A 57,671-nucleotide genomic window follows, 5' to 3' on the forward strand; every position below is an offset into this window, starting at 1 on the left:
GTGGTACAACTTTAAGCTTCTACCAAACAGTCGTACCTGTGTCATTAGTACACTTGTACGACTGTTTTTTATCTTTTTACTTTTATTTATAGGAGTTTAGACTAACCGCGCTTTAGGGCGCGGTTAGTCTAAACTCCAGTAGTTTGGTTGACAAAAAAAATTTGTCTTGTTTGGGGAGAGTGCGATCGGCAATTTCTGCGGTTGAATTCCCGACCTTTAGGTGCGATCGACTAGCCCATATCCCTAGCTTGAGAATTCTTTCCCAGACGGTTCTGGTTTCCCGCCGAGAACTTCTTTTAGCAGCGCCGTGACTTTTCGACCTTGTTCCCATCTCAATAATATGATGCTTTTGAGACCTTTAATTAAAAGAATTTTGACTAGCACCCTTCTCATTTTTTTGCGTAATTTGCTGGGCAGTGATTGATAAGTTTTGTTAAAAATAATTTTTAGCCATACTTTATATATCTCAAACAAAGTATCAATTCTATTGGAGTCAAGATTTTGGCTGGTTGCTTGATTGGGATGAATGCGAAACGCAGCTAGCCTTTCGTCAATAAACCCTATTTTATAATAGGCCATAATTCGCAACCACATCTCCAAGTCAGCCAGTTGTTTAAAATTGGCATCGAACAAGCCAACTCGCTCAAATACTTCCCGCCTTATCAAGACATTACTCGGTTCGCCAACCTTGTTGTATGGAGGTTTAAAAAAATTATTATCTTGCCAAAAAATCAAACCAGATTGGACTGGCTGAATTTTTGACCAATGTTTGTGTAAGTCCTGCATTCCGGTCAAAAATTTTAGATCGACTGGCTGTTCGTAAATTAGTTGGCGAGTGCTAAAAACCAAACCAATTTCTTCATCTTGTTCGGCAATTTGCACCATTTTTGCAATACAGTCTGCTGTCAGAGTATCATCTTGAAATAAGAATTTAATATATTTGCCTTTGGCTTGCTCGATACAATAGTTCCAGTTAGGTACTAAACCATATCTGGTATGAGTGAAAATATGAGTATTCGGTAGTTCTGCCACACGCAACAACCTTAACCCTTCATCTTTTGAGTCATCATCAGAAATAATAATCTCTATATTAGGATAAGTAGTTTGCTGGAGACAGGTTATCAGTGACGGAATAAATTCAGCGCCATTATATAGAGGTATACAGATGCTAACCAGTGGATAACTATTCATTATTATTCAATTACTAAGAACGTGTCCCATCCCATCGTTATCCGAAGCTCAAGACTATTCTCCCATGAATTACTTATACAATAACGATACCAACGGACACGATCTAACTTATCTGCCTCCCGTTTGTATATTGACTGCGGGCTAGGGGGAACAGAGAGCGGGAGAGCTGATGGAGCGGGGGATGGGCGAGTCAGAGAATTAATATTTTTCCTGTTTCCATCTTCTCTTCTCTCTCCTTTTTGACTTTTAACTTTTGACTTTTGACTTTCACCTAACGGCACTAGCCTCGGAAAATTAGCGGCATACTGGAAATGTCCGCAGTTATCGGAATTTTTGGTTGCAGCTGGCAACCGTAACTCCTCGTCACACCTGAAACACCGCTAAAGCAACCATGAAACGTAAATCCAGTTCCGTCTCCTCCAAATCTGGAGCTTTCAATTATACCTCCCTCGCAATACTCAGCGGCGTCTTCATCTTGGGAGTGGGGGTTGGCATTGCTTTTACCACGAATGCCAATTTAAGTACAGCAAACGTGGCATCCCGCGAAGTGATTGACCGCACCGCGCCTAACCCTGATATTTGCGCTCAGTATGGAGCTAGCGCCATAGTGACAGAAACCCGTACCTTTGTGACGTTAAATCCCTTCACCGTATACGTAACTCAGCCGCGTATGGAACCTGGATGCGTCCTGCGAAGCAATAACTGGGCAATTCTGGAGAGCAGAAAATTGATAAACGGAGAGCAAGTGCGCGAGTGTAAAAATCGCATGAACACCTTTGGTTTCACGAATAATTTGGAAAATTCCCCTAAAATTGACTGCCTCTATCAAACCGACACTGATAAGAACCGCTTCTTCAATCAACCCGGAACTGCTGGGCCAGCACCAGAAACAGACCAGTTCTAAAGCTCGACAGTTGCCAACATCTGAAAAATTACTTTAAATCCGTGCATCTCTCTACTGGTAGATGTATATTGAGAACACTGAATGTCCAAGCAAACCGATGAGCCTGCGACCAACATAAAACTTCACAATCACGGGACTTACGCAGCCAGTTTGCAAAAACACTATATTTAGTAGTGTCAATTCATGAATTGACACTAAATTTAGATGTTCTGCGTAAGTCCTAAGTCAGTCAACAGCATCAGGGTGCCCAAACTTCACGTACTTTCCCAGAAAAATGAAGTTTTAGGGCGAAGGGCTCATTCCTGTAAATGGGATTGAGTCGTTTAAATAAAAATGTTTATCAGCACATCCAGTGACGAGGGTGCCTCAGATCTGGCAGAGTTAATCCGTTTTAGCCGCAAGGTGACAACTTCTAAACCTGCCAGAACATCCCGTTGGCAACGGGTCAACCAGATAGAAAACGAAGCTTCCGCCACACTCAGCACAGAATCATCTGCAACGCTGGATGGCTGCACCCCGTCTTTGACGTCTTTGAGAGAGGGAGACACGAAAGCTCTGGCAGCACTGTTCGATCGCGAAGATAGCGACGAAATCGAAACAGATATCAGCAAATACCTGCTCCTCTTATGGCCAGAACCCTGCTGGGAAGACAATCCCTTTGATTTCTTGCGAGAGTATCTCTAGATGTGCTTACTTGAGGTCAAAGAACCATTTTGGGACTGACGTACCACAAGCGTCGAAACCCGGTTTCATATGACATCTAAAGCTCGTGAAATCCAGTGACTTCTCATTCAAACCGGGCTGCATTAGTGTCCTTACCTTAATGTCCCTTTCAGGCTCCCATTTATTCTGCTAAATTAGGTTTTGGTTGCTCAACAAATCTCTATTGTGTTGGCCACAGTTGAATAAAGGCATTGGTGACCGAACTGGGTGTATGAAGTGCAAGGCGCTGGCAAAAACGATCCCGATCGCTATGTAAAACCCCTGCCACTTGCGATCCCCCCAGTGGTAGAGCCCAGTTTTGTTAGCAAACCTTTATAATAACGCCTAAGATCACCCTATTGAGAAACGAGCTACCAAATTCAGGGTGTCACAGCCGCTCCTACATGAAAACGCTGACCTCGTTGACACAGCAGCTCAAGCAATGGCGGCGAGTTGCGTTCGACCGATATCTGCGATGCCGCCAAGCCTGCGGTATCTACGTCCGTAGCAGTGCATCAGTGCTAAGCTTGTCCCCAGGACAGGGCAGATTGGCAAACGGTGCCGCGAAAACCTTTGTGCGGACGCGATCCCGTCCCCGTGCCGCAGCCAGATGCCCGCAGCCAGATCCAGATCTATCGCTTTCCTCCAGCCTCGACCTTAGCGTGCGCTCCGATCGGCTCTCAAGCAAGGAGCAATCTTCTCCCCAGCAGATAACGCCTCCAGAAAGCATAGGTAATCGCCGATTTGTAGGAAGTCTTTTGCGAAAACAATTATCCGGTTCGCTGTTAGCAACCAGTATCTCTTCAATCCGATCGCTGCCCACTCAGTATTCGTTAGGGGCCAATTGTCGTCGTTATAAATCTCATCGCCCCCCCATAGCATTAATTGTGGCAGTAGTGTCCCTCACCACCAGTTTGGGCTATCGCTTCTACAACCAGCCAAAACTCGATGTTGACACGATCGCTCCCACAACAATTAGGGCACCTTTTGACGCCAGCGTCGAAGATATCAAAACCACGGAAGCAAAACGAAAAGCAGCTCGCCGAGGTTTGGTGCCCCTCTTAAAGATCGATGCGGCTGTCAACGAAGAGATTTACCATAATCTGCAAAAAGCGATCGACCAGATCGACACCGCAAGACAACTTCCAGGGCCATTTCCCTTTGCCAAAACCTCTGTTCTATCCCTTGGCACCCAACTTTACTTGCGCGACTGCCAGGAGTGGGAATGGCGGATGGTGCTCTCCGCCGCGAACGGCCAGAAGCTGCCAAAATCTCAAGAGCGCCTGAGCTTGCCACCCTTACCCTCTGCTTCTCTCTCACCAATTCAGCAACGAGCGGTCACGGAACTGCAAGCCTATGGACGCTCTACCTCCTCCGCAGAATTATCCGCGCTCGTTGAGAAAATTTCACTCGTTCGTCAGCTTTATGCCCAAGCCGTGGCTGTTTTCGCAAACAAGCCGACCTGGGAAAATCAAACTGCACAAGATACCTCTGCATTACAACTGTCAGATGCAGCTTGGCAAAAAATGCAACGCGGTCTGCGCCAAGTAGCAGAGCGCATTCTCACCCAAGGCATTCACCCCGGCTTACCCACCCCGGTGTTGGAGCGAGCGGTAAGTATGCAGGTAAAAATCGAGATACCGCCTGCGGCACAACCTCTGGCAACCAAGATCCTTATGGCAGCTTTGCAGCCGAATTTAAAGGAAGATCCCGAACAAACAAGGCAGCAAGCAGAACAAGCCGCACGACAGGTAAAACCGGAAATCATCCTCGTGCGGAAAGGAGAAGTAATTGTTCAAGCAGGCGAAAAAATTACCCAAGCCAATTTTGTGCGGCTCGATTATTTTGGCTTGAGCCGCCGGGGTATTAACTGGCAGGGTTTGATCGGGTGTGGCGTCGTCGTCAGCGGAGCCGTCAGCGTTTTTTGGCTTGTGGAAAGGCGATTTCACCCCGGACTGCGCCGCCGAGACCAGATTTTAATACTACTTCTCACTCTCAGTGCGCCGTTGTTGGTAAGCTTGGGGATACCTTATACCAGCTTGCCGGCAATTGGCTTATTGGTGGGCAGCTTTTACGGTTCCGTTTTGGGCGCAAGTGCTGTAGGGCTGATCTCTCTGGGCCTGCCCATCAGCATGGAAATTGGCTGGGAGCATCTCCTCGCCAGCGCTGCTGGTGGCATACTGGGTAGCTTAATAGCTGGAAGATTGCGATCGCGTGAAGAACTCGCTCTCTTAGGTGTCGCGGTAGGCTTAACTGAAGGAGCAGTCTACCTTATTCTCAATCTCATGGTCAGCGCTGCGATCGGTTCCGTCTGGTACAGCGTACTCGCAGACGCCGCTCTGTACAGTCTCACCGGTTTGGCCTGGAGCGTTGTCGCATTGGGGCTGAGTCCCTACCTGGAACACCTCTTCGACCTGGTAACTCCCATTCGTCTGGCAGAACTTGCCAATCCAAACAGACCTCTCCTCAAGCGTTTGGCCGAAGAAGCCCCAGGCACTTTTCAGCACACCCTGTTTGTCGCTACCCTCGCAGAAGCCGCCGCCAAAGCTTTGGGTTGTAATGTCGAGCTAGTCCGCACCGGCACTCTGTATCACGATATCGGCAAACTGCACGACCCCCAGGGATTTATCGAAAATCAAATGGGAGGCCCAAACAAGCACGACGAAATCGACGACCCTTGGAAGAGTGCGGAAATCATCAAAAAGCACGTCAGCGAAGGTCTGGTGATGGCGCGTCGCTGTCGCTTGCCCAAAGCAATACAAGCTTTTATCCCAGAACACCAGGGCAGGATTTTGATTGCCTATTTCTACCACAAAGCCGAGCAAGAATCGAAACAACTCGTATCGGAATTTGATTTTCGCTATGATGGCCCAATTCCGCAATCGCGAGAAACAGGTATCGTTATGCTCGCAGACGCCTGCGAAGCGGCTTTACGCAGTCTCAAAGATGCCAGCTATGAAGACGCTTTGGGAACCGTGAATAAAATACTCAAAGCTCGCTGGCAAGATAATCAACTCGTAGATTCAGGACTGAAGCGAGAAGAAATGCCCCAAATTGCTGAAATCTTTGTGCAAGTATGGCAACAGTTTCATCACAAACGCATTGCTTATCCCAAAGCTGCTATCAACCCTCACCAATCCAAGCTTTAATTTTAGATTTTGAACACGTGAATTTCATTTACGCAGCAATTTTAGATTTTCATTAGACGATGCCAAAACCAAACCAGGAATTTCGGTCTAATATAAAATCTAAAATCCTCAAAATTATCATGCGTAATACCAAAATTATCTGCACCCTTGGCCCTGCCAGTTCCGATTACGAAACCATCAAAGCAATGGTAGAAGCTGGCATGGATATAGCGCGGTTAAATTTTTCCCACGGAGACCACGAAACTCACCAAAAAAACATTCATTTAATCCGAGAAGTTGCCGCAGAACTCAACCGACCGATCGCTATCCTTCAGGATTTACAAGGCCCAAAAATCCGCGTCGGAGACATGGAAGAAGGTGTAATTCTGCGTCCGGGCGAGAAAACTTGTATAACTATGACTACCGTTCTCGGTACAGCCGAGCGGTTTAGTTCTACCTACAAAGACCTCTCCTCAGATGTCAGAGAAGGGGAATCTATCCTGATTAACGACGGATTGATCCGCATTAAAGTAGACCGAGTTACAAAAAATGAAATTTACGGCACAGTTATTCAAGGTGGCTCCCTCAAAAGTCACAAGGGAATTAACCTTTCTTATTCATCTATTTCTACCCCCGCACTCACTGAAAAAGATATTGATGACTTAACATTTGGATTATCCCAAGATATAGATTATGTCGCCCTCTCTTTTGTGAGGGAAGATGCCGATATTAAAGAAGTGAGAGGATCGGTGCGACGTAAAGAAAAAATGACTCAAGTCATTGCCAAAATCGAACGTCACGAAGCAGTAGAAGATCTGGAAAGCATTGTCGATGCCGCTGATGCTCTTATGGTAGCGCGGGGAGATTTGGGTGTTGAACTTCCTTTAGAGCAAGTTCCCTTAATTCAAAAATCAATGATTCAAAGTTGCCGCCGACATCTCAAGCCGGTCATTACGGCTACCCAAATGTTGGAGTCGATGATTCAAAATCCGACCCCCACTAGAGCAGAAGTTTCTGATGTTGCTAACGCCATTTTTGATGGCACCGACGCTATCATGCTTTCCGGAGAAACGGCGGTGGGCGCTTACCCAGTGGAAGCGGTAAGGACGATGGCTCGCATCGCTGAAACGGTGGAAGCAAATTTAATTTCTTCTCCTCAATACATCGAGACAGTGAGAGAACACGGGATCGCTAACTCTGTTGCTCATGCTGCTTGTCAGCTGGCAGAACATATTAAAGCAAAAGCCATTATTTGTTTTACTGAGCATGGTTTTACTGCTCGACTTCTGTCTAAATATCGCCAGTCAATTCCGGTAATTGCGATTACGCGAGAAGAACACGTACAGCGGCAAATGGCTCTTTATTGGGGCGTGCAATCTTTGCGGTTAGAGGTGGGTGATAACACTGATGAAATGATTGCCGCAATGGAGAAAGCAGCGGTTGAAAATGGGTTTGTTTCTGTGGGAGATATCGTTGTAATTACTGCTGGTTTGCCTTTGCCTCTCTCTGGAGTTACTAATTTGATTAAGGCACACCGTATTGGGGAAAATACAGGACTGTAGGTCACCCGATTTTGGATTTTGGATTTTGGATTTTGGATTGGCTCGGCTTTGAAAGAGGGGAGATTGAAATTCGTCAAATTTTTTTGATGATTTCCATTAAAAGGAGAGGTTTTACACCTCTTTTTTTCGGTAAATTTCAGATTTCAGATTTGAAATTTAAAATTTTAAATCTGAAATCTCGAATTTGAAATATCGCTTATCCTTTGACGCCGCTACCTGCATCAGTTGGTACAATGTATCGCTGCATGAATAGAAAGAAAAATAATATTGGCGCAATGGAAATAACGGAACCGGCTGCGATCGCACGCCAATCTAATGAGAAGGTACTCGCTAACATCGCTACTCCTACAGGTAAGGTATAATATTCCGGGCGATCGACTGCTATTAATGGCCACAAAAAGTCGCTCCAAGACCCGATAAATACAAAAATTGCTAACGTCACCAGTGCGGGACGAATGGCGGGAAGCATCACAAACCACCAAATTCCCACTTCCGAGCAGCCATCCATCCTCGCTGCTTCTTCTATTTCTTTTGGCACTCCTTGAAATGCTTGCCGCAGCAGGAAAATGCCAAAAGCTGAGGCTAAAGATGGAAAAATTATCCCTAAATAGGTATTTCGCAAACCTAGCTGCACTGTCAATACATACAAGGGTATCATCACGATTTGGAACGGAATCATGATGGTGGAAACAATACCTGTAAAAATCGCTTCTTTTCCCCGAAAGTTTAGCCGTGCGAGTGGGTAAGCGGCGAGGGAACAGAACAGCAAATTTAATCCAACTGTTAGTACTGCTATGAGGGTGCTGTTAAATAAATACTGCCCGAACGGATTGGTCTGCCAAACTTGCACAAAGTTCTCGAATGTGGGCTGACTTGGCCATAACTGGGGCGGAAATTGAAAGATGTTTTCCCCCGGCGATTTGAAGGCGGTACCGATCAACCACAGTAGCGGAAACAACATCAGAAATGCGATCGCACTCAATCCCCCATACATCCAAACCAATTGCCACCTAGACCGCCCTCGGCTTTTGGCTTTTCCTTCTCGTTTTTCCATCTTCTTCATCTGTTTTGAATTGGCCATCGCATTATATTAATAATACTTATTTAATTCCTCTGCCAATAAATTTCTGTTAATCGAATCTTTGGCCATCAAAAAAAAGTGTAAATGTTTGTAAAACCTCTTGCATTGTGTAATGAGACATGAGATTATAGTAATTGTATTTTAGTAAGTAAATCACTTTCCAAGCCTACATCGGTACGTGCTTGGAGCGCAACGGACAATAGTCCGTTGCGCGGGGTTCAGAAAAAATCAACCTGACAGTTAAAAACTTCATCGCAACATCCTCAAACCAACTTCCGTACAAACACCATTTAACTGAATGTCCCATCCTTCAATCGGTAACTGTGGCACATAAGCAAATTCAAACACGATCCCAATTGTAGGCTTTGACGACCACTCCGGGGAACTCAGCAGGCGATCGTAATAACCGCCGCCATATCCCAGTCGATACCCCCGCACATCGCAAGCAACCGAAGGAACCAGAATCAAATCTACCTCATTGGCGTTTAAAGTTGGTAAATCCGGGTGAGGTTCAAAAATTCCAAAAGCACCTTTTTGCAGCGGTTGTCCGGGTTTCCAGCTATGCCAGGAAAGCTCATTGCCCACACAACGAGGAAATCCCCATTTGCGGTTATCGGCAAATAAAATACTGAGGTCTGGTTCTTGTCGAAAACTGAAATAAGCGAGAATTGTTTTTGCTTGGGTAAAGAGAGGGGAAGATTGGAGGTGGTTGGAAATGCGATCGCTCTTTTCTCTCCATAGTTCTGTTAACATAGATTGGCGTTGTTTAATGAGCGATCGTCTTAATTCTACTTTTTCCATTTAGAAACCTAGCACCACATTCATCGCTAAACGAATAGATTCCCAGTATTCTTCTTCTAAAACACCTACTAAACCCAGAATCCTACTGTTATCGAGCACTCGAATTTGTCCGACATCAATATAACGATCGCGATCTAAACCGTTAGTTGGCGTTGCTTTTACATTCACAACATAAGGCGCTTGCTTGCTTCCTGGGCGAAATGGCATCACAATGGTTAGCAAACCATATTGATTCATAATGTCATTTTGGACAATTAAGCAAGAACGGGTTTTTTGTGCTTCTGCACCCACTGTGGGGTCAAGTTTCACCCAACGAATTTCGCCACGTTTATAAGTTAAATTACCTTGTGGCATTAATCAATCCCATCCCCAACGACACAATCCCAAGCTGCAATCTCAGCTAGATATTCGGGATCTTCAGCATCTTGTTTGAGTGCGGCAATCATTTCTGCTTCCATCACAGCCCGACGGTGTGCTGCTAATACCCCATTAACGTAGCCGCTGCGGTTTGCTTTGTTTCCCGAAGCAGCTGCTTGGCGATCGATAAAGTCTAGGATTTCATCATCCAGAGTTATCGTAACTTTCTTTGCCACTGGTATTCTGGTTTTATCTTACTCAAACATCATACCCTTTTATCTTATCATCAAGATAGAGAGCGATCGCTCTTTTTTGTTCATAGAGGTCTTCCCGCCGCCAGTCTCGTCTTCCCGGTAAGGAATTGCGGTTTTTGATGCTGTTGATAAACTCTTTCTCTGCTTCCTATACAGCAATATTTGTTTGGGAAACTGGTATAGAACTGATATGTAGATCGATCGCTTGGCGAATAATTTCCGCTTCGCTAATACCTGATTGTTGTGCGATCGCCTCTTTACTTCCTTCCCTTTTTTGGTGTATCATTTAAATAATGGAAATATAAGTAAAATTAACTATTAAACAATAGTTCTTCCTCATCAAAATTAGTATATCATAAAAAAATAAAGCCTGTCAATAGGCTTATCTATATATTTGCTATGTTAAGAACGGATGCTATATTGATTTAGCACCTTGGTCGCATTGTATCTATTGGTTCTGATTAACTGTTTAAAGTTATTAAATTATGAGTTGGAACGAAATTAGGATACCACATATTCAAGGTATTGAAAAAGTGGTGGCTGAGTTTTATGTCAGGTGTAGTGCATATATGCCAAACTGCCAGTTCAGAGTAAAAATCACCCAAGATAATTATGGTAATTATTCAGGACGTGTGAATGTTGCAATAAAAAATTTCAAAGATGGCTCCCCTGAATGGGTTGGAGGCCAAGGAGAATCAGTTGATGAGGCATTAGAAAATTCTATAAACAACTTTATAAACTCAATAAAATCTTCTGGTAGGGATTTAAGTAATCTTACAGATAAAGATTTTGAGTGGTCTGCTCCTGAAGACTTTTAAATGACTAAGTTTGTAAGAGAAACTGATGACATACCTGGTGGATATGACACATCTGATGTCCCCGATTTACCTGATGAGTAAATAAGTAAAAATAAAACTAGGAGCCACATCGTGAGGTATACGTATATTTTGAGAATTGATTGTGAAAAAGAAAAAATAAAATTAATCAGTGAAATTTTGGGTGTTGATAACAACTCTAACAATTCTTATTGGGAGCAAATATTAGTTGAAGAAGCTTTAGATCCTCCAGTAGATTTTATAGATATATTTTTAAACCTTCTAGAAGGCAAATATCAGCAACTTTTTTTGGTTGGAGTTCAGAAAGATGATATCTCCGTATGGATGTATTACGAATATGATGAACAGTGTAATATGGAATTCTCACCTGAAGATATGAAACGTCTAGGAGACAATCAAATTACTTTATGTATTTCCTGCTGGGAATCGGCTAGCAAAGATGCTTTATAAGAGACTTTTGAGATAAAAATAAAAGAAAGAGAGCAAACCTAATTGGATAGAACGATAGTAGAATCACATCGATTCTGTAGGTTGGGTTCCAATCCTCACAATTGAAGGTGAAAAGAATATTGAGGATATTCTAAATGTTCGATAGCTTATCACTCTTAAAAAAACCCCGTTTCTTAGCCATATCTACAATTCTCAGCAGGGGTCTACTTGAGCGCAGATTCTGCCACACCTACATAATACTACCATCAGAGAAAAATTTCAAGAGCGATCGCCAAAAATCTTCTCTTTGTATGTTGTTGCGACACCGCATGAAAAGAGGGCTGAAGCGCAACAATGTACCGTACCTTTGCGATATCGACAATTGTGTGAAGGGGTTTACCTGAGCGCAGATTCTGCCACACCTACATAATACTACCATCAGAGAAAAATGTCAAGTGCGATCGCCAAAATTTTCTCTGTACGTAGTTGCGCTTAGGCCCCAAAAGAGCGCTAAAGCGCAACTACATACCTAATTAATCAGCGTGCTGACGATACCAATCAATCGTATTCTTCAGCCCTTCCTTAAACTCAACCTGCGCCACAAAACCAAACTTCTCCTTAGCGCGTTCCGTATCCAAACACCGCCGAGGTTGACCGTTTGGCTTATCCGTTTCCCAGACAATTTCGCCCTGAAATTCCATTAAATCGCAGATTAACTCCACCAAATCTTTGATAGTAATCTCATAATTAGTTCCCAAATTCACCGGGTCAGCCTCATCGTAAGATACAGTAGCCATCGCAATTCCTCGTGCTGCATCATCTACATAGAGAAACTCGCGACTCGGACTACCATCACCCCAAACTGGTAAGTGTTTATCTCCCCGGACTTGTGCTTCGTGAACTTTGCGAATTAACGCCGGAATTACGTGGGAACTGCGCGGGTCAAAATTATCCTCTGGGCCGTACAAATTCACGGGTAACAGATAAACACCATTAAATCCGTACTGTTGCCGATAAGATTGCAGTTGCACCAATAAAGCTTTTTTCGCCACACCATAAGGCGCGTTAGTTTCTTCGGGATAACCATTCCAAAGGTCATCTTCTTTAAAGGGAACTGGAGTAAATTTCGGATAAGCGCAGATAGTACCAACGCAAACAAATTTTTCCACCCCAGCTTGATAAGCAGCGTGAATTAATTGCACGCCCATCATCAAATTATCGTAGAACAACTCCCCCGGTTTTTCCCGATTTAAACCAATCCCACCAACGTGCGCCGCCAAGTGAACGATGACATCTTGATTTTGGGAAAGTTTTTGGCAAACATCCATCGATCGCAAATCGAATTCCCGCGATCGCGGTATCGTAATCTTATCGCGATCGGCTCCAGCATCGCACAACTGTTTTACCACCTGGCGGCCCAAGAAACCAGCCCCGCCAGTGACCAAAATTCTTTTATCTTTTAAATCCAATGCCATATCTCCATCCTCATCTGTCGGGGCTGTACTTTCTTAATCCATTACCGTAGCTGCATCTTGACGGATAGTAGCAATGTCAGGCGCAAATTTCGCTCCCTTACCATCTGGTAAAGTCAGTCCCAATCTCTGCAAATCTGCTTCTACCATCAAACCAACTAACTCTGGAAATGTCACTGAAGGTTTCCAGCCTAACTTTTCTTTGGCCTTAGATGGGTCGCCAATTAGTAAATCTACCTCAGCTGGGCGTAGATAACGTTCATCAAATTCCACGCAATCATGCCAATCCAAATTGACATAACCAAAAGCTAAATCCAAAAATTCCCGAATCGAGTAAGTTTCACCCGTAGCAATCACGTAGTCATCTGGCTGTTCTTGTTGTAGCATCAGCCACATCGCTCTTACATAATCCTTAGCATAACCCCAATCCCGCTTAGAATCCAGATTACCCAAATAGATTTTTTTCTGCTTGCCAGCTACAATTCTAGCAACCGCCCGCGTAATCTTCCGCGTTACAAACGTTTCGCCTCTGCGAGGGCTTTCGTGGTTAAATAATATACCGTTACAAGCAAATAGTCCGTAAGATTCCCGATAATTCACTGTTTGCCAGTGACCGTAAAGTTTAGCGCAAGCATAAGGACTGCGGGGATAAAACGGCGTCGTCTCCTTCTGCGGCACCTCCTGCACCTTACCAAACATCTCAGAAGAACCAGCCTGATAGAAACGCACCTCAATCCCCGTGCGATGTTGGTAATCGCGAATCGCCTCCAGCAGGCGCAGCGTGCCCATTGCCACCGTGTCTACCGTATACTCCGGCGAGTCAAAGCTAACCCGCACGTGAGATTGCGCCCCCAGGTTATAAATTTCTACTGGTTTAACTTCCTCAAGAATCCGACGCAACGTCACCCCATCAGTTAAATCGCCGTAATGGAGAAACAACCGCGCTGTCGGATTGTGCGGGTCTACATATATATGATCGATCCGGTCTGTGTTGAAGGTGGAAGTCCGCCGGATAATCCCATGAACCTCATAACCTTGTTCGAGCAAAAACTCACTCAAATAAGATCCATCTTGACCTGTAATGCCAGTGAGTAGCGCTCGTTTTCTTTGTGTCATCTTCCGAATTCCTCAGCAATCTTTGAATTTGAGGTAGTTGCCTGTCTTCCACAGGCAGAAACATTTACATTTGAGGTTTGGTTTATGCCAAATGGCACGCTACGCGATCGCAGTTGGCGTTATGCTTACAGCTAATCGCTTCTTGATGCAGGCGAGCCAGTGGCACTATCTCAATCCTTTCCTACGTTAACTTAAACACGTCCGCTAAGTATCAAGAAGCTATGTAGTTTTTGCAAAGAATTCTCAGCTACTGTATTTTTGTTAAACTTTTTTAACAGTAGCCGGACTTACGTACTTATATACACCGGGAATCTAAAAGTTATGATTTTTGATTTCAAAACTTTGAACATCTTAAAATTTTAGCATCAAAACCATAACTTTTTTATTTGTACTCCTAACTGAATGCCGTTTATGAATACGTAAGTCCTGCTTATGTTTAAGCGCTGCGATTCAAGCTTAATAAGCTCCGTTATTCGTAGGAAAAATCACTACCCCTACGGTTTTGATAATCACCCACAAATCCAGCCAGAAATTGCGAAAATTGACATAGTAAACATCAATTTTGACGCGCTTTTCGTAGGGAATATCATTTCGTCCGGAAACTTGCCACAACCCCGTGATTCCAGGGCGAATTGTCAAAATCCTATCAATATGGCGACCGTACATAAATAGTTCCTCCGCAACTAACGGACGAGGGCCAACAACGCTCATATCTCCCTTTAAGACGTTCCAAAACTGGGGAAATTCATCGAGGCTGGTAACCCGCAAAAATCGACCGATCCAGGTAATCCGAGGGTCATTTTTGAGCTTGAAATTGTCCTGGAATTCTTGCTGCAACTCAGGAGAAGTCGCCATCATCTCCCGCAGGATTTCATCCGCATTGGTGACCATAGTTCGGAATTTAATACAGCCAAAAGGCTTGTAGTTTTTCCCAATGCGCGTTTGCACGTAAAAAATCGGCCCGGGGGAACCGATCGCAATCAGTAAGGCTAACAGCAGGTATATCGGGGAAAACAGGATCAAAACTAATAAGGAAAATGCAATATCGAACAGCCGCTTGGCAAAGTCTCCTTTTAGATGCTCAAGAGGCAGACCCTTAAGTCTGCCTGTAAGTTCGAGCGGCTGCAAACCACGCTTTTTTAACCCCCGAAACAGTTTGCCGGAGATGAACGGGCTTTCGGCAGTCATTTTACTCCTTACACTACTTCACACCACACACAGTCCACATCATAAAGCCTGAAGAGACTTTACGAGTAGAACAGAGGAGAAGTCACAAGCACAAAGGGCGTCGGGTGTCGGGATTGGGCGAAAGGGGGAAAAAGGAAAATATTAATTCTTCGGCTCCCCCCTAGCCCCGCCAACTCAAAAAAGAGACTGATTTCGAGATTTAAATCTCAAATAGGAGCGATCGACAAACGCCAAATACCGCTCTGCAAAGATCGTAGGCGCAAACCCAGCCGCTTGCTCCAGCGCCCGCTCCGGATTAAAATTTCCCTGATGCGCTTCAAAAATCTTGACTGCTTCCGCTAAAGCTAGTTCCGATTGTTCCCAGAAAAATAAGCCCGTACCTGTATCTGGGTATTCCCGAATATCTCGCACCGTTTCCAGCGCACCACCTGCACCAAAGGCAATCACTGGCGTCCCGCAGGCTTGCGCTTCTACCAAAGCAATACCAAAATCCTCGCAGGCAGCATACACAAACGCTTTCGCCTGGGCCATGTATTTCTCGACCACAGCATTGGGCTGCGGTCCCAGCACCTGTACGTTGTCGCCTGCTAATTGGCGAAGTTGTTTCAGTTCCGGCCCAGTACCGATCACTACCAGGGGCCGTCCTAGCTGGTTGAAAGCCTTGATAATTAAAGAGACTTTTTTATAACTCACCAGCCGCGAAACTGTCAGATAAAAATCTTCTTTCTTTTCCTGAAAAGGAAATCGCTCAATATTGACTGGCGGATAAATTACTTCCGAACGGCGGCGATAGCAGCGCCAAATCCGACTGGCTGTATGTTTGGAATTAGCAATAAAGTAATCGACGCGATTGGCAGTTAGCACATCCCACTGCCGCAAGCGATGCAGCAAATACCGCGTCAGTACCCCCTGAACGCCTTTTCCCATCTTACTACTACTAAGATAGTCAAAAGTCAAGTCCCAAGCGAAACGCATGGGAGCGTGGCAATAACAGATGTGCAACTGTTGTGGCCTTGCGATCACTGCTTTAGCAACAGTGTGGGACGAGGATAGGATAATATCGTACTCTCGTAAATCCAGCTGTTCGATCGCTATCGGCAAGAAAGGTAGGTACTTTTGAACCCCGTTACGAGCGCTGGGAAACCTTTGCAAAAATGTCGTACCGATAGAGCGCTTGAATAAATAGCTCTCCGGATCGATCGACTCAAAATCGATCAGCGCGTAAAGATCGGCATCTATGTGCCGCAATATTTCCCTAACAACCAGTTCCGAACCTCCAGTTGCTTTAGGCGTTAACCACTCGTGGACAAGCGCATATTTCAATGGCACAGCAAACTTTTGTCAACTCAAAACAGCTATAAATTTAAACTCACTTTACACAAAAAAGCTCGCCGATAAATACCCAAATATTGGAAAACAATAGGTAGAGGTAGATAGTTATCTACCTCTACCTGAATTGCGATCGCAGACAAAAAGTCCGCTTCTCTAATCGACTTTTGTGAAATCGTCGCTAACAAGGAAAATTTTCCGAAAAACATTGCACCCAGTAGCAGTTTGGAGGAAACTTCCAGCTTCTACTTGCTCGTCTAACCAGCAAAACCCTAGAACTATCTCCACAATCCCTCCCCCTTTAGGGGGTCGGGAGAAAATCAAAGATTTGTTCAAGGATTTGTTGTTTGAGCCGCTAACATCTGCTTTAGCTTTTCTAGCTCCTGTGCCCAACGGGGATCTGGTTGCACTGCTTCCGAGCTAGTCGATGTTGTGCTGCTGCTACCGCTACTGCCACCACGGTTCTTCTTCTTGTTTCGACGGCTCTTTTCACTGGGAGCAGCACTGCTGCTAGGTGCCGATTTAGCAACTGGCGGCGGTGGTGCTTCCTCCTCAGTTTGACCTTTAGACCGAGGCAATGCCTTTTCAATTTTTAAGGCACTTTCTTTGAAAACGTAACCGTTGAACTTTTCAATGAATTGATCGGCTTGTTCATCTGTCTGCACGGTAACAAAACCGAAACCACGGCATTTACCTGTTTTGCGGTCTTTAATCACCTTGGTGGAAATCGAATCCCCAGCCTCGGCAAAAACCGCTTGCAGCTCTTGGCGATCGATTTCTTCTTTAGGCAGATTGCCTACATATAGACGAACGGACATAGAAGATCCTCCAGACTTTAATTCAAAAAAAACTTGCTTGCAAGGGCGCTCCCTGCATATTAGCTGAGGAGAAAGTGGATTGACGAACTCCTAAACAAACTAATTGTTCTGTCCCTCTAACCAATTGCCACCACACAGCTCATCGCATGAAAAAACGCTACTTAATACTCGATGCCCAAGATCCCGCACCTAAGTTTCAGCCATTCAATATGAAGATAGCTTACCACGAGGATTACTCATAGTAAAATCGCCGTTTGAGCAGGCTTAGAGCTTCCTCAAACAGCTTGAATACATCTTTTATCTCACCGCTAAAATCTAATGGTTCTAGCGGCGGACTTAAAATTGCTTCCCAATCGACCTTCATTTATGCCAGTGAAACTCAGGTGTTTTCTTCTTCTCTTGTATCTTGCTTGCCTGAAAAGTTGACGCCATTCTTTAAGGTATCACGCTATAAGGCATGGAACCATTTCTCAAGATAGATTTCAGCTTCAGCCTATATCTGTCACAGGTGGAGTAATCCTCCCCCAGGATTTTTGTTTTTACCATAGGCTCCGCTACAGATTGTACGACATGATTATCGATCTTTACACAATAGCAAACAAAAACCAGCCTATGGCTGCGGCTGGTTAAACTTGCTGTGTTGGGAGGAGGAAATCCTGGTAGTATCCGATTCTACGGACAAGCATCCCCGAACCTCAGTCTGTCGCTTTTTCACCTACTGGCAGAACTACGATCGCCTGTTACCCATCGCTACAAAAGCTTTTGGGATTTCTTTTTCACAGACTGGCTGTTTCAGAAATCTGTCTGTTGCCTTGTCTAATACCAAGGAATTCCTGTAAAGAAATGTAACATATTCAGAAAAAAATCGCAATTTTTCTTTACATAGATGTCGGCATCAGGGATGGGGCAAATGGCACTAGCCCTATGCGCCGCCTTTGAAGATAATGTAAGCGCCCCAAAGAGCAGCCGCGATCGCTAAAATCGTAGACCAGAGAGGGTGAGCGCTTTGGCTGCTTTTACCGCCTTGAGTTCTCAGGCTGTCAAGATCGATCCAGGGCGTGACACCCCGACGAAACCAACCTGTTGCTGAGATCGGTCGGTTGACTAAATCGCTGGGACGAGGCGATCGCGGTAAAATATTGCCTATGGGCCCAAACCAAGAAAAAAAGTGTAATTTGACTAAACCAGTACCTGTTTGCAGAATGAGATCTTGACAAAGCCAGTTACTAACACCGGGACGCCCTAACAATTTCCCTTCTAGGCGTATCGGCTCACTATCCACAGGTAAAGCAGCGGGATTGGCTAGCAAGTCTGGCAACAGAGCTTCATTTTTTACGGACAAAGGTTTAATATCCGGAAAGAAAGAATCGATCCGCAACAAGATGCCCATACTTATACCTATGAGCAGACAACCGTAGAGAATAGAGCGATCTCCCCACATCCAATCTAGCGGTCGAAATCTCATCAAGTTGCTAATTCCGCCGATCGACCAGAATATCCCTCCCAAGGCTAAACCCAGAAAAACGCCTAAATAAGGCAAAGCTTGGCAGAAAAATTTTGAATTTTGACGGCTAACAGAAGATTGGTAACTTAGGTTAAGTTCGGTTTCTAATTTCCAGTAATTCGCGTAGCGAGCTAAAATTTGCAAACGCTCTCCCATTGGGGGATGAGAATTATTAATAGCTAACCAGCGACGATGAGGATTGACGCAATCCCACGCCAGCATCGGTTCTAGGGGAGTATGGGCGTAGAGGCTGCCCAAACTCATCGCCTGTCGATATCCCACCGTCGTCAACAGCTCGAAACTTTCCAGCAGATTGCTAGTTTGTCCCTGTTGCTCGATATCTTTGGCAATACCGATCGCCATTTTCAAAATAGCGCGGGTGAGGCCGTTCGGATTACCCGTAACTTCGCAGGAGATGCGATCGCTATAGTAAATCCTCGCTCTGGATAACCACAAAAGCGGCCAACGAAATAGCCAATATATACCGTAACTCAATGCGCCGATCGTTCCGGCAATCAACCGCAAAAAGGAGTTTGGTGACAAATCTCCCAACTGGCTCGCTCTCCAGTAAAAAGTGTAAGGCACCTGGGCAACCAAAACGCCCAAAGACATCAGCGCGAAATCCCAGTAAACGATATGCCCCAACTGTTCGGCATAAACAGTAGCAATTTCATCATCTGCCAATCGATCTAACAATCCTTGAGTGACTGCAATGCGAGCAGTACGGCGCAGATTCCCGTAGGTAAGTGCTAAGGGTGCAGAATTTGGTAAAACAAATAAGGTAGGAGAAGGTAAGCGCTGTTCGCGGGTAAAACGTTGCAGCACTCTGACTGCTTCCGGACTGCGTTCGCTCAACGTTGTCGTCGGTAAAGGTTTGAGGTTGTGGTATGCTTTGAGCAATCCATCCATTAACCAGGGAGATGCGGCAATCAGGGCTATCAGTGCGATCGCGCTGGCAATGGGAACTAAACGCATAGGGTCGTTATAGTAATCCTCGCCTATATAGATAATTCGCAGTTTAATTAAAAGATCTCTCAGAGTTTTAACCGCGAATTTGAGTATGGAATCGATCGCCCAAAACGTCGAAATCAGCAGGACGATCGCAGTTACTGCCTGCACTCCCCAAAGCTGCGACAAGTCAAACTGAAAACCTGTCTTTACTGGTAAGCGTTGCCACTTTTGCGCCCTTCCGGCTTGTTTCCATTCAGGTTGATAGGGTAAGCTCTTTTCTGCTTTTTTTTCCCCAGGATCTGAAGATTGGCGACTGGCGGCGTTTTCCTCTGTGTCTGTACTTTTCTGACGCTCTGCTGCTCTTCTGACGCTCTGCTGCTCTGCGGCTCTGCTTGGTTTAGTTGCACTATCCAGGGGAACAAACCCAGGTGATGACGCAGAATCAAACTTTTGCGGTAAAATTTTATCGTTATTTTCTTTGCTCCCCTGCTTTGAGGGAGAAGATGGAGAAGATAAAGAAGAATTTCGATCCTTTAAAGATGAAGAAGGCGGACTCACAGGCATCTTCGGTCTGCTCGAAGACACTTGTGCTGTGGGGTCAAAAGGCACAAACCCAGTGTCTTTTGACTGGGAAATCTGATTGTCTTCCCTGCTGCCTTCCTGCCTTGCTGTACCTTGTTTTGGGTAGCGCTTTACAAAATCGGCCTGGGTGCGATCGGCCCATTCTTTCACGGGACGGCTGGAACTCTTACTCAGAGTTTTACACAGGGCGATCGCTCTGACAACGTTGCCACTACGTTCGTAGGCTACAACTAAACCCATCTGAGCCTTATAAATTGCATTTTGATTCAGTTCGATTTGGCAGACAGCTTCTAAGTGAGCGATCGCATCATTGTAATTTCCTTGCTTGAGCGCTGCTAAACCCGCCTCCAGAGATGGGTTTTCCTTACCAGAGGCAGATGCACCAGACGCAGGCGGATCGGGAGGAAAGACCATAGACTTTCTGGCATCACAATCTCTTCCACAATAACCTACCCACTATTTACCTAAATCAAGTCATTGCTATTATTTTTCCTGTTAGTTTCTTAGTTAAGAACGCAGCACCTAGCAGTAACAATGGAATTGTACCCCCAGGTTCGGGAACAGACGAAATCGGAGGTTTGGGTAAGGAAAAATTATCTACCACAATGCCACCGGTGTATAAAGGAGAAACCGAACTGTAGGATTTTGCGTAAAATGACCCAGGTGAGCCACTACAATTCGTCAAGTTCAAAGAACATGAAATACTCAACTGCCACGAAACACCAGTAGAGAAAGAACCAAAATTCCAGGTATCGCTTGCAAAGAACCGCCAACCAATAGTTCGCTCAACAGCGAATTGGCTACTCATCCCAGTTATGCCTCCCACATTTATTCCCGAAGAAGAACCGGAGCCACCTTGATAGCCAAAGTTAACATTATCGATGCTGTCAGCAACTGTTAAACTGCCACGTTGAATGCCGGACAATAGGCCGGGAGGAACTGGATCGGTGAAGTGGAAATTAAAAGTCAGCGCCAAAGCAGGGGAGATGGTGGCTGTTTCTAGTGCAATTAATGTAGTAGCAGCCAGGAAGAATTTTTTGAGAGTAAGCATATATTTAGCCCCTTTGATTTAGAGGTAAGTGGGGCAAAATTGATGCAGGGATATCGGGGAAAATATTTTGCCCCAATCCTGTTGTAACTTACCTGGAAAAAGAGGATACCCAATCTTGTAATTAAAGAGAATTAACTTAACAAAATTAGGTTCTTCTATTCAAGGTCATAATGATTCCGGTTCCTGACCGGAAACTACTGGAGCCGAAGAATTTAGTTGTAATTCCGGGCGATCTGCCTGTACTTGTTGCAAATTCCATTCATTTTTAAACAAAAGTACTGGGCGTCCCCAACTATCTTTTACCGTTACGGTGTTGAAAAGGCGACCAACTTTTTCTAAAGCTTCCCAGCCACTGGCAACCCAGCGAGCGACCGTATAGGGTAACAAGTCCAAGTGAGTTTCCACTCCATATTCGTTGAGTAAGCGAAACTGCACTACTTCAAATTGCAGCTGTCCTACTGCTGCCAGAATAGGATCGCGCTTGGACTCATCGGCGGAGTACATGATTTGCACTGCTCCCTCTTCCCGCAGTTCGGAAACGCCTTTGCGGAATTGCTTAAATTTAGAAGGATTTGGGTTTTTCAAATAAGCAAACAATTCCGGTGAAAAGCAGGGTATGCCTTCGTACTCTAACTTTTGACCGATGTAAATAGTGTCGCCGATCGCAAATACTCCCGGATTATTCAAACCAATGACATCGCCGGGATACGCTTCTTCGATCGATTCCCTTTCTTGGGCAAACAGTTTCTGGGGTCTTGACAAACGCACCGTTTTGCCAGTTCGGACGTGATTGACGGTCATGTCTTTTTCAAACTTACCGGTACAAACGCGCACGAAAGCGACTCTATCTCGGTGTTTCGGGTCCATGTTAGCTTGCAGCTTGAACACGAATCCGGAAAAGTCGGGATATGTGGGGGGAATTTCGCCAATGCTACTGTTATGAGAACCGGGTTTGAGGGCGTAGTCCAAAAAGGAATTGAGAAATAGTTCTACCCCGAAGTTGGTCATAGCGCTACCGAAAAACAGGGGCGTCATTTTACCGCTGTGGACTTTCTCCAAATCCAATGCTGGCCCGACTACTTCTAAAACTTCTAAATCTTCTTTGAGTTGGTAATAGAGGTCTCGGTCTAATAATTTTTCCAGACGGGGGTCGCCCAGCTCGACGATCGTATCTTTTGCTTCGCGGCTACCGTGGGCGGTACGCTCGAATAGGTGAATCTGCCGCTTCTGCCGATCGAACACGCCTTTAAAGCGATCGCCCATACCGATCGGCCAATTGACAGCATAAGTCTGCAAACCCAATTCCCGCTCGATTTCATCCAGCAATTCCAAAGGTTCTCTTCCCGGACGATCGAGTTTGTTGATAAAAGTGAAGATGGGAAGATTTCGCATCCGACAAACTTCAAACAGCTTGCGGGTCTGCGGTTCCAAACCTTTAGCCGCATCGATCAGCATCACCGCATTATCCGCCGCCGCCAAAGTCCGATAGGTATCTTCGCTAAAATCTTGGTGTCCGGGCGTGTCTAGCAGGTTAATCTGACAACTGCGGTATTCAAACTGCAATACTGTCGAGGTAATGGAGATACCCCGCTGTTGCTCCATCTCCATCCAGTCAGAAGTTGCCTTCCGCTGCGCCCTTCGCGCTTTTACCGCACCTGCTTCGTGAATTGCTCCCCCGTACAGCAAGAGCTTTTCCGTCAGCGTAGTTTTACCCGCATCTGGGTGGGAAATAATCGCAAAGTTGCGCCGACGCTCAACTGCTGCTTGGAGTTCAATTTCAACTTCTGTGGTCATCATGGAGCTTGGTTGGGGAATCTTCATCTGACCATTTTGACATTCCCCGCAGGTTTCGTGGCACAGATTGTCGGGAAATCGGCGTTGACTGACCCTAATTGGTTTGCCTTGTGTACCAGATAGAGTTCAGACGTCAAGTTTTCTAAAAAGCTATATCAATGTTTCCGAATTCTTGGCCAATTCGTAACCTGCCAATCTCGTAAATTAGACTTGTTTGACTTGCGGATCTTGCTCTTCTAAAATCTACTGCGATCGCTATTGGCGCGATGGTAATATGCCATATTTTTCCCGTATCGTTACTCTACAGGATCGCAGCTTAAAAAAGATTTAACAAAATACAAACAGATGCGATCGCATAGCTAACCAACCGTCCTACCTCCCCCCACGTACAGTACGGAAATCTCCTCCGCCAGCGTGTGCGTTGGGTATGATAGCTTCATAAGGAAAGAATAAACCTGACTGGCTCTGAGGAGTTGGTTCTATGTATGACACTGACAAGCGAAAGATTTTATCAGCGTTATGTCACGGCTCGATATTTTTTAGCCTCGCGTTTGTCTCCGTTGGGATACCGATCGCGGTATTGTTCGTATCGGATGACCCAGTTGTGAAAGACAATGCCAAAGAAGCGCTGAATTTTCACTTCAACGTCTGGATTTACGGCATCATCTTTGGAGTCCTCACAATTGTATTGATCGGATTCCTATTACTAGGAATTTTGCAAATTGTCAACTTTGTTTTGCCAATCTTTGCAATTCTTCAGTGCCTGAGCGATCCGGAACAACCCTACCGCTACCCTTTTATTTTTCGGTTCCTGTAACTTAGCGCCAAAACTCCTGCTTGCGTCCCAGGCGGCTAACCGAGTAGTTAGTTTTGTAATGGACATCGGACTTACGCAATCAAACCGGGTTTATGACTCTGTTGTGCGTAAGTCCGATCGCATTTATAGCAACCAATGAGCGGTCAGCCAGAACATTCTTAACTCCCGATCTCCTCGATTCTAGAGCTTTCTTCCCCTAACCCCCAATCCCTAATCCCCAATCCCTAATCCCCAATCCCTAATCCCCAATCCCTAATCCCCAATCCCTAATCCCCAATCCCCAATCCCTAATCCCCAATCCCTAATCCCTAATCCCGACGCCCAAAAGACAAAATTGCCCCACGGCGATTAATGCTGTAGGGCAGAAGGACAGTTAAACGCTATCTACTTAGTAGTGTCCTCAAATACAGCATTAGAAGTCTCTGACTTTGTGCCGATTTATAGAGTGTCTATCTTGAGGTAAAGGCGAGAGAGCTTTGTTTTAGAGTCCGATCGCACTTAGGTAATGTGCTGCCCAACCCAGGCCAAAGCCAGCCAGCGAAACAAAAGATAAAACCCAAAATGCTTGCCAATCGGTAAAACGAGCCGTGAGCATATCCAACCTAGCCAAGAGTCCTGCGGCGAGTAAAACCAGAGTATGAGCAACAATGTGAATCCAGATGGCCAGCACGGTTGCGAAAAAAGCAATACTAATTATGAGAATAAAACCGCGAGTATCGGTACTGAAGGAATAGACAAGGGCCTTTCTGACGTTGGAAAACGGAGCGGCTAAAATTTCGGCTAGGAGTAAAATCAGAGCGATCGCTAACAGGAAAATATACCAGGGAGAAGCCGATAAAACCCAGCCCACGGTCATGTAGGCAACCAGGAGTATGGTTAGAGAGAGCCAGGGGATTTTTTTCACAAGCAACTTTTTTACAGAATAGCCGGTTTAGCTCGATTGGGGACTGAAACTAATTTATCTCTCCGTCCGGCTCCTATGCCCGATTTTTTGCTTGAGGGGGAGTGGGGGAGTGGGGGAGTGGGGGAGTGGGAGAGTGGGGGAAGGAGAACAAGAGGGAGGAGGGAAATAACTTTTGTAGGAAACTTTAGCAGAAAGGATATGACAGAAAAGCACTACTGGATAGGTTAACTTTTGTTAAACATTTGTAAACTATTAAGAAGCCCTTGCGATTGTAATCTATCTAAAGGAGTTTCTATGAAGCAACTGGTTCTGGCCGAGCGCTTCTGTCTGATCGGTCATATCGTGTCAATGGCTTTTGGACTGGCAGGACTGCTGTTAGTTTTACCAAATCCGGAATTAATTGTAAGTTTACCGGCTTATGGGCAGACTTTCTTCCAGTGGAGCATGGCTGGTGGTGGTGTAGTTTACATCGTTTTGGGAGCGGCAGCTGTGGCCATTTATGCTTACCGCACGCTGGGGTTGTGGCGTTGGCTAGCATTTATGGTTCCGTCTGTGTTTATTTCCTTGGGTAGCGAATTGCTGGGAACCAGTACGGGTTTTCCCTTCGGTCACTATGGGTATTTGAGCGGCTTGGGATATAAGGTAGCTGGCTTAGTTCCCGTGACGATACCGCTTTCGTGGTTTTATTTAGGTTTTGTTTCCTACTTACTCGCGAGAACGGGTTTAAATTCCGATCGCAAATCGAGTTGGCTGTATCAAGCCGGTGCAATTGCATTAGGAGCCCTGCTACTCACATCTTGGGACTTCGTGCTTGACCCCGCCATGAGTCAGACGATGGTTCCCTTCTGGCATTGGGAACAACCCGGTGCCTTCTTCGGGATGCCCTACCAAAACTTTGCCGGTTGGTTTGGAACGGGTGCAGTGTTCATGACCGTGGCAAGTATTTTGTGGAAAAAGATCTCCAACTCAACATCAGATGCAGTTGGACAGTTAACGCGATCGCAACTAAACCTACCCCTAACCGTTTATTTAGGTAACGTTGCCTTCGCAACGATAATGAGCTTGGCAGCTGGTATCTGGATACCCGTTGTATTGGGTTTGGTGGTAGGCGTCCTTCCTGCCGTCACCCTTTGGTGGGCAGCCAAACCAGCACCAGACAGCGCTGCTCTCAACCTAGCAGTGAATACGGCTGCTGCTAATTTATCTGCCAGCGAAGCCAGCCGGAAAGCTGAAGTTTCAGTTGCTTCTGCGGGGGTCGCTCCCAAGTGAGCTTTTGGTTGACAAACTTGTTTAGAGAAGAAATCTGGGGTGCAATTTCTCTGGGGTTGCTAATTATACAAGCGCCAGCAGTATTTATCTTACTCTCGCGCTTGCTCAAAGGCCCCAGTCGCCGTCCTCCCATAGAACCCCTCACCGCTACACCAGAACTTCTGGGTGCAGTCAGTGTTGTTATTCCCACCCTGAACGAGGCCAAACGCATTGGCCCCTGTCTGGCTGGTTTGACTCGCCAAGGCTACGAAGTGAGGGAAATTACGATCGTGGACAGCCATTCCCAGGACGGTACTCCCGATTTGGTGAAAGCTTCCCAGCAAAAAGACCCGCGATTTCGCTTAATTAACGATGACCCCTTACCTGATGGCTGGGTGGGGCGTCCTTGGGCATTGCATACGGGTTTTCTGCACACTTCCCAGCAAAGCGAATGGGTTTTGGGTATCGATGCGGATACCCAGCCCAGTCCTGGCTTAGTTGCCAGTTTGGTCAAAACTGCACAAGCCGAAGGATACGATTTAGTTTCCCTTTCGCCTCGGTTTATGCTGGAGTATCCGGGGGAATGGTGGCTGCAACCGGCCCTACTGATGACGCTGCTGTATCGCTTTGACCCGGCTGGTACGCCTCACCAGTCGCCAGAACGGGTCATGGCAAACGGTCAGTGTTTTCTGTGCCGTCGATCGGTTTTGGAGAATGTGGGAGGTTACACCAGCGCCCGCAGTTCTTTCTGCGATGATGTCACCTTAGCCCGTTATGTTGCTTCGCAGGGATATCGGGTGGGTTTTCTGGACGGTGCGAAGGTGTTGAAGGTGCGGATGTATGAGGGTGCAGCTCAAACTTGGAAAGAGTGGGGGCGAAGTCTCGACCTCAAAGATGCTGCTTCGAGTTCTCAGCAGTTGGGAGATCTTTGGTTGCTGTTTGGTCTCCAAGGTCTACCTCTGCCGATCGTACTCTGTTATCTCTTGTTCTCTCCCCCTCTCTCCTTCTCTCCATCTTTCCTTTTGCTGGGACTGAATCTATTTCTGCTGGCGATTCGGTTTGCGTTATTGTTGGCGATCGCACCTTCTTATGAAGGTAAAAGTAAAAAAGAAAAAGGTAATATTTTACCTTTTTACTTTTACCTTTCTCCCCTGGCAGATCCCTTGGCTTTTGTACGAATTTTGCTCTCGTCTATCCAGACACCTACTCAGTGGCGAGGACGGCAATACAGTCAAGTTAAGCGATCGAGCTAACGATCGGACATATTCTCGTGATCTACTTTGGACTTTTGGGCAGTATAACCGCTGCCCCTTTTTTTTCGCTTGTGTGCCTTTCAATTTGCCATCTGAAATTTAAAATTTGCAATTAATCCACTCGTTCTAATTGCCAGAGGATTTGATTGCCTTCTCGCCGCACCCGCGAGACAACCCAATTACGCCAAACCCAATTATCCCCCCGACTTGTAACTGCACTCGTGTGTATATCCATCAAGTCTGCTAGTTCGGAACTGGTAATCAGGTAGCCTTTAGTAGCAATGTCATCGGCGATGGTTAAAGTTTCTATGAGATTGCGGAGTTGAGTAACTCTAACTTCTCCGGATAAATTATGATTTGTTTCCGTAGCGGAATTAGTGGTGGATTCTGTCATAGCCAAGTCGGTAACGAGAAGGTCAGAGGATACATCACTGGATTGTAACTTTTCGTAACCAGAACCGTTTGTAGCCTCTGAACCAAATGCTTCTGATAGGGCTGGCTGTTTGAGTGTGGGAATTCTACCATTAGCAAAGGCGCGAGCGATCGTATCGCATCGTTCGTTGCCAATATCACCCGCATGACCCCGCACATACTGCCAGTCTACCTGTTTGGAATTAAGTGTATCGAGATGTTCCCACAAATCTTGGTTGAGGACGGCTTTACCTTCTGAGGTTTTCCAACCTTTCTTTTTCCAGCCTTTTATCCATTGGGTTATTCCCTTCTTGAGGTATTCGCTATCGGTGTAGATAGTGACTGGTTGGCTTTGTCCCGTCGCAGCTAGAAGTTTGAGCGCTTGGATGGCTGCTTGCATTTCCATCCGATTGTTGGTAGTTTGGGCTTCACCGCCGCCCATTTCGTAAACGGAGCCATCCTGGAAGTAGACTACCACACCCCAGCCACCAGGGCCAGGATTGCCGCTACAAGCTCCATCTGTATATAATTTTTCGATTGTACGCAAAGAAAGCATTATATCGTGTCTGGTTGTTTTTTTAGGGGTTAGGGGTTAGGGGTTAGGGGTTAGGGGCAGGGGGGCAGGGGGGCAGGGGGGCAGGGGGGCAGGGGGGCAGGGGAGCGGAAGAATTAATATTTTCCTTTTCCCCTTTTCTTTTTGACTTTTGACTTTTGACTTTCCCGACGCCCTAGTATCTGCCCGTAATGATAAAACCAGCCCAATAGTAAGGATGGGCGTATGGGGGTTGGGGTGAATTTATTTTATCTGGGTTTCCTTCCAAAAACATCGCTTGAAATCTTAAGTATTCGCTAACTCCTGGCGCGTATTCATACAGTTGGGCGCTCAGGTTTTTATACATTTGGGCAAGTTCGGCGTAAGTGACAGTTCGCAACCACTGTTGGGCTTGTTTGAGGGCTTCGGCGGGTGGAATGTTAGCTTGTAGGTGTCGGTAGAATTCGATCGCCAACAAAGCGCTGGAATCTTCTGGTGTTGTCCACAAGGTACTGACTACATGAGACACACCTTGTCTGACAAGACCGCTCACCAGTCCGACATATTCTGTGACGATCGTTTGGTTACGAGCGATCGCAGTTTCGGAAGCAGAAAGGTACGCAACGCGATAACTACTTAAAGGTAGTTGACAAATTTCTTCTAATGTGAATTTGTCTTGTCCGGATAGGAACAAAGCGGAATGTTTCGGCTGCGAGAAATTATCGCTGGCGTGACCGGTGAAGTGAAAAATATCCTGTTGACTTGACAAAGCAGCTATTACCTGTTCTTTTGTGGCGTTGGTATCGGTAAAGCGCGTCGGATTGTCGAACATTTGGGTAATCGCAGATGCTTCTATTTCCGCATAAAGCAGCGATGATAAACCGTCAGGATTGAGAGATTCCACACTCAGCAGACGCGATGCCTTATTTATTTCTAGATTGTCTGAATTTTGTAAGTTTAAACCGATTTGGGCGCTGGGTAAATAGGTGATGGTGAAGTTATCTGGAAATAGGTAATGCAGCGGAAATCGGTACAAGTCGCGGTGAGGGATGAGGATTAGTTGTGTGATGTCGTTGAGTTCTTCGATAACATCTGAAATATCGATAATGTTACCGAGATGAGCTAGCTTTGCCTCTAACTCTTGTCGCCAAGTGTAATTTTTTTTCTCGGCGTCGCGCTGATATTCTTGATATTGTTTCTGCCAATCTTTTATCCAGTTTTCCAATTCTACCACACGAATGGGAAAGTTTGTTGCTTCGCCCACTGGGTTTTCTTTCAAAACGATCGGTTCTGGCGCGTTGTGTTTCAGGATAAAAGTAGTGAGTGCGGATGGACTCAGATGCCAGTAAATTATTGCCGTTCTGGGATTCAGCAGTTTTTGGATCTCAAGCCAATTTGGTGATGCAATATCATCTTTCCAGTTATCCAAAAGCCAAGTTAAGCAAGCGTTTTTGTGTTTTTCTGCCAGTTCTAATGCTGGCACGAATTGACCGGATTGAACTGCTAAATCTACTGTTAATTGTTGAAAGGGTACAAATTGGAGAGCGCGTTGTTTTTTATTAGTTTCAGAAGGCTTTGGATCTTTGAGCAAGCGACGCCACAAATCCGAACCGCGCCGTTTTAATTCTGCGGCTTCTGCTGTTTCTCCCAAACCTAAAAGTGCTTTGAAAAGGTTTTGTAAAACCTCCAGATGAAATTCAGGAAATGCCGATTCTGTAAGCGTTTTGAGCGCTTCTTGATATTCGGCGACGGCTTTGCGCCAATATTCGCGAGGCTTGGAATCGACACGACCTCGATCGTATTGTGCAATTCCCATAAATAAATGCAATTTTCCCCAACCTTCTGGTTGATTATTTTGGGAAACATACTGCAAAGCTTCTTGATAGCTTGCTATTTGTCCGTCATATCCGCGCTGATTTAAAGATGGGTTTTGTTTGGCGATCGCACTCATGGAAGCAAGCAGAGGATCGTGGTTAACTGAAGTTGCGACCGCATTACCTCGGTTAATCCAAGTTTGATAAAGGTCTGGCTTAATGGCAAGGGTACGATCGAAACTGGCGATCGCTTCCTCATAGCGTCCTAAATCCTTCAAAACAATGCCTCGGTTGTTCCAGCTTTCGTAGTAATCGTGTTTGATTTCAATAGCGCGATCGTAACTGGCGATCGCTTCTTCTAATCTTCCTAAATTGGACAAGACGATGGCTCGATTGTACCAAACTTCGTGGAGGTCAGGTTTGATGACAATAGCGCGATCGTAACTGGCGATCGCATCTTCATATCTTCCTATGCTAAACAGGGAAAAGCCTCGGCTGTACCAAACTTCGTACTGGTCAGGTTTAATTTCAATAGCGCGATCGAAACTGGCGATCGCTTCTTCTAATCTTCCTAATTCAAACAGCGCCAATCCTCTATTGTACCAAGTTTCGTGACGATCTGGTTTGATTGCCACAGCGCGAGCGAAACTAGCTAGCGCCTCTTGATATCTTCCTAAATACCTTTGTGCTTCACCGCGATTGTGCCAAGCTTCGTAGTTGTCGGATTTTATTTCAACAACGCGATCGAAACTGGCAATCGCGCCTGCAAAATCGCTCGATCGCAATTCGTGAAGACCTTGGTTAAACCAAAATTCTGCATCTTCATCTGCATCTGCATTTGCATCTTCATCTGCATCTTCTACATTATTATCTGTAGTCGATTGACCTTCCACGCTGCCATGATTAATCATCGCCTCAATAATGGCTTGGGGGTCGGCTGACGGAACATCAAAAATTTCCGCCATTTGCGCTGCTAAATTCGCATCCTCCTGCAAAAGCTGCCATAAGCGATCGATCGTAATTGGTTGGTTTTCATCCCAAGTTTCATCCTCTCCATTAACGGGAAAGAAAGAAACCGGATTCTCTGCAACTGGAAACGCAGGATCGGGATTTATTTGCATTTGCTGTAGCGGTTGTTGGATATCTAAACGTTCCAACAAATTGCTACCAATTTCACCGGCGACTTCTCCCAATTCGCCACAACCAATATCTGCCAACTGAAGCATCCGGATTGCCAATTCCTGATTGCTTGCGGGTGACAATAACAATCTTTCACCGAAACCGCGCAACCATGTCACCCATTGTTCTTCAGTCGTGCGTCCTTCCAAGTCTGCCACAAATTTGAGTACTCGTTGCTGCTGCCAACCGTGCGATACTCCTTCCAGCAACTGCATAAACAAAAATTCGTAATCGGCATTTTCGAGAGGTTTAGGCGCTTCTAGCTGCCTCTGTTCCGCTGCTGAGGACAGATACGATCGTTTTCCAGACGCTGTTCGATATCGCTGGGTGGGAGTTCCCCATCCAAACAAACGCCGAAAGAACCGAACGATTTTCTGCCAAATTCGCCTAAACATCTACCACCCTCTTGAATTGCGTTGTGCGACTTAGATCGAGTTGCAGCTCGTTTGGGTAACTTTCTTTCCCCCACTCTCCCGCTCCCCCGCTCTCCCGCTCTTTCCTCTAAATTACACTTTTGACTGCAACTGTGTATTAAGTCACGCTGGGACTAAAATCTGTCCGGTGTAACGTTTTTGATTGTAGCTTTCGACGATGTTTTGCGCGATCGCACTAGCCTTTCCACTTTCCACCAAAGCGACGCAAGCACCCCCAAAACCAGCACCAGTAAGGCGTGCGCCGAATACACCAGGAGTTTCTTGCAGCATCGCTACCAAGGTATCGAGTGCGGGAACGGAAACTTCGTAGTCGTCGCGCAGACTGGCGTGAGAAGCATTCATCAATTCGCCAAAACGTTTCGCAGATACGCCTTGGATTGCTTCCAAAACTCTGTTATCTTCGGTGACGACGTGACGTGCGCGACGCCGCAAAGGTTCGGGTAATACTTCCACTGCTTGCGGGTCGGTAATATCTCTGAGTGCTTTTACTCCCAATTGTCGCGCCGCTTCTTCGCATTCCGCACGCCTTTGGTTGTAACCGCTTGCTGCTAAAGTACGAGGTACGCCGCTATCGATGACGACAATTTCTGCGCCTGTGGGGAAAGGAAGAATTTGGCGATCGAGCGTGCGCGTATCTAAAAATAGCATATGTTCGCTATCGGCTAGACTCGAAGCCATTTGATCCATAATGCCGCAATTGACACCCGCATAATGAATTTCTGCCTGCTGTGAGATTTCCGCAATGCGAACATCATCAAGCGGAAGATTCAGCAGTAATTTTATTCCCCGCAGCGTGCTAACTTCCAACGCCGCACTACTGGACAAACCCGAACCCATCGGTACGGAAGAAGTGACGTAAAGATGCAGCGGCGGTATTTTATATCCTTCTTTTTCTAACAGTTGGATACAACCAAAAATATAGCTGGCGAACCCTGAAGGCGTAGGAGCGCTGTTGTCAACGCTGATTTTTTCGTCCAATTCTGCCGAATAAAAATGATGTCGATCGTCATTACTGAAACCCAACTGCACCGTAGTTTTTTGGGGAATAGCAGTAGGTAGCACAAACCCATCATTGTAATCCGTGTGTTCGCCGAGTAAATTGACTCGACCGGGTGCGCTAACTTCTATTTCTGGTGCTTTACCGAAAATTTCTTGGAAATTTTTCATATTTTTCTGATACTTGAGTCAAACTAGATTTAATCTGCGTTCATCTGCGTTCATCTGCATTCATCTGCGGTAAAAAAAATCTTCATGTCTGCACCCCAAATTCTTCAGTATCGACACCCCAATTCACCCAGCGAATTGCCTCCCGCGCTGACTTTAGATCGGGAGGTACTCGCAAAACATGAATGTGTCCCGTGCTTGGGCAAATCATCTTTAACATATAAATAGGTTCGATATCAACATCAGTATTAATTTTTAACAACCTGTATTCTCGAAACGAATCTAACTCAGTTGCACCTAATTCAGAAGCAATCTTTTCGTACCCAATTGCCTGAATTAGCACTCGTCTTAATTCGGCATTTTCTTCTTTTAAAAGCCATGAAGCTGGCCAATAATTTGGAGGAATATTGCCATATTTCTTAGGCAATGTTACCCCATGATAGGCGTAGAGGCTGTATCCGTCGGCAAATTGGATGGCGGGTGCGCCTTCTGCGTGGAGGCGTTGTTGGTTATCGAAGGAGAGAATGCGAGGGCGATCGCAGATTATACAAGTATTGTCGCAAGGAACGAAACAACCACAATTTTTTGAAATTGACTGAAAGATTTCCCATATCATTTTATCATAAACGCAATTTAAAACAGAAATACCAAATTCATATAATGCTCCACCACATCCCCAAACTTCCCATATGTTAGCTTCTATAAAATCAATTTCTAAATTTGGTTCATTGTGAATTTGCTGGAATAGGGGATTGTAGAATTGGAATTCTAGTATTTGCTCAAGTTGTTCTTCTAGTTCACTCCATATACTCCTTCCTAATTCTTCTTCAATTTGATTCGTTATTTGTTTATATAGATATCTGACAAATTGGTAATATAGTCGCTCGGCATTTTTTTCAATCGAACTATTTTCTAATTGTTCCTCAAAGTATTGTATGACCGTGTTCAAAGCTGCTTTTGGACTTTCGTAAAAAATAAATTTAGGCTCTGGTAAGCCAATTAATTTATAAGCTTGTTTTACTGCTTCAGCAGCTTTTTCTCTATCGATAGGCTCAGTTGAAAGCGCAATTTTTCTCCATTTATCCCGATAAACAGGAATCAAAGCTTCTTGCTCTGGAGTCAACTTTTCAATCTTTTTCTGAGACATTTCCACAGAAATACTCAATTTTCAACGACTTAAAGGCACAGGTCGCAATCTGCCTTCCACTTCCACAGTAGGCCAATTCGGATCTAAAGTCAAATTTTCCAACTTTCCATCCTCAATAATGACAAAAGTATCCTCAATTTTCGCTCCCGGTAAACTGGGATTCCAAGCAACAGCCGTGTTATTTTCTAAAGTATCCACAGTTGTGGGATTCGCGACAATTTCTCGCGCTAAATATCCCGTCGTTCCTCCCTGGTGATGTTCGCGAATGGCATTTGGAAAACCGTGCTTTTGATAAGCATTTGCTAACACATCGTAAACCGCATTTAGAGATATCCCAGGTTTGCATAAATTCAACGCTTCCGCTTCAATTTCCCGGACATGGCGATGCAATTCGGCGCGTTCATCTGCAAGCGAACCAAAAACAACAAATCGAGTTAAATTCGCATATAAACCATACCTTCTCGCGCAAAATACCAACATCGCTTGCTGTCCTATTTTTTCCCCAGAAGCGGTAGCATGACGGTAAAGCGGTAAACGCCTTTCGCCAGCAACTAAAGTCAGCGCTGGATGTATCCCCCTCGCCCATAATGCTTCTGCACCCGCTCCCGCGAGTTGGTATTCTGTCCAAGTAGGCTGGGCGGCTTTTAGTACTTCTGTCATCGCTTCGCTAGCCAAACGCCCGACTTCGCGATATCGTTCTAATTCGCTTGACATCATTACTCGTTTGTGCTGTTGGAGAGATGCGGGTAATCGTTTTTCAATGTGAGGAATAGGTCGATCGCTTAACACTTTCCCCCCATTTGTGGCATCGCGCACGAACTTTTCACGCGCTTCTGCATCTGCCCAAGGGTTGATATTAAACTGGAAATTTGCGGGTATTTCTTCATCTTTGAATCGCTGGGCTTCGATTTCATCAGTTAATATCCAGGCATTTTCGGCTGTCACCAAAACTTCTGCAACTCCGGTTTCAGCGGTAAGCAATACGGTGTTGTCACCTCCGGCGGTAGCCCAAGCAAACCAATCTGTACCGCGCAAACGTACACCGATTGCTTCGTTTTCGGTAAGGGTGTTTCGGATTAATTCGAGTTTCTGGGCGACTTCTTCGTTGTGTTGATTCATAGTAAATTCTTTAAAAAAGTTGTAGGTTGGGTTGAGGAACGAAACCCAACACATAAGTTTAGATTTGTTGGGTTTCGCTATTGCTCAACCCAACCTACGAAATGTCTTCATACCTGTACTGGCATTTCCAAGTTTACAACAACTGCCTGTAACTCCTTGGCTTTTTCTTCCGGAAGCGCATCGTTAGCAAACATTCCGGCTGCTAATTCGGTGCCGGCGAGATATTTCAAACGGTCTTTTGTGCGATAGGGTGGGAAAAATTCGGCGTGTAAATGCGCTTCTGGATGCAGTTTTCCGTCTGTGGGTGCTTGGAACCAAGCCATTAAGTAAGGGAAAGGACGATTCCACAAGCCATCGTATTTAAGAGTAACTGTTTTTAATGCTCTCGCTAATGCCTTTCGCTGTTCGTTTGTGAGATCGAGAAATGTCGCGACTGGCTGAATTGGGGCTAGCCAAATTTCGTAGGGATAACGCGCACAAACGGGGACAAATGCAACGGCGTATTCATCTAAATAAATAATCCGTTGCTTATCCGCAATTTCCTTTTGAATCAAATTTTGCAACAATCCCTGCTGATGTTTTTGATAGTAAGCTTGTTGCTGTGCCAACATTCGGGCGGGAACGGGGGGAACGAAGGGATAGGCGTAAATTTGCCCGTGGGGATGGTGCAGGGTAACGCCAACTTCCACACCCTTATTTTCAAATGGCAGAACGTATTGAATGTGAGGATTTTCGCCGATCTTGCGCGTGCGATCGCCCCACACTTGCAACAATAACTCTAAATGATCCAATTCCAAAGCAGCAAGAGAGGCGTGCGGGTCTTGAGTAAAGACTACAACTTCGCACGCCCCATTAGCGGGAACGGTTTCGACAATGTTCGCAGGCGCATCGTGCGCTGTCACAGTCATCGACGGAAAACGATTGTCGAATACCGCTACATCATATTTCCCTTCTGGTAGTTCGGTGGGAAAGTGCGGATCTTTTGTCGGTGCTAACGGGTTATATTCTGGGGGCGGCATAAAAGTCCGCCCCTGACGGTGACTCGCATAAGCCACCCACTCGCCCCGCAAGGGATGCCAGCGCAAGTGGGGGTTAGCGGCGACAGGTTCGTTACTGGGACTAGGAGGAGTAATTCCCTCCGCAATTGGGTATCGGCTGTACAGAGTCAGTTTGCGACCGTCCGGTTTCCATAGCTCCTGGGAATACATTCTTTTGCGCCCATGCAGCTTTCACTGCTGCGAGCATAGCGTCTTCCTCGTCGTTATCACCCCTGCCTAGAGTCGCAGATGCGATCGCTTCTAGCGGAAATTTCGGTGTACGGTCAGCATACAACAGCCCATTCGCTTCTTGGAAGGTATCCGTTAACTGGGTATAACAAAAACCGCTGAACAGTTCGACTTTGTTAACTACATTTAGTAGCGCCGTATACCTGATTTGCAGTTCCGAGACATCCTCAATGCGGATGTATCCCCAAGCTTTGCGATCCTCCCTTCCCGCATAAGCAATACCGCCAAACTCGGTTAACATGATCGGTTGTCCTTGATGGGGATAGCCATCCAGGGTGAGGACGCGACCGCCGGGACGTTGGCGATCGAACAAATCTGATAACTTAACTTCTGGCCCATACCGCTTGGCCAATCGAGTCGGTTTATTATCGTAATCGTGAATAGCCAGAATATCCGTCGCCGCACTTTCCCATCCGTCGTTACCCACAACTGGGCGAGTCGGGTCTAGGGTTTTGGTTAAGTGGTAAAGTGCTTGTACCAAATGGCGATGCGCTTCGGTTGCGGTTAAGTCGGGAACGCCCCAAGATTCGTTGAAAGGCACCCAAACGACAATACAAGGATGGGAAGCATCGCGTTCGATTACCTCAGTCCACTCTTTAGTCAGGCGTTCTACTGCTTTCGGCGTAAACCGATAGGCGGAAGGCATTTCTTCCCAAACCATCAATCCCAGCACATCTGCCCAATACAAGAAACGGGGGTCTTCAATTTTCTGATGTTTGCGAACGCCGTTGAAACCCATCGCTTTGACTAACTCCACATCCCGCCGCAATGCTTCATCGGAGGGTGCGGTCATTAAGGTATCCGGCCAATATCCTTGATCTAGAACTAAGCGCAGGTAGTAAGGGCGTCCGTTCAACATAAAGCGATCGCGCTGTGTTCCCACCGTCCGCATTGCTGTATAAGATTTTACCTCATCCACCAATTCGCCGTCAGACCACAACTCTACTTCCGCATTGATTAAAGTCGGTTTTTCCGGACTCCACAGCAATTCGTTGCGGTAATCATCGATACCCGGGTCGGAAAGAGCAATGCGGCGGTGAATTTCTCCATTGATGACTTCGTAAGTATCGTTGACCAAGAGAGTGCAACCAACAGATAGTTTCACCTTTACTTGGATACCATCGCGCTTTTCCCCAGAAACGAACGCTTCAAAGCCAATTTCCCACCGTTCAAAATGCGGCGTCCAGCGAATGCGATCGATATAAGTAGAAGGAACAATTTCTGCCCAAACTGTTTGCCAAATCCCACTTGTACGCGGATACCAAATACTGTGAGCTTCCAGTTGCCAATCTTGTTTACCGCGAGGTTTGGCTAAATCTTGCGGGTCATCTTCTGCCCAAACAGTAACCCGTTGCAGCCCGTTTTCGTTCAATACAGGTGTAATATCAATACTGAATGGGGTATGTCCGCCTTCGTGGTCAGCCATTAATTGACCGTTAACCCACACGCGGGCGCGATAATCTACTGCCCCGAAATGCAGTAGCACCCTTTTCGATTTTAAATTTTCGATTTTAGATTTTGCATTAAGAAAATGGGAATCGGTAGAATTTTCCATTCCCAATTCGCCATTTAAGTCAAGTTCGCATTCATACCAGCAATTAGGATGAAAACCTGTATCGCCAATGCCGCTTTTAATTGATTCTGGAGCGAAAGGCACTTGAATGGTATATGTCCATTCGGAAATATCGCTCGGTTGAGTATATTTGCCGTCATCGTCAAATGTAAATTTCCACGAGCCGTTGAGACAAATCCAATGCGATCGCTGCAATTGCGGTCGAGGATAAGCTCTTTCGCCTTGATAAAAATCAGAGCTTCTACCGCTCTTGCTTGGCCCATTATAGCAATTTTCCAGCCACTTCCCTAAAGAGTACATACAGTCATCTACCAGAGGTTATATATCTAGACTACCCACAACTAGCAAACTATTAACTCTTAGTTGTAACTTTTCTTAAGAAAACTTTAAAACTTGGCTCTGCTTCGATTTGCGGGAAGTTGAGTTTTAACTAATAGTTGAGTCTGCTTACTGTAGCGTCCTCTTTAAAATCCTCTACTGGCGACTTAAAACCCGGTAAAAACACAAAAACCCGCTGCAAACCAGTCAGTTATAACACAATCATGACCTGGAAAGCGGCTGGATTCTATCGAAATTTACACCCAATATATTGAATGCTTATGAATATGGAATTTAAAGCTATTAAACCCGAATTACCGATCCAATTGCCATTCTTACAGCCAAGTATAATAATCTTTACTCCTGCCTCAATTAAGCTTTCAATTGCTTAGAAAGAGGGCGTCGGGGTTAGGGATTAGGGAAGGGGGGGCAGGGGAGCAGGGGAGCAGGGGAGCAGGGGAGCAGGGGGGCAGGAAGAAATTCTTAATTTTGACTGAGTGACTTTTGACTGAGTGACTTTTGACTGAGTGACTTTTGACTGAGTGACTTTTGACTTTCTAACCCTTTTCCTGGAAATAGCGATCGATCGCATTCTCCAGCGACGGCAATAACACCCCCCGTTCGCTGCCAAGAACGCTATAGGTCGGACGCGGTGCCACCAGACTGAGCGCTTGTATCGGTCGAGCTTCAATCTGCGCGACATCGAAACCGGCTTGTTTAGCAGCTAAGCGTGCCAAATCTGCCCAAGAAATCTCACTTGGGTTGGCCAGATGCCACAAACCGAACTCACCGTCAATCAATAAGTCGAGACTGGCATTGACAAGATCCGGAACATATGTAGGAGAGACGATCGCATCCGCCGCCGCCACAAAAGGCTGTCCCGATGCCAGGGTGCGTAGCGCCACCGTGAGAAAATTGTACTCATCCCAAGGCCCAAAAAACGCACTGGTACGCACAACCAGCGAAGAGGGATGCACTTTGAGAACTCGCACTTCCGCCTCTGCTTTACTGCGACCGTACACATTCAGGGGTGCAACCGCATTGCTTTCCACATAAGGTGCGGTACGAGTACCATCAAACACGAGATCCGATGAGAAAGTCAGCAGCGCCACACCTCTTTTTGCACAAGCATCAGCCAGAATAGCAGGGCCTTCTGCATTTTCTCGCAGACAGGCATTCTCTTCCCGTTCCGCATCATCCACGCGAACGTACCCAGCCGCATTGATGACCGCCCAAGGCTGCAATTCAGTCATAGCTCGATCGACAGCTACAGGATCGGCAATATCCATCTGCTGACGACACAGCAGGTGATAAGGAATACCCCGAATCTCGCAAATCCTAGCAAATGCTTGCCCCAGCGTTCCCCTAGCTCCCACAATCACAACAGAGCGGGGGTGCGGGGGTGCAGGGGAAAATTTTGACTTTTGACTATTCTCCCCATCTCCACAGCATCTGAAAACAGGTGGATAAAGCAACCGATGGGGACGATGCCACCATCCTGGCAGATCGAGGACGGGGTGGTCGTAAGTTCCCGATCTCGCCAACTCGCGCAGCATCACGGCTAGGGCGGTGGGGCGCGGTTTCGACACTTCTCCTGAGTCGCCGCAATGCGATCGCAAATCGAATACGCCCGACTCGTAACGACCGACAGACCTAGTTACTAAACTATCCCAGTCATACGACCCCAGCAGCGACCAAGCGGTGATGGCACGCACGTCCACCCCTTCCGAGCGCAAACACACAGCCGCATCCCAAACCTCTTTGACCCAGCGCAACTGCTCCTCGCGAGTACAACCGTGGTGTACCTCAGTGACGGCAATGGGCAACTTGTAGCGTTCCCAAGTTTCTTTAATCAGTGTGTATGGCCCCGCTATCCCTTCAGCGCAAACCCTGACAGCTTCCACATCTGCATATTGGTGTCGTCCATTTCCGCCATGAGTCCAATGGGGATATAATTCTAGGCGTTCGTCGAGAAAGCGATCGCTCGTTAAATAGTGGTTCATGCCGATCGTATCCGGCGGACAGGCATTTTCCAGAAACCATTCCAGTTCCACTTCTGGAATACCAGTCCAACGTAAATATTCCCACATGGGATGGTCGCGGTTGACTCGACCGCACAGCAAATCGAAACTCAGCCAGCGACGCTCATTTTCAAACTCTGCTTGATACGCCATCAACGGCGTACTGAAAACCTTACACAAATCTTCTGTTTGGATCAGTTGTGCGGCGGGATTGACTCGGCGAATCGCCTGCATCGATAAGATAATAGCGCGGCATTGGGTTAACAAGGCACGCACGAAGGTGAGATTATCTCGACCGTGAGGATACCAGTGACCGTACAATCCGCTAAAACGTGCTGTCGTCAGAGGTTCGTTGACCGGTGTGTAGCGCTCTACCCAAGGGTAACGCTCGGCAACTGCTCGTGCAAACTCAGCAAGTCCGGAGGCAAAAGTGCGATCGACTAAGCTCGTATGACGAGGGCCACTGCCGTGATGAACCAAGCCAACAATGGGACTGATGTCCAGTGCTTGCAAACGACCCAATCGTTCATCTGCCCAAGACCAATCCGCATTTTCCCACCCCGAAGGCGCGATTAACTCCCACAATACCGGGTAGCGAAGACTACGCACTCCCAATTCTGCAAACAAGTCCAGGTCATCTAAGCGCCTTTTGTGACCGTTGCGTTCTAGTTGATTGAAATATTCATCCCCCACCCGATTGACGGTACACTCGACCCCCGCCCACATCTCCAACTTTGAGCATTGAGCCTTCAACTTTGAGTTTTGAATTAATTGAGAATTTTCAACTGAAAATTCCTTATTCAATGCCGCCCTTGCCATTCCGCACTCCTCATTAACTCGCTTGAAAAGGTGTTAGGAGTTAGTTGGAAATTGTCATATCGTGTCCGGTAGCATCGGTTGCATAAAAAAATGCGTTCTTAACCGCTCTCTTATCTGCGTTCATCTGCGTTTATCTGCCCTCATCTGCGGTAAAATTTTAACCCCCGATTCCCACAGATAATATGAAAGCATCAATCATTTACTACCGATGCAACCGGACACGATATCAGATATTTTTATCTCGTATCGCCAGTCGATCGCTTACTTACGAATTAAAGATTTGGCGCTATAAATCCGCCTTATGCGTAGATTTTTAGCGGTTAAACTTCCGATTTTCGGTCTCGACCGGGTTTCTTTCCCTAACCCCTTTACTTAAGAATGACAGTTACTTATTAACGACCTTCCCATTACCGTTTGTCGTTACAGCTTTAGTCTCTAGACTTTTATCGACAATTTTGTTTGGAGAGCCATCCTGAATGTAGCCGTCTCTGCGGTCTAGCTCTAATTGCTCCAAAACGATTGGTTTTTCCTCTAGCTTCGTGCCGATTTGTTTGAAGATTGTCAGAGCTTGAGCTACACATTGATCCATGTTGTAATACTTATAAGTTGCCAATCGCCCGACAAAATGCACTCCTGGTATCCCATCAGCCAATTCTTTGTATTTCTTGTAAAGTTCGTTGTTTTCAGGACGGGGTACTGGATAGTAAGGATCTCCCTCAGCTTGGGGAAACTCGTAAACAATGCTAGTTTTAGGATGTTCCTGTCCGGTGAGGTATTTGAATTCCGTACAGCGGGTATATAAATGCTCGTTGGGGTAGTTAACAACGGGTGCTGGTTGATGTACGGCTTTGTTGAGCGTTTCGTGCTTGAAGTCTAGGGAACGGTAGGGTAATTTACCATAACGATAATCGAAAAAAGCATCGATCGGCCCAGTATAAATCATCTCGCGATACGGGATGACGTTCGCAATTTCCCGATAATCAGTGTTCAGCATGATTTTGATGTTCGGATGAGACAGCATCTTCTCGAACATCCGAGTATAGCCATGCAATGGCATCGCCTGATAAGTATCGGTAAAATATCGATCGTCGCGGTTAGTGCGTGTGGGTACGCGAGCTGTGACTGACTTATCCAGTTCCGATGGGTCGATACCCCATTGCTTGCGAGTGTAGTTACGGAAAAACTTCTCGTAAAGTTCTCTTCCTACTTTGCTGACAACCACATCTTCGCTGGTGCGAATGTATTCTTTTTTCTCTGCTACCGAGGCAAAGAATTCCTCTAATTGAAATGAGGTAAGATTCAGTCCGTAAAGCTTATTAATAGTGTCGAGGTTGATTGGCATTGGCACAAGTTGACCGTCTACACTCGCACGTACCCGATGTTCGTAAGGACGCCACTCGGTAAAATTTGATAAATACTCGAAAACTTCGCGTGAGTTGGTATGAAAAATGTGAGGGCCATATTTATGTACCAAAAGTCCTGCATCGTCGTAGCAATCGTAAGCGTTTCCCCCAATGTGGTTGCGCTTATCAACAATCAGAACTTTTTTTCCTAACTGACTGGCAAGTCTTTCTGCCAAAACACTGCCAGCGAAACCCGCTCCTACAATTAAATAATCGAACATCTTCAAAAACCTCGCTATTTTTGGCAAAATCGCGCAGGAAGTTTGATTCCTCACTCAGTCAGTCAGGAATAAACTGCCGCATCACAACAGGGAAAAGTGAATTTTTCGTAATTGGTAATCGGTAATATTAAAAAATTACTGATTACTTATTTATCATTGGCTCTCTCAGACCAAATTGTTTTCCGCAAAGAAACCTGGTTTCTATGAAAAATCTTTGATTTATCAACTAGATCTCGACGGAGAAACCCGGTTTCTGGCTTCTTCGTGCGTAAGTCCCTTTCTGCAAAGAAACCTGGTTTCCATGAAAAATCTTTGGTTTATCAACTAGATCTTGACGGAGAAACCCGGTTTCTGAATTTTCTGTCACGTTCCCAGTGCTTATTGTTTCTTCTATCAACTGCATCATGCGTTCCCAAGTAGAATCCCAAGAAGTTTGAGATAAAAATGTATCTACTCGATCGAGCCATCCGGATTCTTGCGGATCTCGATCGATTACTCGCAGGGTTGCATCAACAAAATCTGCAACTGTATCGGCAATTTCTACCAAGCCATTGTCACCGTATGGGCGCACCACATCGCGAATGGAAGTAGACACAACTGGTTTACCTGCGGCGAGATATTCAGGGGTTTTGGTGGGACTGATAAAACGAGTCGATTCGTTGCGAGCAAAAGGCAGCATCGCTACATCCCACCCAGCAATATAAGCTGGTAATTCTTGATAAGATTTGCCGCCGAGATAATGAATATTGGGATATTGGGGTAGAACTGCGGGATCGATTTTGACAACTGGGCCAAGAATTACCAGATGCCAGTCAGGACAAGCTTGGGCAATACCGTCTAATAGTTCGATATCCATGCGTTCGTCTATGACGCCGAAGAATCCCAAACGCGGGTGAGGAATATTTATTTGGTCGGCTGGTTCCTGGGTAATATTCCTGGCTTTGGCAAAGTGCGTTCTCTCAATGCTACTCGGAAAAGCGTAGATGTTTGGATGTCGATCGCGTTTAGCTTCATACAGACTTTGCCCCCCTGTAAATACAATGTCTGCCCGACGAAATAGTTCATCTTCGCGAACTTTTAAGATAGGATTTGCTCCTTTAAATGCAGATAGCTCATCCATGCAATCGTAGACAATCGCAAGCGGATTTAAGTGGCGCGTAAAGCCTAATGCCATCGGTGTGTAATACCAGAGAATGTACTCGCGGATTTGCGCTTGTGCAAACAAATGAGCGAGCATTTCCTTGAGCGCAGTTTCAATCGCATCCTCGCTCAATCCTTCTTGCAGATGCGGTACCACAACACACACACCACTCTCGCGACTGCTAATATCCAATCGTGAAGACGAATCAGAACTAAAAATAGGCTCTTCAATAATAAATACCCGTCGCTCTTTTGCACAACGGCTTAAAAGATGTTGAGGTCGTTGATAAACAAAATCCCATCGGAGATGGGACAGACAAATTAGATCTGCTTTGTTTGCAAACGAAGTTTTGGGAGTATCTAAGTTTAAGTTTGTTAATAATGCTTCGATTGAGGCGGCAGGCAACTGTCTAGAATTGCTATCGGAGATATCTGTCTCTTTACCTGTGACACCGTTTCCATTATTTTTACTTGGGTTTCCTAATTGTGACATGATTCTCCTCACTACTACAACAGTTAAACTTTTGGAAGAATATCGCCAACAAATTTCAGAGCTTTTTGTGCGAGCAATTAATTATCAAAATTTTGTTGCCATATCCAACACAAAGGAATAGAGAAATGCTCTTGGAGTAGGTTCATTTGCCCCTTAACTTTAAAGCATTGATAGAAATTAGATTTTTTTCTCTACTGCTAAGCAGTTTACAGAATGTTATTGCTACTTACTTCTTCCGTAAGGCTGACTTTGTTCCGCTCGGTTCGTACCTCTGTTTGCCTCATCTTGTAAGTTTCGTTACAAAAACGGCTGCGATTATTAGGCTTATGAACTATCGGCGAGACAAATAAGCCATATAGTTTTTACTGATTTCTTCAGAATCACTGCTTATCACAGCCGTCAGTTGCATACCTGACCCCAATTATCACTTATGGACGATCGGAATGTTAAGTTAGATTGTATAGCTAAATACAAAAAGCATTTGGGCGAGCGTTACTATCCCTAGTTCGCTCAATTCATCCATATTTTTTCTTAGTATCATTTATATTTTGCCTAGCTTCCTGAAAATCAGGTTGAATTGACAAAGCCTTTTCATAACTTAATATTGCCTCATCAAAACGGCCTAAGTTAAACAGTGCCGTACCCCTATTGTTCCATGATTCTGCCTTATCGGGTTTGATTTCTAAAGCTTTGTCATAGCTGAATAAAGCTTCTTCAAATCTTTCTAAATTTAATAGTGCGTTACCTCTGTTATTCCAAGCTTGGTGAAAATTAGGTTTAATTTCTATAGCTCGATCGTATGAAAATATCGCTTCTTCAATTCGACCTAAATTAAGTAAGGCAATTCCCCTATTGTACCAGGATTGATATTGATCGGGATTTAATTGTAAAGCTTGTTCGTAACTGACGATCGCTTCTTCCAAGCGACCCAAACTTCTCAGTGCAGCGCCCCTATTCATCCAATTTTCGTGAGAGTTTGGCTGAATATCCAACGCTCGATCGTAACTTAATATAGCTTCTTCATAGCGACCTAAATCCTTTAGCGCTATACCCCGGTTAAACCAGGCGTCATGGTAATTTGGGTTGAGCGATACAGCTTTGTCATAGCTGATAATAGCTCCTAAAATATCGCGATCGCTATATTGCTGATTGGCAAGACTAAACCATTTTTCGGCTTCTTTTGTAGTAACTTCAATCGCACTACCTCGATCGATCGCTGTCTCAACAATCGCTTGGGTATCGGCTGACTCAATTTGCAATAACTTAGCAAGTTGCTTGACTAAACTGGAGTCTTCTGACAACTTGACCAACGATTCATTGATAGCGATCGATTCTGTGGATCGAGTTTCTATTGCCCCCCTGTCTTCTTTGAAAACATAAATATCTTCGTTGGCAAATCGGAGTACTTGTTTATTTTGCTCTCGTGCCAAAAGCTGATTGCCAATTTCCCGTGCAACTTCTCCTAATTTCCCGCAGCCAATTTCGCCTAAAAGAATCATCTCCCTTGCGAATGGATAATTCGGTGTCGTTGTCGCCAACAATCTTTTCCCGAAGCGACGCAACCACCCTAGCCATTCCGTTTCAGTGGTACGATTTTTTAATGAACCTAAAAAATGCAAAACCCGCGTCTGTTGCCACCCGTGCGCTACACCTTCGAGCAGCTGCATAAACAGAAATTCGTAATCTGCATCTTCTAAGGGTTTAAGGAGTTCTACTTTTTTGTAAACTGCGATCGGCGCAGCTTGCACTTTTGGAGCCTTTCTCCCCGACCAGAAACCCGATCCAAACCAACGCCAAAACCATCTTAGTAGCTTTCCGAACAGCTTGTTGCCGATATTTTGCCAAATCTGCCCAAGCATCTGTGACACCCCTCTGCGTGGCTTCGATCTTGATTTTACGAAAATCTGGGCACGAGGGAGTAGGGGATAGGGAGCAGGGGGGCTGGGGGCTGGGGAGCAGGGGGGCAGGGGAGCAGGGGGGCTGGGGAGCAGGGGGGCAGGAAGAAATTCTTAATGAGTGACTTTTGACTTTTGACTTTTGACTTTTGACTTTTGACTTTTGACTTTTGACTTTTGACTTTTGACTTTTGACTTTTTTATTCTGGTTTGAGAGCTTGAGCTTTGTTCCAGCTATCGATCGCTTCTTCGCTGCGGCCCAAATTACTGAGAGCTACACTGCGGTTATACCAAGCTTCGTAGCGATCGGGTTGCAATGCCAAAGCTTTGTCCCAGCTAGCGATCGCATCTTCTAAGCGTCCTAAGTTCCCCAGTACCAAACCGCGATTAAACCAGGCTTGGTCATCTTTCGGTTCAATTGCTACAGCTTTATCGTAAGAGGCGATCGCATCTTCCAGACGTCCTACGTGGCCCAAAGCCACACCTCGGTTGTACCAGGCTTGTTGATAATTTGGTTGAATTTCCAAAGCTTTATCGTAGGAGTAGATCGCTTCTTCGCTGCGTCCTATTTTAAACAGAGCGTTGCCACGGTTATTCCAGGCGTCAGATTTATCTTGTTTGTATTGCAAAGCTTTATCGTAGCTGGCGATCGCATCGTAAGTGCGTCCTAATTTAAACAGAGCATTAGCGCGGTTATACCAGACTTCGTGGGCTTCCGGTAGAATAGCCAGCGCCTTGTCATAACTGACGATCGCTGCTTGATAATCACCATTATTAAATAGCTGAATGCCTTGATAGAACCATGCTTGTGCCTCTTGCGGATCGCCCGGATCGAGAAACGAGTTATTATCTTGGTATGATTGCGGAGTGCGTGCGAGTAACTTTATACCGATTTCCTTGGCAATGTCGCCAAATTCCCCGCACCCTACATCGCCCAAATGCACCATCCGAGTGGCTAGCTGACGATTTGGGGATTGGGATGCCAAGAGTCGATCGCCAAAGCCGCGCAGCCACGCGATCCACACTTCCACATCGGTACGTTCCGCTAGCGCCTCAAAAACTCTCACAACTTGCTCCTGACGCCAGCCATGCTCAACCCCTTCTAAGAGCTGCATGAAAAAATACTCGTAGTCTGCATCAGTTAGGGGTGTATTTTCCGTTTGCTTTATCGGTTTTGGAGGTTGGGGTTGTTTGCGGATGCCAAAAAGACGGCGATACCACCTTCGTAGCATTCGCCTTAGCGTACTGTAGGCATATCGCCAAAATCGCCCTTTCATCTTTCCCATCCCCGCGTTACCTTTTTCCCAGATTTTATCGAACCAAGTTGAAGAGGCTTCGTAGCTCGATCGCAACTTTTACTACCCAATCGCATCTCTAATTCTGCGCCAACCTCTGTCAATCCGTAAAAATTTATCAAACTTGAGCTTAGTATTGCTCAAAAGGCATCAGTTACCGATACCGATCTTGTTTCGCCCCATTACTGTTGTCCTGTTTGCAGTTGCTGCCAAGAACTACTTTCGCATTTGATTAATTTATCAAGGGTGGCGATCGCTTTGCTGTTTTGCGAACTACGGATCTCCTGTTCCATACCAATATTCGTTAGTTCCATCCCCAGACGGATGACATAAGCTTTTTGTTCTTCACTAGCGATCTGACTGCGCTCGACTGCTTGTATGTTTGCCAGAAAAGACTTCTGGATATTGAAATTAAATATTTTAGCGATCGCATTAACTGCGTAACTTTGTTCCGGGCGAGCGGTTTGGAGAACTTCCGCGATCGGTTTACTCAAGATTGTCTGCTGAGTCAGTTTGTCAGCCTGACTTTGCAGCCAAGCCTCTGATGTAGAAATCGGCCAATCCGTACTGCGTTCGTCTACTTTGGCAAAAGCGTGGGCTTCCGCATAAGAAATCCGTCCATCTTTGTTATAGTCAGCTGACGCGACTGACTGACCGATACGGTTGCGCCCGCTCAAGCCTGCAAAAAAGCTAGAACTATAATCTTTATAGTCCGCTTCGTTGACTGCTGGAGTACAACCAACGGAAGGTCTGGTTTTGACGGTGGCGAAAAAGCCGCAACGAGTTTGCAGTGCGACTGGACGTTTGGGGTCGCCGCCTTCGTAGATAAAATTAGCGAATGAGCCGGAAAAGCACTGACTCATCATCATCACTACAGATGTCTGCTGAGGAAGGCGATCGAGCATACCAGCAAATTGCTGCACTGTCAGCAATTCCTTATTCCACAGCAGGAAAGCGTTGTTATCTATATCTTCGGGATTGGGGATGCCATGTCCTGTGAAGTAGAAGAAAATAGATTTGGGGTTGCCACTGAGATCCTGAAGCGAACGCTGCAAGTTGGCCATAGTAGATGCACCGTCAAGATTGGGAATCTGTGGCACTTTGAACTGCTGCTGTCCACCAGAGTCGAGATAGCGAACTGTCGCCTGTCGGTCATCGCCGTTGGCAAAAAAAGTGAACGCTTCAGCTGGGTTGTAACCCATTGCGCTCAAAGTGCGCTGAAAGTATAGAATGTTCTTTTCGATCGCGATTTCGTTCGCTTCCGGCGCTGGGCCACCACCAAATGCCAAGAAATTTGTTTTTTGTTGTGGGGATTGATTTGGCGTTTGTCCTTGACAAGTGGGTGCTAGTTGTGCATTAACTGCGACGCTGGTATTGACGATCGGGAGTTGCAGGGTGATCGATACCCCCAGAACCAAATTAGTAATGTGGTGGCGATGGCGCGAAAAATACTGCATGGTAATTTGTATCAAGTTTATTAAATCCTTTTTCCAAGGCAGTGATGACCCACGATCGGATTTTATCGCCTTGATGTCGTTCTCCTTAAAATATCTTAATTTTTATGACCTACGAACCCTTACATCACAAGTATCGCCCTTCTAGTTTTGCCGATCTGGTGGGTCAAGATGCGATCGCCACCACCCTGACTAACGCCATCCAACAAAAACGGATAGCACCAGCTTACTTGTTCACCGGCCCCAGAGGCACCGGCAAAACTTCCAGTGCTAGAATTTTAGCTAAATCGCTTAACTGTCTTTCTTACAAAGATCCCACACCTCAACCTTGCGGTAAATGCGACGTTTGTCAGGGAATTGCCAAAGGCTCAACTTTAGATGTAATTGAAATCGATGCTGCTAGCAATACAGGCGTTGACAACATTAGAGAATTAATCGAAAAAGCTCAATTTGCACCCGTACAGTGCCGTCACAAAGTTTACATCATTGATGAATGTCATATGCTCAGTGCAGCGGCATTCAATGCTTTGCTAAAAACTTTAGAAGAACCACCCGATCGCGTAGTCTTTGTCTTGGCAACAACCGACCCTCAAAGAGTCTTGCCAACTATTATTTCTCGCTGTCAGCGTTTTGATTTTCGGCGCATTCCGCTGGAGGCGATGGTGAAGCATCTGCGTCATATTGCCAATAAAGAAAATATCGATATTACCGATGATGCGATCGTTCTCGTTGCCCAAATTGCCCAAGGCGGATTGAGAGATGCCGAAAGTACATTAGATCAACTCAGCTTGTTATCCGGAGAGGTAACAGTTGAGAAGGTTTGGGATTTGGTAGGCGCAGTTCCGGAGAAAGATTTGATGAGTTTGATCGAAGCGATCGCCACCAACGATAGCACATCTGTAATAGACATAACTCGTCGCCTCATGGATAGAGGTCGAGAACCTTTAATTGTCTTGCAAAATTTAGCTTCTTTTTATCGCGATTTACTAATTGCGAAAACTGCACCTAACCGTTCGGATTTAGTCGCCGTCACAGCACCTACATGGCAAGCGCTGTGCGAATTTCAAGGTTTGGAAATCAACCAGATTTTATTTGGGCAAAAGCAACTTAAAGACAGCGAAGTTCAAATAAAAAATACAACCCAGCCGCGCTTGTGGTTAGAGGTAACATTATTGGCCTTGTTGCCATCTGCGATCGCATCGACAATTAGCACTCAACCAACTGCTAAACCGCTGACTAATCCTGCAATTACGCCCAATGTAAATAATACGCCATCGCCCGATCGAGTAACAAAAAAAGTAGAAATATCGGAACCTACTTCGCCAAATCCACCAATTCAAACCGAAAATCCTCAATTCCATAAACAAGAGGTTATTCCTGTTGCAGAACAAGTTCCCGATGCGCCTATTGAAGCCAAACCCAGTCACGCCAATTTTCAACAAGATGATGTAAGTAAAATTGCAGAAAATTCATCTAATTTGGAGGAAATATGGCAACAAGTAATTAAAAATGCACTATCAGGTACTAAACCGATGTTGAGAGATCATTGCTACTTAGTATCTTTTAAAGATGGAGAAGCGATGATTGGCATTAAACAAAAATCTCTTCATATTTCAGATATGATTAAAGGAACTTTGCCCCAAGTAAAAGAAGCTTTTTCAAAAGCATTCAAAGATAAAATAAAAGTAAATTTTCTGCCTACTCAGGCAACTGAAAAAAAGTTTTCTCGCCGAAACCAGCGGCAAGATAGCATTAAAGAGCAGACGCAATTTAATCAAATCAACACATCAGCGCTGCCCAATCAAAATTTAGCATCTTCTCCCACATTTACCGAACCTCCCAACAACTTTTCACCCATAAAAATTGACGATCGACCTTCCATTCAACCCCAAGAAAATACAGACACTCCCAAACCGAATTTTCCGTCCCAAACTAAGCCAGATTCAAATACTGTTCGGTTAACTTCTCCTCCTACTCTTCCCCTACAAGGAGAGGAAAGTAAAGTCTCGCCCTCCTCCGCGCAAGGGACAGGGGTAGGTTCGTCTTATCCGAACAAGCCAAAATCGAGTCCGCAGATTTCGGACAAAAATCTAGAAAGTATAGAGATAGATAATGATAGTAAGGCGGTTCTTAATGGAGCCCAGAGACTTGCCAATTTTTTTGAAGGGGAAATTATTCAACTAACCGAGGATCTCCAACAAATCCTGTTTTCAAGTAAGCAAGAAATATCAAGATTAAATATAAGTGATGTCAAAGCAAACGAGTACTTAGACACAGAAGAAATTGAAGAAGATGGGGAAGAATTTTGAAAATTAAGAATTAAAAAATGGGATTGCCCCATTTTTAATTCTTAATTTGTAATTGGCAATTCTTCAGCAGTGCCTTGATGCACGGTTTTAACCCATTTTAGCCGCTTTGGACGTACCGACATCCGCGCAGTTGCGCTAGACATCACAACTACCCAGTGCAGCATATACAAATTGCCGCGCAGAGTTTGCAGCAAAGTAAAGAATGCGGTAGAAAAAGTCAGTTTTTCGTCTTTACGGGTGCGCCGCAAACCTCCAAACATCGCGATTAGCGACATCGTGAGCATCAGTCCGGTAATGGGACTGAAAACGGGCAAACTGGTACGAAAAACAGACATCAAAAAGTCAGGTAATACCGCCGTGGGAAGAAAATACTGAGTAATCCAAAACATGAACATATCCCAGGTTTTCCGAGTACCCATACGGTTTCTCAGAATCGGACGCCAATAGTCCAGATAGCGTTGATAACCTCCTTCTGCCCAGCGATTGCGCTGATGCCAAAGGGCTAAGGCGGTGGTGACGCCTTCTTCTCGAACGGGAGGGTCAATGAGAAAGTCAATATCCCATCGATCGAGGTGCAAGCGGATGGTGAGATCCAGGTCATCTGTGATAGTTTCCTCATTAAAACCACCACAGCGTTCTAAGGCAGAACGACGGATAAATTGACCGTTACCTCGCAATTCGCCAATGCCGCCGATCGCAATGCGCTGCTGCTGAAAAAAGCTATCCAAAGCCATTTCAGCGACTTGACCGCGAGTCCAGAAATTGACATCGGGGTTAGCGATCGCTTTTTGCACCTGCACTGCACCCACTTGCGGTTGTTCAAACACAGGTACTACCCGCCGCAACATATCAGCAGATACCTTTGCATCCGCATCAAACACAGCGATAATTTCGCCGCGAGTCAGGGGTAGCACTTGATTCAAAGCACCCGATTTACCGCCGCCAGCATCAGCAGGTCGCCGAAATACCTTGAGTCGATCGTATTCCTGGGCTAACTGTTTGAGCAATATCGGCGTTTTGTCAGTACTGCGATCGTCAATTACCCACAGCTCGTACAAGTCTCTTGGATAGTCGAGATCGCACATATTCTTGACCAAACTAGCAATGACGGCTTCTTCATTTTTAGCCGCCACCAGCAAGGAAACAAAAGGCCAAGAATCCTGATTTTCCTCAGACAAAGGCGCAGGTAAAGCACGGGGACGAGCTAGCAAAACGCGGATGGCGTGAATACCCATCAGGGTTGTCAAGAACAGCACCAACCAAATGCCCCACGAGAATAGATGTAGGGCGATCGTGCCACTCCAAACAATTGTCAGCAACAATGCGGCTTTGCGCCTGCGTCCCGCATAAAACCTGCGATCGGGTGTCTGAGTTTCCTCCTCAAAAGTGGGAGGAACGTCAGATAAAAGCGAGCCGATTTCATCAAGCTCGTTGTAGGAATTGTTTTCGGGCCAGGAATTCGCTGGCATAGGTTAGCTGATTCAACCACCAGTATTTGTCTGCACCTTTGCAGAAGCTGGGTATCGGGTAACACCAAACCGTGCAGCCTTGACATCCTTTTAGATTGCCATGACAGAAGGCGGGATTGTATCCACCTGTTCCGATTCGCGATCGAGTTCGTAAAATCTAGCCTTAATCGGAATACCTGTTTAGGCAAACTGGTACCAAGGTAGCAGGAGCTTGTCGTTAGCAGATCTGGCAAAACAGTATTTACCGCCTGAGAGCGGGGATTTGTGGTGCCATTGCCTCCAGCTTCAATAAAAGCTTATGCTGCCTTATTGTACCTGACCTTGTTGAAGTACTCAGTCGCCGTTTCTATCGATTTGACAATTTGTCGAGTAGGATTTTTCTGGAAATTGTAATTGGTGTGAGCCCTAAAAGCTGGATTGAGGCAAAATCGGGCGTCCAACGCAGGCATACGACAGAAGGGAGAGCCTCAAAGCCGCTCTCCTCTTGGGTCATAAGTTGGGGAGCAGGGGAGCGGGGGAGCAGGGGAGCAGGGGAGCGGGGGAGTGGGGGAGCGGGGGAGCGGGGGAGTAAGTATTTTTCTCTCTTTTCTTTCCCTCTTCCCTCTTCCCTCTTCCCTCTTCCCTCTTCCCTAACCCCTACCCCCAGTTAATCGATCGATAGTGTCAATTGTTTCCTCACTCGCTGCCTTTGTAAAATCAGGCTACTAACATTGCGTCTGCCTTCAAGAGAGAGAGATGATGGAATAGACATTTTGGGAATACTACGGACAGTGAATGCTGGGACGGGCTTAAATATTGCCGCCCCAGCATTTGGGCATTAGTCTGAATCTAGAGGCCAAAAAAAGGAAGATTATGAGTGCAAATATCGAACAGCTCCAACCTGCTGACCCCCGGCGAGTCAATGTCTATATGCCCTACTACCAAGGTAACAAGCGCACTTTGTTACCCCAAGCCATAAGCCTCTATGAAAAAGGGGTTCTGGAGGGAAAACGCAAAATAGAAGGCGGAGAGAGCATCCCCTTTGTTGCCACCTGGAATGTGGCGGCGCTACCATCAGACCTTACCCGTTGTCGGTTACAGTTTGATGGCAATGCAGAAATGAGTTATGAACTTACCCTGGCTAATAATGAATTTGTTAACTTTCTAATAGAAGTCATAATGAATTTTAAGACCTCTCGCTCAATCGATTTTTCCAAAGGATTTTACCGCAAGCTGCTGCGTTTGGATGAATAGAAACGGCGTTTGGAGGATACACAGCTCAAAATTAGGAGTGAGGGTGTGCCGAAATCTGTTAAATATCTGCTGATAGGATCGACCGAGGCTTATAGCGGCAAGTCAGCGGTACTTTTGGGACTTGCTCATCAGCTACAAGAAAAAAAACTGGATATTGCCTACGGTAAGCCGCTGGGAACCTGTTGGAGCGACGATCGCACTGATGGCATGGATGAGGATGTTAAGTTTTTAGCCCACAATCTCAACTTGCCGCCGAACCGATTGCTGAAAACCCTATTATTTCTCGATACAGCCAGCATCGAAAAACGCCTCAAAGGTGAAGATACAGTGGATTATCGCTCAGAGTTGCTCAAATATCTCCAGGTGCAGGCAGGAAAGCTAGTTTTGCTAGAAGGGCCAGGAACTCTGGAAGAGGGCACTTTATTTGAAATGTCCTTGCTGGAAGTGGCAGAGGTGGTGGATGCGGGTATTCTGTTGGTGACGCGCTTGGAATCGGTGCTATCGATACACAAGATATTGTCAGCGAAGCGGCGGTTGGGCGATCGCTTGGTCGGGGCTATCCTCAATGATGTTCCCAGCGAGCAACTCGAAGCAGTAGAAACAGAGATTAAGCCATTTCTGGAACAGCGGGATATTGCAGTTATGGGAATTTTGCCTCGGAGTGCTTTGCTACGCAGCGTCAGCGTCAGAGAACTGGTACACCAATTACACGCAGAGGTAATTTGCCGACCCGATCGATTGGATCTGATGGTGGAAAGCTTAACTATCGGTGCGATGAATGTCAACTCGGCGCTGAAGTACTTCCGCAAGGGTAGGAATATGGCAGTGGTGACTGGTGGCGATCGTCAGGATATCCAGCTCGCAGCCTTGGAAACTTCTACTCAGTGTTTGATTTTAACCGGACACGTCCCTCCGTCCGATTTTATTCTCAATCGCGCTGAAGACCTCGAAATTCCGATTTTGTCGGTTGACCTGGATACCCTCACCACTGTAGAAATCATTAATCGCGCTTTCGGTCAAGTGCGCCTGCAAGAACCGATTAAAGTGCAGTGCGTCCGTCAGTTAATGAAAGAACACTTTGATGTCGATCGTCTCATATCCAAACTCGGACTGGAGCCTGCTGTAACGCTACCCTAACCCATTCTGTTAAAATATCAAGGTTGTTCAACGTCAAACCGTCCTTGAGTCAATCGATAGAGATACCTAAAGTTGATGAATTAGTCCAAGAACTGGCGACAATCCAGCAAACGGGTTCCAAGCGCATTGCCCTGTTAGGATCTCGCCACGTTCCCATTACCCATCAGCACCTGATTGAAATGATGAGCTATGCCTTGGTATTATCCGGCAATAGCCTGATTACCTCCGGTGCTACGGGTACTAATGCGGCTGCCATTAGAGGCGCAATGCGGGCCGATCCCAAACTGTTAACGGTGATCTTACCCCAAAGTCTGGAGCGCCAGCCGCTAGAATCGCGCCAGCAACTCGAACAGGTGATGCACTTGGTAGAAAAGCCAGAAAACGATCATCTGTCTTTAGGTGAAGCTAGCGCCCTATGCAATCAGGAAATTGTGTCTAGATGCCAGCAGCTGATTTGCTTTGCTTTTCATGACAGCCGCACGCTGCTGCAAACTTGTAAAGATGCAGAAGAACAACGAAAATTAGTGACTCTGTTTTACTTTGATTAGTATGTTGGGCAAGTTTGCCGTTCTCTGTGCGAGCCAAATTTCGGATTTGACAAGTAAGTTGCCAATCTTTCTGATTGATTTGGCAGGCATGAGAACGAATGAAATAAAGGCTAATGATGCGATCGCAAATACCGATGTCTGACATTTTTCTTTACTGTATAGCTATAGCAGCTTTTCTGATTTACGTGCCTTTTGTGGTGGTAGCTTACACTCGCTTGCAGTTGGGCAAAGAAGCCCTGGCAACTCCCAGAGCGATCGTCGATAAACTGCCTCCCTACGCTCAGAGAGCTACGTGGGCGCATCAAAATGCTTTTGAAGCGTTTATGCTGTTTGCAGCCGCAGCGCTGATGGCTTACGCAACTGGTGTCAATTCATCTGTGGGAGTAGGCGCTGCGATCGCATTTCTAGTGGCGAGGTTGCTGCACTCGGTTTTTTATATTTTGAACATCCCTCTAGCGCGATCGCTGATGTTCGCCACTGGCTCCGTTTGCATCGCTACTTTATTCGTCCAAAGCCTGCTGCAAGCTAGTATAAATTAGTTAGCGGGTAATGGGTAATCTAGAATTTTAGATTTTAGATTTTAAATTTTAGATTGTGCCTCAATCTCATCTCGGCGGTCTAAAATTTTCAAGTACTCGATTACCTTTTCATCTCTTCAGCTTTTCACAGATTTTCTATGGCTTCTACATATTCATTTGACATTGTGAGCGACTTTGACTATCAAGAATTGGTCAATGCTGTAGACCAAACCGATCGGGAAATTCAAAGCCGCTACGACCTCAAAGACACAAAAACAACTGTGGAATTGGGCAAAGAATCGATTACGATTAATACCGACAGCGAGTTTACTTTAAACTCGATTCACACAATTCTGCAACAGAAAGCTGCCAAACGCAATCTCTCTCTCAAAATATTTGATTACGGCAAAGTTGAATCGGCCAGCGGCAATCGCGTTCGTCAAGAAATCAAACTCAAAAAAGGTATTGACCAGGACATCGCCAAACAAATTACCAAGTTGATTCGCGATGAATTTAAAAAGGTTCAAGGAGCGATTCAAGGAGATGCTGTGAGGGTTTCTGCTAAATCCAAAGATGAATTGCAAACTGTTATTCAACGCCTAAAGCAGTCAGATTTTCCAGTTGCCTTGCAATTTACGAATTATCGTTAGCTAAGTCAGCTAAGTAGGGTGGGTATTGCCCACTCTTAAATAGCGATGAACAAAACGCCAAATTTTGACCGCCTAAGAGAGCATCAAGCCAACGAACGAACATTTTTGGCTTGGTTGCGAACCTCGATCGCACTGATTGGATTTGGATTTGCAATTGCTCGCTTTGGTTTATTTCTGCGCCAGCTAGAATCTGCTGTCACAGGACATAATATCGACAGCCATTCTGCTATTAACTCTCAAAACCTCGGCTTAGGTTTAGCAATTCTCGGCATTGTTCTCATCGGCTTTTCTTTATGGCGTTACAATCAAATTTTTCGACAAATTGAGAACAGCGATTATCAGCCAAGTCGTTTAATGGTTTGGTTAACAGCAGGGATTGTCATGATATTGGGCGTACTTACTATTCCTTTTGTCCTCTGGCGACAGCCATCAGTTCCCAAGCAGCCATCTTCGAGTAAGAGTTCAGCCGCTCGCCAAAATAGCTTGCTCTATTATGATTTGGCACAAAAAATAGAGCGTAAAAATATCTGAAAATTGCAAGAAGAATCGAGGGGACAAACAAGCTGATTTTTTGGATGGGATGGTTATTTACACTAGGGACTGGGGAGAGGACAATTTCAGATTTTAAATTTTAGATTTGAGATTAAATTTAATCTCAAATCTGCATTGAAAATTTGCAGTTTATGCCCTATCCTAAGTCCCCAACACAAAACTCAATTGCGAGAATCTGAAATCACAGACTGGAGATTACTTCCGCTGCGGCTTGCAAAGTGCGATCGATATCTTCTTCTGTATGAGCGACAGAAGTAAAACCAGC

Annotated in this window: 50 protein-coding genes (1 of these 50 running past the window's edge); 18 read left to right on the forward strand and 32 right to left on the reverse strand. The window is 45.7% G+C overall.

What is annotated here, in order from left to right; all coding sequences use genetic code 11:
- Nucleotides 1–243 precede the first annotated feature (243 nt).
- Nucleotides 244–1,191, reverse strand: a complete 948-nt coding sequence (locus ACE1CD_RS32790) for a glycosyltransferase family 2 protein (protein WP_374799046.1) — start codon at nucleotides 1,189–1,191, stop codon at nucleotides 244–246.
- Nucleotides 1,192–1,582: 391 nt separating this feature from the next.
- On the opposite strand from ACE1CD_RS32790, the gene ACE1CD_RS32795 reads away from it, so the two are divergent.
- From ACE1CD_RS32795 to pyk, 4 genes are all read left to right on the forward strand, one after another.
- Nucleotides 1,583–2,095, forward strand: coding sequence for a DUF3172 domain-containing protein (locus ACE1CD_RS32795; RefSeq protein ID WP_374799048.1), 513 nt, complete (start codon nucleotides 1,583–1,585; stop codon nucleotides 2,093–2,095).
- A 333-nt stretch (nucleotides 2,096–2,428) separates the two neighbouring features.
- Nucleotides 2,429–2,779: a hypothetical protein gene (locus ACE1CD_RS32800; protein ID WP_374799050.1), complete on the forward strand. Its 351-nt coding sequence runs from the start codon at nucleotides 2,429–2,431 to the stop codon at nucleotides 2,777–2,779.
- A 422-nt stretch (nucleotides 2,780–3,201) separates the two neighbouring features.
- Nucleotides 3,202–5,946 (forward strand): HD family phosphohydrolase, encoded by a 2,745-nt coding sequence (locus tag ACE1CD_RS32805; protein ID WP_374799052.1) that lies wholly within the window; start codon nucleotides 3,202–3,204, stop codon nucleotides 5,944–5,946.
- A gap of 119 nt (nucleotides 5,947–6,065) precedes the next feature.
- The gene (gene pyk, locus ACE1CD_RS32810) at nucleotides 6,066–7,487 is read left to right on the forward strand and encodes a pyruvate kinase (RefSeq protein ID WP_374799054.1); all 1,422 of its coding nucleotides are present in this window, start codon (nucleotides 6,066–6,068) and stop codon (nucleotides 7,485–7,487) included.
- A 196-nt stretch (nucleotides 7,488–7,683) separates the two neighbouring features.
- On the opposite strand, the gene ACE1CD_RS32815 is transcribed toward pyk, so the two are convergent.
- The 5 genes from ACE1CD_RS32815 to ACE1CD_RS32835 form a co-directional block, all read right to left on the reverse strand.
- Nucleotides 7,684–8,481 (reverse strand): carbohydrate ABC transporter permease, encoded by a 798-nt coding sequence (locus ACE1CD_RS32815; RefSeq protein WP_374799182.1) that lies wholly within the window; start codon nucleotides 8,479–8,481, stop codon nucleotides 7,684–7,686.
- A 336-nt stretch (nucleotides 8,482–8,817) separates the two neighbouring features.
- Nucleotides 8,818–9,369 carry a 5-formyltetrahydrofolate cyclo-ligase gene (locus tag ACE1CD_RS32820; RefSeq protein ID WP_374799056.1) on the reverse strand — a complete coding sequence of 184 codons (552 nt, stop codon included), beginning with the start codon at nucleotides 9,367–9,369 and terminating at the stop codon, nucleotides 8,818–8,820.
- Nucleotides 9,370–9,723: a type II toxin-antitoxin system PemK/MazF family toxin gene (locus ACE1CD_RS32825; protein ID WP_374799058.1), complete on the reverse strand. Its 354-nt coding sequence runs from the start codon at nucleotides 9,721–9,723 to the stop codon at nucleotides 9,370–9,372. It lies immediately after the preceding gene.
- On the reverse strand, nucleotides 9,723–9,962 hold the full coding sequence (locus tag ACE1CD_RS32830; protein ID WP_374799060.1) for a hypothetical protein: 240 nt from the start codon (nucleotides 9,960–9,962) through the stop codon (nucleotides 9,723–9,725). The genes ACE1CD_RS32825 and ACE1CD_RS32830 overlap by 1 nt, the downstream gene beginning before the upstream one ends.
- Nucleotides 9,963–10,128: 166 nt before the next feature.
- Nucleotides 10,129–10,266 (reverse strand): hypothetical protein, encoded by a 138-nt coding sequence (locus ACE1CD_RS32835; RefSeq protein WP_374799062.1) that lies wholly within the window; start codon nucleotides 10,264–10,266, stop codon nucleotides 10,129–10,131.
- A gap of 199 nt (nucleotides 10,267–10,465) precedes the next feature.
- Between ACE1CD_RS32835 and ACE1CD_RS32840 the strand changes: the two genes are divergently transcribed.
- Both ACE1CD_RS32840 and ACE1CD_RS32845 read left to right on the forward strand, forming a co-directional pair.
- Complete coding sequence (locus ACE1CD_RS32840) at nucleotides 10,466–10,798, forward strand: hypothetical protein (RefSeq protein WP_374799064.1); 333 nt, start codon at nucleotides 10,466–10,468, stop codon at nucleotides 10,796–10,798.
- Nucleotides 10,799–10,909: 111 nt separating this feature from the next.
- Nucleotides 10,910–11,266 carry a hypothetical protein gene (locus tag ACE1CD_RS32845; RefSeq protein ID WP_374799066.1) on the forward strand — a complete coding sequence of 119 codons (357 nt, stop codon included), beginning with the start codon at nucleotides 10,910–10,912 and terminating at the stop codon, nucleotides 11,264–11,266.
- Nucleotides 11,267–11,778: 512 nt separating this feature from the next.
- On the opposite strand, the gene ACE1CD_RS32850 is transcribed toward ACE1CD_RS32845, so the two are convergent.
- Together ACE1CD_RS32850 and gmd are read right to left on the reverse strand one after the other, a co-directional pair.
- The gene (locus ACE1CD_RS32850) at nucleotides 11,779–12,720 is read right to left on the reverse strand and encodes a GDP-L-fucose synthase family protein (protein ID WP_374799068.1); all 942 of its coding nucleotides are present in this window, start codon (nucleotides 12,718–12,720) and stop codon (nucleotides 11,779–11,781) included.
- A 33-nt stretch (nucleotides 12,721–12,753) separates the two neighbouring features.
- The gene (gmd, locus tag ACE1CD_RS32855; RefSeq protein ID WP_374799070.1) at nucleotides 12,754–13,833 is read right to left on the reverse strand and encodes a GDP-mannose 4,6-dehydratase; all 1,080 of its coding nucleotides are present in this window, start codon (nucleotides 13,831–13,833) and stop codon (nucleotides 12,754–12,756) included.
- Between gmd and ACE1CD_RS32860 the strand changes: the two genes are divergently transcribed.
- Nucleotides 13,825–13,968 carry a hypothetical protein gene (locus ACE1CD_RS32860; protein WP_374799072.1) on the forward strand — a complete coding sequence of 48 codons (144 nt, stop codon included), beginning with the start codon at nucleotides 13,825–13,827 and terminating at the stop codon, nucleotides 13,966–13,968. The genes gmd and ACE1CD_RS32860 overlap by 9 nt on opposite strands.
- A gap of 321 nt (nucleotides 13,969–14,289) precedes the next feature.
- Here ACE1CD_RS32860 and ACE1CD_RS32865 read toward each other — a convergent pair whose 3' ends face one another.
- The 8 genes from ACE1CD_RS32865 to prfC all read right to left on the reverse strand — a co-directional run bounded on the left by ACE1CD_RS32865 (nucleotide 14,290) and on the right by prfC (nucleotide 23,050).
- On the reverse strand, nucleotides 14,290–15,021 hold the full coding sequence (locus ACE1CD_RS32865) for a sugar transferase (RefSeq protein WP_374827432.1): 732 nt from the start codon (nucleotides 15,019–15,021) through the stop codon (nucleotides 14,290–14,292).
- A 174-nt stretch (nucleotides 15,022–15,195) separates the two neighbouring features.
- Nucleotides 15,196–16,350, reverse strand: coding sequence for a glycosyltransferase (locus tag ACE1CD_RS32870; RefSeq protein ID WP_374799076.1), 1,155 nt, complete (start codon nucleotides 16,348–16,350; stop codon nucleotides 15,196–15,198).
- Between the two features lie 26 nt (nucleotides 16,351–16,376).
- Nucleotides 16,377–16,538, reverse strand: a complete 162-nt coding sequence (locus ACE1CD_RS32875; protein ID WP_374799078.1) for a hypothetical protein — start codon at nucleotides 16,536–16,538, stop codon at nucleotides 16,377–16,379.
- A 144-nt stretch (nucleotides 16,539–16,682) separates the two neighbouring features.
- Complete coding sequence (locus ACE1CD_RS32880; protein ID WP_374799080.1) at nucleotides 16,683–17,168, reverse strand: RNA recognition motif domain-containing protein; 486 nt, start codon at nucleotides 17,166–17,168, stop codon at nucleotides 16,683–16,685.
- Between the two features lie 232 nt (nucleotides 17,169–17,400).
- Nucleotides 17,401–17,532, reverse strand: coding sequence for a hypothetical protein (locus ACE1CD_RS32885; protein WP_374799082.1), 132 nt, complete (start codon nucleotides 17,530–17,532; stop codon nucleotides 17,401–17,403).
- A 558-nt stretch (nucleotides 17,533–18,090) separates the two neighbouring features.
- Nucleotides 18,091–20,619, reverse strand: a complete 2,529-nt coding sequence (locus ACE1CD_RS32890; RefSeq protein WP_374827433.1) for a M48 family metalloprotease — start codon at nucleotides 20,617–20,619, stop codon at nucleotides 18,091–18,093.
- Between the two features lie 55 nt (nucleotides 20,620–20,674).
- Complete coding sequence (locus ACE1CD_RS32895) at nucleotides 20,675–21,256, reverse strand: hypothetical protein (protein ID WP_374799086.1); 582 nt, start codon at nucleotides 21,254–21,256, stop codon at nucleotides 20,675–20,677.
- Nucleotides 21,257–21,421: 165 nt separating this feature from the next.
- Nucleotides 21,422–23,050 carry a peptide chain release factor 3 gene (gene prfC, locus ACE1CD_RS32900; RefSeq protein WP_374799184.1) on the reverse strand — a complete coding sequence of 543 codons (1,629 nt, stop codon included), beginning with the start codon at nucleotides 23,048–23,050 and terminating at the stop codon, nucleotides 21,422–21,424.
- Between the two features lie 481 nt (nucleotides 23,051–23,531).
- Here prfC and ACE1CD_RS32905 point away from each other — a divergent pair, with 481 nt between their 5' ends.
- Nucleotides 23,532–23,867, forward strand: a complete 336-nt coding sequence (locus ACE1CD_RS32905; RefSeq protein ID WP_374799088.1) for a DUF4870 domain-containing protein — start codon at nucleotides 23,532–23,534, stop codon at nucleotides 23,865–23,867.
- Between the two features lie 481 nt (nucleotides 23,868–24,348).
- On the opposite strand, the gene ACE1CD_RS32910 is transcribed toward ACE1CD_RS32905, so the two are convergent.
- Nucleotides 24,349–24,771, reverse strand: a complete 423-nt coding sequence (locus ACE1CD_RS32910) for a hypothetical protein (protein ID WP_374799089.1) — start codon at nucleotides 24,769–24,771, stop codon at nucleotides 24,349–24,351.
- A 294-nt stretch (nucleotides 24,772–25,065) separates the two neighbouring features.
- On the opposite strand from ACE1CD_RS32910, the gene cruF reads away from it, so the two are divergent.
- Together cruF and cruG are read left to right on the forward strand one after the other, a co-directional pair.
- Entirely contained in the window at nucleotides 25,066–26,040 is a 975-nt protein-coding gene (gene cruF, locus ACE1CD_RS32915; RefSeq protein ID WP_374827434.1) for a gamma-carotene 1'-hydroxylase CruF, read from the forward strand.
- Nucleotides 26,037–27,272, forward strand: a complete 1,236-nt coding sequence (gene cruG / locus ACE1CD_RS32920) for a 2'-O-glycosyltransferase CruG (protein WP_374799093.1) — start codon at nucleotides 26,037–26,039, stop codon at nucleotides 27,270–27,272. The genes cruF and cruG overlap by 4 nt, the downstream gene beginning before the upstream one ends.
- A 112-nt stretch (nucleotides 27,273–27,384) precedes the next feature.
- On the opposite strand, the gene rnhA is transcribed toward cruG, so the two are convergent.
- The 13 genes from rnhA to ACE1CD_RS32985 all read right to left on the reverse strand — a co-directional run bounded on the left by rnhA (nucleotide 27,385) and on the right by ACE1CD_RS32985 (nucleotide 48,993).
- On the reverse strand, nucleotides 27,385–28,239 hold the full coding sequence (gene rnhA / locus ACE1CD_RS32925) for a ribonuclease HI (protein WP_374799095.1): 855 nt from the start codon (nucleotides 28,237–28,239) through the stop codon (nucleotides 27,385–27,387).
- Nucleotides 28,240–28,411: 172 nt separating this feature from the next.
- Nucleotides 28,412–31,603, reverse strand: a complete 3,192-nt coding sequence (locus ACE1CD_RS32930) for a CHAT domain-containing tetratricopeptide repeat protein (RefSeq protein WP_374827435.1) — start codon at nucleotides 31,601–31,603, stop codon at nucleotides 28,412–28,414.
- A gap of 141 nt (nucleotides 31,604–31,744) precedes the next feature.
- Nucleotides 31,745–32,809 carry a galactokinase gene (gene galK, locus ACE1CD_RS32935; protein ID WP_374827436.1) on the reverse strand — a complete coding sequence of 355 codons (1,065 nt, stop codon included), beginning with the start codon at nucleotides 32,807–32,809 and terminating at the stop codon, nucleotides 31,745–31,747.
- Nucleotides 32,810–32,891: 82 nt separating this feature from the next.
- The gene (locus tag ACE1CD_RS32940; protein ID WP_374827437.1) at nucleotides 32,892–33,953 is read right to left on the reverse strand and encodes a DUF6745 domain-containing protein; all 1,062 of its coding nucleotides are present in this window, start codon (nucleotides 33,951–33,953) and stop codon (nucleotides 32,892–32,894) included.
- A 21-nt stretch (nucleotides 33,954–33,974) separates the two neighbouring features.
- Nucleotides 33,975–35,072, reverse strand: coding sequence for a M24 family metallopeptidase (locus ACE1CD_RS32945; protein ID WP_374827438.1), 1,098 nt, complete (start codon nucleotides 35,070–35,072; stop codon nucleotides 33,975–33,977).
- 107 nt (nucleotides 35,073–35,179) lie between these two features.
- The gene (galT, locus tag ACE1CD_RS32950; RefSeq protein WP_374799105.1) at nucleotides 35,180–36,280 is read right to left on the reverse strand and encodes a galactose-1-phosphate uridylyltransferase; all 1,101 of its coding nucleotides are present in this window, start codon (nucleotides 36,278–36,280) and stop codon (nucleotides 35,180–35,182) included.
- Nucleotides 36,192–38,231, reverse strand: coding sequence for a glycoside hydrolase family 2 protein (locus ACE1CD_RS32955; protein WP_374827439.1), 2,040 nt, complete (start codon nucleotides 38,229–38,231; stop codon nucleotides 36,192–36,194). Before ACE1CD_RS32955 ends, galT begins: the two co-directional genes overlap by 89 nt.
- A 575-nt stretch (nucleotides 38,232–38,806) precedes the next feature.
- On the reverse strand, nucleotides 38,807–41,089 hold the full coding sequence (locus tag ACE1CD_RS32960; protein WP_374827441.1) for a family 1 glycosylhydrolase: 2,283 nt from the start codon (nucleotides 41,087–41,089) through the stop codon (nucleotides 38,807–38,809).
- Nucleotides 41,090–41,474: 385 nt separating this feature from the next.
- Nucleotides 41,475–42,713, reverse strand: a complete 1,239-nt coding sequence (gene glf / locus ACE1CD_RS32965) for a UDP-galactopyranose mutase (RefSeq protein ID WP_374827442.1) — start codon at nucleotides 42,711–42,713, stop codon at nucleotides 41,475–41,477.
- Between the two features lie 226 nt (nucleotides 42,714–42,939).
- On the reverse strand, nucleotides 42,940–44,346 hold the full coding sequence (locus ACE1CD_RS32970) for a glycosyltransferase family 1 protein (RefSeq protein ID WP_374799113.1): 1,407 nt from the start codon (nucleotides 44,344–44,346) through the stop codon (nucleotides 42,940–42,942).
- A 515-nt stretch (nucleotides 44,347–44,861) separates the two neighbouring features.
- Entirely contained in the window at nucleotides 44,862–46,205 is a 1,344-nt protein-coding gene (locus ACE1CD_RS32975) for a tetratricopeptide repeat protein (protein WP_374827443.1), read from the reverse strand.
- 236 nt (nucleotides 46,206–46,441) lie between these two features.
- On the reverse strand, nucleotides 46,442–47,518 hold the full coding sequence (locus ACE1CD_RS32980) for a tetratricopeptide repeat protein (RefSeq protein WP_374799117.1): 1,077 nt from the start codon (nucleotides 47,516–47,518) through the stop codon (nucleotides 46,442–46,444).
- Between the two features lie 200 nt (nucleotides 47,519–47,718).
- The gene (locus ACE1CD_RS32985; protein WP_374827444.1) at nucleotides 47,719–48,993 is read right to left on the reverse strand and encodes a hypothetical protein; all 1,275 of its coding nucleotides are present in this window, start codon (nucleotides 48,991–48,993) and stop codon (nucleotides 47,719–47,721) included.
- A gap of 104 nt (nucleotides 48,994–49,097) precedes the next feature.
- On the opposite strand from ACE1CD_RS32985, the gene ACE1CD_RS32990 reads away from it, so the two are divergent.
- Nucleotides 49,098–51,299, forward strand: coding sequence for a DNA polymerase III subunit gamma/tau (locus tag ACE1CD_RS32990; RefSeq protein WP_374827446.1), 2,202 nt, complete (start codon nucleotides 49,098–49,100; stop codon nucleotides 51,297–51,299).
- A gap of 41 nt (nucleotides 51,300–51,340) precedes the next feature.
- On the opposite strand, the gene ACE1CD_RS32995 is transcribed toward ACE1CD_RS32990, so the two are convergent.
- Nucleotides 51,341–52,768, reverse strand: coding sequence for a glycosyltransferase (locus ACE1CD_RS32995; RefSeq protein WP_374827448.1), 1,428 nt, complete (start codon nucleotides 52,766–52,768; stop codon nucleotides 51,341–51,343).
- 852 nt (nucleotides 52,769–53,620) lie between these two features.
- On the opposite strand from ACE1CD_RS32995, the gene ebsA reads away from it, so the two are divergent.
- From ebsA to ACE1CD_RS33030, 7 genes are all read left to right on the forward strand, one after another.
- Nucleotides 53,621–54,001 carry a type IV pilus biogenesis protein EbsA gene (ebsA, locus tag ACE1CD_RS33000; protein WP_374799125.1) on the forward strand — a complete coding sequence of 127 codons (381 nt, stop codon included), beginning with the start codon at nucleotides 53,621–53,623 and terminating at the stop codon, nucleotides 53,999–54,001.
- A 45-nt stretch (nucleotides 54,002–54,046) separates the two neighbouring features.
- The gene (locus ACE1CD_RS33005) at nucleotides 54,047–55,138 is read left to right on the forward strand and encodes a phosphotransacetylase family protein (RefSeq protein ID WP_374799127.1); all 1,092 of its coding nucleotides are present in this window, start codon (nucleotides 54,047–54,049) and stop codon (nucleotides 55,136–55,138) included.
- A gap of 44 nt (nucleotides 55,139–55,182) precedes the next feature.
- Nucleotides 55,183–55,686 (forward strand): DNA recombination-mediator protein A, encoded by a 504-nt coding sequence (locus ACE1CD_RS33010; RefSeq protein WP_190471019.1) that lies wholly within the window; start codon nucleotides 55,183–55,185, stop codon nucleotides 55,684–55,686.
- Complete coding sequence (locus ACE1CD_RS33015; protein ID WP_374827449.1) at nucleotides 55,679–55,828, forward strand: hypothetical protein; 150 nt, start codon at nucleotides 55,679–55,681, stop codon at nucleotides 55,826–55,828. The genes ACE1CD_RS33010 and ACE1CD_RS33015 overlap by 8 nt, the downstream gene beginning before the upstream one ends.
- On the forward strand, nucleotides 55,821–56,225 hold the full coding sequence (locus tag ACE1CD_RS33020; RefSeq protein ID WP_374799131.1) for an MAPEG family protein: 405 nt from the start codon (nucleotides 55,821–55,823) through the stop codon (nucleotides 56,223–56,225). Before ACE1CD_RS33015 ends, ACE1CD_RS33020 begins: the two co-directional genes overlap by 8 nt.
- A 137-nt stretch (nucleotides 56,226–56,362) precedes the next feature.
- A complete protein-coding gene (locus tag ACE1CD_RS33025) occupies nucleotides 56,363–56,854 on the forward strand; it encodes a YajQ family cyclic di-GMP-binding protein (RefSeq protein WP_374799132.1) in 492 nt (163 codons plus the stop codon).
- A gap of 45 nt (nucleotides 56,855–56,899) precedes the next feature.
- The gene (locus tag ACE1CD_RS33030) at nucleotides 56,900–57,385 is read left to right on the forward strand and encodes a YidH family protein (RefSeq protein WP_374799133.1); all 486 of its coding nucleotides are present in this window, start codon (nucleotides 56,900–56,902) and stop codon (nucleotides 57,383–57,385) included.
- Nucleotides 57,386–57,587: 202 nt separating this feature from the next.
- On the opposite strand, the gene hemL is transcribed toward ACE1CD_RS33030, so the two are convergent.
- Nucleotides 57,588–57,671: the end of a glutamate-1-semialdehyde 2,1-aminomutase gene (gene hemL, locus ACE1CD_RS33035; protein ID WP_374827450.1), read on the reverse strand. The gene runs 1,215 nt beyond the window's last position; the window shows 84 of its 1,299 coding nt (coding positions 1,216–1,299); the start codon falls outside the window, past its right edge; its stop codon occupies nucleotides 57,588–57,590.

Source organism: Aerosakkonema sp. BLCC-F183 (genome assembly GCF_041929145.1).
GTDB lineage: Bacteria > Cyanobacteriota > Cyanobacteriia > Cyanobacteriales > Aerosakkonemataceae > Aerosakkonema.

Bases quoted from the DNA above. Each gene is read 5' to 3' on its own strand.
- ACE1CD_RS32790 (WP_374799046.1), bottom strand. From the start codon at position 1,191: ATGAATAGTTATCCACTGGTTAGCATCTGTATACCTCTATATAATGGC.
- ACE1CD_RS32795 (WP_374799048.1), top strand. From the start codon at position 1,583: ATGAAACGTAAATCCAGTTCCGTCTCCTCCAAATCTGGAGCTTTCAAT.
- ACE1CD_RS32800 (WP_374799050.1), top strand. From the start codon at position 2,429: ATGTTTATCAGCACATCCAGTGACGAGGGTGCCTCAGATCTGGCAGAG.
- ACE1CD_RS32805 (WP_374799052.1), top strand. From the start codon at position 3,202: ATGAAAACGCTGACCTCGTTGACACAGCAGCTCAAGCAATGGCGGCGA.
- pyk (WP_374799054.1), top strand. From the start codon at position 6,066: ATGCGTAATACCAAAATTATCTGCACCCTTGGCCCTGCCAGTTCCGAT.
- ACE1CD_RS32815 (WP_374799182.1), bottom strand. From the start codon at position 8,481: ATGTATGGGGGATTGAGTGCGATCGCATTTCTGATGTTGTTTCCGCTA.
- ACE1CD_RS32820 (WP_374799056.1), bottom strand. From the start codon at position 9,369: ATGGAAAAAGTAGAATTAAGACGATCGCTCATTAAACAACGCCAATCT.
- ACE1CD_RS32825 (WP_374799058.1), bottom strand. From the start codon at position 9,723: ATGCCACAAGGTAATTTAACTTATAAACGTGGCGAAATTCGTTGGGTG.
- ACE1CD_RS32835 (WP_374799062.1), bottom strand. From the start codon at position 10,266: ATGATACACCAAAAAAGGGAAGGAAGTAAAGAGGCGATCGCACAACAA.
- ACE1CD_RS32840 (WP_374799064.1), top strand. From the start codon at position 10,466: ATGAGTTGGAACGAAATTAGGATACCACATATTCAAGGTATTGAAAAA.
- ACE1CD_RS32850 (WP_374799068.1), bottom strand. From the start codon at position 12,720: ATGGCATTGGATTTAAAAGATAAAAGAATTTTGGTCACTGGCGGGGCT.
- gmd (WP_374799070.1), bottom strand. From the start codon at position 13,833: ATGACACAAAGAAAACGAGCGCTACTCACTGGCATTACAGGTCAAGAT.
- ACE1CD_RS32865 (WP_374827432.1), bottom strand. From the start codon at position 15,021: ATGACTGCCGAAAGCCCGTTCATCTCCGGCAAACTGTTTCGGGGGTTA.
- ACE1CD_RS32880 (WP_374799080.1), bottom strand. From the start codon at position 17,168: ATGTCCGTTCGTCTATATGTAGGCAATCTGCCTAAAGAAGAAATCGAT.
- ACE1CD_RS32885 (WP_374799082.1), bottom strand. From the start codon at position 17,532: ATGAAGGTCGATTGGGAAGCAATTTTAAGTCCGCCGCTAGAACCATTA.
- ACE1CD_RS32890 (WP_374827433.1), bottom strand. From the start codon at position 20,619: ATGGTCTTTCCTCCCGATCCGCCTGCGTCTGGTGCATCTGCCTCTGGT.
- ACE1CD_RS32895 (WP_374799086.1), bottom strand. From the start codon at position 21,256: ATGCTTACTCTCAAAAAATTCTTCCTGGCTGCTACTACATTAATTGCA.
- prfC (WP_374799184.1), bottom strand. From the start codon at position 23,050: ATGACCACAGAAGTTGAAATTGAACTCCAAGCAGCAGTTGAGCGTCGG.
- ACE1CD_RS32905 (WP_374799088.1), top strand. From the start codon at position 23,532: ATGTATGACACTGACAAGCGAAAGATTTTATCAGCGTTATGTCACGGC.
- cruF (WP_374827434.1), top strand. From the start codon at position 25,066: ATGAAGCAACTGGTTCTGGCCGAGCGCTTCTGTCTGATCGGTCATATC.
- rnhA (WP_374799095.1), bottom strand. From the start codon at position 28,239: ATGCTTTCTTTGCGTACAATCGAAAAATTATATACAGATGGAGCTTGT.
- ACE1CD_RS32930 (WP_374827435.1), bottom strand. From the start codon at position 31,603: ATGTTTAGGCGAATTTGGCAGAAAATCGTTCGGTTCTTTCGGCGTTTG.
- galK (WP_374827436.1), bottom strand. From the start codon at position 32,809: ATGAAAAATTTCCAAGAAATTTTCGGTAAAGCACCAGAAATAGAAGTT.
- ACE1CD_RS32940 (WP_374827437.1), bottom strand. From the start codon at position 33,953: ATGTCTCAGAAAAAGATTGAAAAGTTGACTCCAGAGCAAGAAGCTTTG.
- ACE1CD_RS32945 (WP_374827438.1), bottom strand. From the start codon at position 35,072: ATGAATCAACACAACGAAGAAGTCGCCCAGAAACTCGAATTAATCCGA.
- galT (WP_374799105.1), bottom strand. From the start codon at position 36,280: ATGTATTCCCAGGAGCTATGGAAACCGGACGGTCGCAAACTGACTCTG.
- ACE1CD_RS32955 (WP_374827439.1), bottom strand. From the start codon at position 38,231: ATGTACTCTTTAGGGAAGTGGCTGGAAAATTGCTATAATGGGCCAAGC.
- ACE1CD_RS32960 (WP_374827441.1), bottom strand. From the start codon at position 41,089: ATGGCAAGGGCGGCATTGAATAAGGAATTTTCAGTTGAAAATTCTCAA.
- glf (WP_374827442.1), bottom strand. From the start codon at position 42,713: ATGTTCGATTATTTAATTGTAGGAGCGGGTTTCGCTGGCAGTGTTTTG.
- ACE1CD_RS32970 (WP_374799113.1), bottom strand. From the start codon at position 44,346: ATGTCACAATTAGGAAACCCAAGTAAAAATAATGGAAACGGTGTCACA.
- ACE1CD_RS32975 (WP_374827443.1), bottom strand. From the start codon at position 46,205: ATGCTTGGGCAGATTTGGCAAAATATCGGCAACAAGCTGTTCGGAAAG.
- ACE1CD_RS32980 (WP_374799117.1), bottom strand. From the start codon at position 47,518: ATGAAAGGGCGATTTTGGCGATATGCCTACAGTACGCTAAGGCGAATG.
- ACE1CD_RS32985 (WP_374827444.1), bottom strand. From the start codon at position 48,993: ATGCAGTATTTTTCGCGCCATCGCCACCACATTACTAATTTGGTTCTG.
- ACE1CD_RS32990 (WP_374827446.1), top strand. From the start codon at position 49,098: ATGACCTACGAACCCTTACATCACAAGTATCGCCCTTCTAGTTTTGCC.
- ACE1CD_RS32995 (WP_374827448.1), bottom strand. From the start codon at position 52,768: ATGCCAGCGAATTCCTGGCCCGAAAACAATTCCTACAACGAGCTTGAT.
- ebsA (WP_374799125.1), top strand. From the start codon at position 53,621: ATGAGTGCAAATATCGAACAGCTCCAACCTGCTGACCCCCGGCGAGTC.
- ACE1CD_RS33020 (WP_374799131.1), top strand. From the start codon at position 55,821: ATGTCTGACATTTTTCTTTACTGTATAGCTATAGCAGCTTTTCTGATT.
- ACE1CD_RS33025 (WP_374799132.1), top strand. From the start codon at position 56,363: ATGGCTTCTACATATTCATTTGACATTGTGAGCGACTTTGACTATCAA.
- ACE1CD_RS33030 (WP_374799133.1), top strand. From the start codon at position 56,900: ATGAACAAAACGCCAAATTTTGACCGCCTAAGAGAGCATCAAGCCAAC.